General features: G+C 42.7%; 57 protein-coding genes, 8 tRNA genes and 1 other RNA gene (1 of these 66 running past the window's edge). 39 read left to right on the forward strand and 27 right to left on the reverse strand.

Annotated elements, in window-relative coordinates; translation table 11 throughout:
* Positions 1–43: 43 nt before the first annotated feature.
* A tRNA-Gly gene (locus LBB20_03040) sits at positions 44–119 on the reverse strand.
* Positions 120–263: 144 nt separating this feature from the next.
* On the opposite strand from LBB20_03040, the gene LBB20_03045 reads away from it, so the two are divergent.
* The 9 genes from LBB20_03045 (at position 264) to LBB20_03085 (ending at position 9,365) form a co-directional block, all read left to right on the forward strand.
* Entirely contained in the window at positions 264–734 is a 471-nt protein-coding gene (locus LBB20_03045) for a hypothetical protein (protein ID MDR2735786.1), read from the forward strand.
* Positions 735–789: 55 nt separating this feature from the next.
* On the forward strand, positions 790–2,094 hold the full coding sequence (locus LBB20_03050; protein MDR2735787.1) for a hypothetical protein: 1,305 nt from the start codon (positions 790–792) through the stop codon (positions 2,092–2,094).
* Positions 2,095–2,149: 55 nt separating this feature from the next.
* Positions 2,150–3,871 (forward strand): hypothetical protein, encoded by a 1,722-nt coding sequence (locus LBB20_03055; protein ID MDR2735788.1) that lies wholly within the window; start codon positions 2,150–2,152, stop codon positions 3,869–3,871.
* Positions 3,872–3,941: 70 nt separating this feature from the next.
* A complete protein-coding gene (locus tag LBB20_03060) occupies positions 3,942–5,933 on the forward strand; it encodes a phospho-sugar mutase (protein MDR2735789.1) in 1,992 nt (663 codons plus the stop codon).
* An 82-nt stretch (positions 5,934–6,015) separates the two neighbouring features.
* Positions 6,016–6,108, forward strand: a tRNA-Ser gene (locus LBB20_03065).
* Between the two features lie 338 nt (positions 6,109–6,446).
* Positions 6,447–7,208, forward strand: coding sequence for an ABC transporter substrate-binding protein (locus LBB20_03070; GenBank protein ID MDR2735790.1), 762 nt, complete (start codon positions 6,447–6,449; stop codon positions 7,206–7,208).
* 81 nt (positions 7,209–7,289) lie between these two features.
* Positions 7,290–8,054 (forward strand): ABC transporter substrate-binding protein, encoded by a 765-nt coding sequence (locus LBB20_03075; protein MDR2735791.1) that lies wholly within the window; start codon positions 7,290–7,292, stop codon positions 8,052–8,054.
* Positions 8,038–8,712: an amino acid ABC transporter permease gene (locus LBB20_03080; protein ID MDR2735792.1), complete on the forward strand. Its 675-nt coding sequence runs from the start codon at positions 8,038–8,040 to the stop codon at positions 8,710–8,712. The genes LBB20_03075 and LBB20_03080 overlap by 17 nt, the downstream gene beginning before the upstream one ends.
* The gene (locus LBB20_03085; protein MDR2735793.1) at positions 8,706–9,365 is read left to right on the forward strand and encodes an ATP-binding cassette domain-containing protein; all 660 of its coding nucleotides are present in this window, start codon (positions 8,706–8,708) and stop codon (positions 9,363–9,365) included. The genes LBB20_03080 and LBB20_03085 overlap by 7 nt, the downstream gene beginning before the upstream one ends.
* Before the next feature lie 81 nt (positions 9,366–9,446).
* Here the strand turns inward: LBB20_03085 and LBB20_03090 are convergent, their stop codons facing one another.
* From LBB20_03090 to LBB20_03110, 5 genes are read right to left on the reverse strand one after another with little or no spacing between them, the layout of a single operon-like run.
* Complete coding sequence (locus LBB20_03090; protein ID MDR2735794.1) at positions 9,447–10,517, reverse strand: UDP-N-acetylglucosamine--N-acetylmuramyl-(pentapeptide) pyrophosphoryl-undecaprenol N-acetylglucosamine transferase; 1,071 nt, start codon at positions 10,515–10,517, stop codon at positions 9,447–9,449.
* A complete protein-coding gene (locus LBB20_03095; GenBank protein MDR2735795.1) occupies positions 10,510–11,856 on the reverse strand; it encodes a DUF4340 domain-containing protein in 1,347 nt (448 codons plus the stop codon). Before LBB20_03095 ends, LBB20_03090 begins: the two co-directional genes overlap by 8 nt.
* Positions 11,831–13,288 (reverse strand): Gldg family protein, encoded by a 1,458-nt coding sequence (locus tag LBB20_03100; GenBank protein MDR2735796.1) that lies wholly within the window; start codon positions 13,286–13,288, stop codon positions 11,831–11,833. Before LBB20_03100 ends, LBB20_03095 begins: the two co-directional genes overlap by 26 nt.
* A 3-nt stretch (positions 13,289–13,291) precedes the next feature.
* Positions 13,292–14,071 carry a helix-turn-helix domain-containing protein gene (locus LBB20_03105; GenBank protein ID MDR2735797.1) on the reverse strand — a complete coding sequence of 260 codons (780 nt, stop codon included), beginning with the start codon at positions 14,069–14,071 and terminating at the stop codon, positions 13,292–13,294.
* A gap of 57 nt (positions 14,072–14,128) precedes the next feature.
* Entirely contained in the window at positions 14,129–14,947 is an 819-nt protein-coding gene (locus LBB20_03110) for an ATP-binding cassette domain-containing protein (protein ID MDR2735798.1), read from the reverse strand.
* A 151-nt stretch (positions 14,948–15,098) separates the two neighbouring features.
* On the opposite strand from LBB20_03110, the gene gatC reads away from it, so the two are divergent.
* The 8 genes from gatC to LBB20_03150 are packed head-to-tail and all read left to right on the forward strand — an operon-like array spanning position 15,099 to position 22,341.
* Complete coding sequence (gatC, locus tag LBB20_03115) at positions 15,099–15,365, forward strand: Asp-tRNA(Asn)/Glu-tRNA(Gln) amidotransferase subunit GatC (GenBank protein MDR2735799.1); 267 nt, start codon at positions 15,099–15,101, stop codon at positions 15,363–15,365.
* A gap of 1 nt (position 15,366) precedes the next feature.
* A complete protein-coding gene (gene gatA, locus LBB20_03120) occupies positions 15,367–16,833 on the forward strand; it encodes an Asp-tRNA(Asn)/Glu-tRNA(Gln) amidotransferase subunit GatA (GenBank protein ID MDR2735800.1) in 1,467 nt (488 codons plus the stop codon).
* 1 nt (position 16,834) lies between these two features.
* A complete protein-coding gene (gene mnmA, locus LBB20_03125) occupies positions 16,835–17,935 on the forward strand; it encodes a tRNA 2-thiouridine(34) synthase MnmA (GenBank protein MDR2735801.1) in 1,101 nt (366 codons plus the stop codon).
* A gap of 43 nt (positions 17,936–17,978) precedes the next feature.
* Positions 17,979–19,478 (forward strand): glycine--tRNA ligase, encoded by a 1,500-nt coding sequence (locus tag LBB20_03130; GenBank protein MDR2735802.1) that lies wholly within the window; start codon positions 17,979–17,981, stop codon positions 19,476–19,478.
* A 55-nt stretch (positions 19,479–19,533) separates the two neighbouring features.
* Positions 19,534–20,520 carry a KpsF/GutQ family sugar-phosphate isomerase gene (locus tag LBB20_03135; protein MDR2735803.1) on the forward strand — a complete coding sequence of 329 codons (987 nt, stop codon included), beginning with the start codon at positions 19,534–19,536 and terminating at the stop codon, positions 20,518–20,520.
* Positions 20,517–20,990: a dCMP deaminase family protein gene (locus tag LBB20_03140; GenBank protein MDR2735804.1), complete on the forward strand. Its 474-nt coding sequence runs from the start codon at positions 20,517–20,519 to the stop codon at positions 20,988–20,990. Before LBB20_03135 ends, LBB20_03140 begins: the two co-directional genes overlap by 4 nt.
* Positions 20,987–21,535, forward strand: coding sequence for a YqgE/AlgH family protein (locus tag LBB20_03145; protein ID MDR2735805.1), 549 nt, complete (start codon positions 20,987–20,989; stop codon positions 21,533–21,535). The genes LBB20_03140 and LBB20_03145 overlap by 4 nt, the downstream gene beginning before the upstream one ends.
* 8 nt (positions 21,536–21,543) lie before the next feature.
* On the forward strand, positions 21,544–22,341 hold the full coding sequence (locus tag LBB20_03150) for a thymidylate synthase (GenBank protein ID MDR2735806.1): 798 nt from the start codon (positions 21,544–21,546) through the stop codon (positions 22,339–22,341).
* Here LBB20_03150 and lpxK read toward each other — a convergent pair.
* From lpxK to LBB20_03165, 3 genes are read right to left on the reverse strand one after another with little or no spacing between them, the layout of a single operon-like run.
* Positions 22,286–23,554: a tetraacyldisaccharide 4'-kinase gene (lpxK, locus tag LBB20_03155; GenBank protein ID MDR2735807.1), complete on the reverse strand. Its 1,269-nt coding sequence runs from the start codon at positions 23,552–23,554 to the stop codon at positions 22,286–22,288. The genes LBB20_03150 and lpxK overlap by 56 nt on opposite strands.
* Positions 23,551–24,618, reverse strand: coding sequence for a hypothetical protein (locus LBB20_03160; GenBank protein ID MDR2735808.1), 1,068 nt, complete (start codon positions 24,616–24,618; stop codon positions 23,551–23,553). The genes lpxK and LBB20_03160 overlap by 4 nt, the downstream gene beginning before the upstream one ends.
* Before the next feature lie 10 nt (positions 24,619–24,628).
* Entirely contained in the window at positions 24,629–25,300 is a 672-nt protein-coding gene (locus LBB20_03165) for a DUF502 domain-containing protein (GenBank protein ID MDR2735809.1), read from the reverse strand.
* Positions 25,301–25,394: 94 nt separating this feature from the next.
* On the opposite strand from LBB20_03165, the gene rpmG reads away from it, so the two are divergent.
* Both rpmG and ybeY read left to right on the forward strand, forming a co-directional pair.
* Positions 25,395–25,565: a 50S ribosomal protein L33 gene (rpmG, locus tag LBB20_03170; GenBank protein MDR2735810.1), complete on the forward strand. Its 171-nt coding sequence runs from the start codon at positions 25,395–25,397 to the stop codon at positions 25,563–25,565.
* 9 nt (positions 25,566–25,574) lie between these two features.
* Positions 25,575–26,051: an rRNA maturation RNase YbeY gene (gene ybeY, locus LBB20_03175; protein MDR2735811.1), complete on the forward strand. Its 477-nt coding sequence runs from the start codon at positions 25,575–25,577 to the stop codon at positions 26,049–26,051.
* A 35-nt stretch (positions 26,052–26,086) separates the two neighbouring features.
* Here ybeY and LBB20_03180 read toward each other — a convergent pair whose 3' ends face one another.
* Both LBB20_03180 and LBB20_03185 read right to left on the reverse strand, forming a co-directional pair.
* Complete coding sequence (locus LBB20_03180) at positions 26,087–27,451, reverse strand: diadenylate cyclase (protein MDR2735812.1); 1,365 nt, start codon at positions 27,449–27,451, stop codon at positions 26,087–26,089.
* A gap of 74 nt (positions 27,452–27,525) precedes the next feature.
* Complete coding sequence (locus LBB20_03185; GenBank protein MDR2735813.1) at positions 27,526–28,140, reverse strand: SIS domain-containing protein; 615 nt, start codon at positions 28,138–28,140, stop codon at positions 27,526–27,528.
* A gap of 140 nt (positions 28,141–28,280) precedes the next feature.
* Between LBB20_03185 and LBB20_03190 the strand changes: the two genes are divergently transcribed.
* Complete coding sequence (locus LBB20_03190; GenBank protein ID MDR2735814.1) at positions 28,281–30,149, forward strand: GreA/GreB family elongation factor; 1,869 nt, start codon at positions 28,281–28,283, stop codon at positions 30,147–30,149.
* A 2-nt stretch (positions 30,150–30,151) separates the two neighbouring features.
* Positions 30,152–30,880 (forward strand): ComF family protein, encoded by a 729-nt coding sequence (locus LBB20_03195; protein ID MDR2735815.1) that lies wholly within the window; start codon positions 30,152–30,154, stop codon positions 30,878–30,880.
* Here the strand turns inward: LBB20_03195 and LBB20_03200 are convergent, their stop codons facing one another.
* Positions 30,881–33,355 carry a DNA topoisomerase 3 gene (locus LBB20_03200; GenBank protein MDR2735816.1) on the reverse strand — a complete coding sequence of 825 codons (2,475 nt, stop codon included), beginning with the start codon at positions 33,353–33,355 and terminating at the stop codon, positions 30,881–30,883.
* Positions 33,356–33,450: 95 nt separating this feature from the next.
* Positions 33,451–34,077, reverse strand: a complete 627-nt coding sequence (locus LBB20_03205) for a DUF2062 domain-containing protein (GenBank protein ID MDR2735817.1) — start codon at positions 34,075–34,077, stop codon at positions 33,451–33,453.
* 120 nt (positions 34,078–34,197) lie between these two features.
* Between LBB20_03205 and LBB20_03210 the strand changes: the two genes are divergently transcribed.
* Positions 34,198–34,274, forward strand: a tRNA-Asp gene (locus LBB20_03210).
* 267 nt (positions 34,275–34,541) lie between these two features.
* On the opposite strand, the gene LBB20_03215 is transcribed toward LBB20_03210, so the two are convergent.
* A tRNA-Gln gene (locus LBB20_03215) sits at positions 34,542–34,615 on the reverse strand.
* 127 nt (positions 34,616–34,742) lie between these two features.
* Here LBB20_03215 and LBB20_03220 point away from each other — a divergent pair.
* A complete protein-coding gene (locus LBB20_03220; GenBank protein ID MDR2735818.1) occupies positions 34,743–35,063 on the forward strand; it encodes a hypothetical protein in 321 nt (106 codons plus the stop codon).
* 9 nt (positions 35,064–35,072) lie between these two features.
* Here LBB20_03220 and LBB20_03225 read toward each other — a convergent pair whose 3' ends face one another.
* Positions 35,073–35,789, reverse strand: coding sequence for a hypothetical protein (locus LBB20_03225; GenBank protein MDR2735819.1), 717 nt, complete (start codon positions 35,787–35,789; stop codon positions 35,073–35,075).
* A gap of 90 nt (positions 35,790–35,879) precedes the next feature.
* Here LBB20_03225 and gpmI point away from each other — a divergent pair, with 90 nt between their 5' ends.
* Positions 35,880–37,532: a 2,3-bisphosphoglycerate-independent phosphoglycerate mutase gene (gene gpmI, locus LBB20_03230; GenBank protein MDR2735820.1), complete on the forward strand. Its 1,653-nt coding sequence runs from the start codon at positions 35,880–35,882 to the stop codon at positions 37,530–37,532.
* A gap of 2 nt (positions 37,533–37,534) precedes the next feature.
* Entirely contained in the window at positions 37,535–38,398 is an 864-nt protein-coding gene (locus LBB20_03235) for a prepilin peptidase (GenBank protein MDR2735821.1), read from the forward strand.
* Here the strand turns inward: LBB20_03235 and LBB20_03240 are convergent.
* Entirely contained in the window at positions 38,395–38,688 is a 294-nt protein-coding gene (locus LBB20_03240) for a hypothetical protein (GenBank protein ID MDR2735822.1), read from the reverse strand. The two genes, LBB20_03235 and LBB20_03240, sit on opposite strands and share 4 nt — an antisense overlap.
* 275 nt (positions 38,689–38,963) lie before the next feature.
* Between LBB20_03240 and LBB20_03245 the strand changes: the two genes are divergently transcribed.
* From LBB20_03245 to tsaD, 3 genes are all read left to right on the forward strand, one after another.
* On the forward strand, positions 38,964–39,122 hold the full coding sequence (locus tag LBB20_03245; protein ID MDR2735823.1) for a small basic protein: 159 nt from the start codon (positions 38,964–38,966) through the stop codon (positions 39,120–39,122).
* 92 nt (positions 39,123–39,214) lie between these two features.
* Positions 39,215–39,421, forward strand: a complete 207-nt coding sequence (locus tag LBB20_03250) for a hypothetical protein (protein ID MDR2735824.1) — start codon at positions 39,215–39,217, stop codon at positions 39,419–39,421.
* 1 nt (position 39,422) lies between these two features.
* Entirely contained in the window at positions 39,423–40,433 is a 1,011-nt protein-coding gene (gene tsaD, locus LBB20_03255) for a tRNA (adenosine(37)-N6)-threonylcarbamoyltransferase complex transferase subunit TsaD (protein ID MDR2735825.1), read from the forward strand.
* On the opposite strand, the gene lpxA is transcribed toward tsaD, so the two are convergent.
* The 10 genes from lpxA to efp all read right to left on the reverse strand — a co-directional run bounded on the left by lpxA (position 40,434) and on the right by efp (position 46,621).
* Positions 40,434–41,216: an acyl-ACP--UDP-N-acetylglucosamine O-acyltransferase gene (gene lpxA, locus LBB20_03260; protein ID MDR2735826.1), complete on the reverse strand. Its 783-nt coding sequence runs from the start codon at positions 41,214–41,216 to the stop codon at positions 40,434–40,436.
* 20 nt (positions 41,217–41,236) lie between these two features.
* Positions 41,237–42,295 carry a phenylalanine--tRNA ligase subunit alpha gene (pheS, locus tag LBB20_03265; protein MDR2735827.1) on the reverse strand — a complete coding sequence of 353 codons (1,059 nt, stop codon included), beginning with the start codon at positions 42,293–42,295 and terminating at the stop codon, positions 41,237–41,239.
* 24 nt (positions 42,296–42,319) lie between these two features.
* Positions 42,320–42,685: a 50S ribosomal protein L20 gene (gene rplT / locus LBB20_03270; GenBank protein ID MDR2735828.1), complete on the reverse strand. Its 366-nt coding sequence runs from the start codon at positions 42,683–42,685 to the stop codon at positions 42,320–42,322.
* Positions 42,686–42,753: 68 nt separating this feature from the next.
* A complete protein-coding gene (locus LBB20_03275; protein MDR2735829.1) occupies positions 42,754–42,948 on the reverse strand; it encodes a 50S ribosomal protein L35 in 195 nt (64 codons plus the stop codon).
* Positions 42,949–43,043: 95 nt separating this feature from the next.
* Entirely contained in the window at positions 43,044–43,826 is a 783-nt protein-coding gene (locus LBB20_03280; protein MDR2735830.1) for a DNA/RNA nuclease SfsA, read from the reverse strand.
* A 90-nt stretch (positions 43,827–43,916) separates the two neighbouring features.
* Positions 43,917–44,293, reverse strand: a transfer-messenger RNA (tmRNA) gene (gene ssrA / locus LBB20_03285).
* Between the two features lie 8 nt (positions 44,294–44,301).
* Positions 44,302–44,375: transfer RNA gene (locus tag LBB20_03290), tRNA-Gly, on the reverse strand.
* A 54-nt stretch (positions 44,376–44,429) separates the two neighbouring features.
* On the reverse strand, positions 44,430–45,644 hold the full coding sequence (locus tag LBB20_03295) for a M23 family metallopeptidase (protein ID MDR2735831.1): 1,215 nt from the start codon (positions 45,642–45,644) through the stop codon (positions 44,430–44,432).
* Positions 45,619–45,990, reverse strand: coding sequence for a dUTPase (locus tag LBB20_03300; protein MDR2735832.1), 372 nt, complete (start codon positions 45,988–45,990; stop codon positions 45,619–45,621). The genes LBB20_03295 and LBB20_03300 overlap by 26 nt, the downstream gene beginning before the upstream one ends.
* Before the next feature lie 73 nt (positions 45,991–46,063).
* Complete coding sequence (gene efp, locus LBB20_03305; GenBank protein ID MDR2735833.1) at positions 46,064–46,621, reverse strand: elongation factor P; 558 nt, start codon at positions 46,619–46,621, stop codon at positions 46,064–46,066.
* Between the two features lie 112 nt (positions 46,622–46,733).
* Between efp and lepA the strand changes: the two genes are divergently transcribed.
* The 11 genes from lepA (at position 46,734) to LBB20_03360 (ending at position 56,687) form a co-directional block, all read left to right on the forward strand.
* Entirely contained in the window at positions 46,734–48,527 is a 1,794-nt protein-coding gene (gene lepA / locus LBB20_03310; GenBank protein ID MDR2735834.1) for a translation elongation factor 4, read from the forward strand.
* On the forward strand, positions 48,528–49,133 hold the full coding sequence (locus LBB20_03315; GenBank protein MDR2735835.1) for a hypothetical protein: 606 nt from the start codon (positions 48,528–48,530) through the stop codon (positions 49,131–49,133). It abuts the gene before it with no gap.
* Between the two features lie 8 nt (positions 49,134–49,141).
* On the forward strand, positions 49,142–50,359 hold the full coding sequence (locus LBB20_03320) for a class I SAM-dependent RNA methyltransferase (GenBank protein MDR2735836.1): 1,218 nt from the start codon (positions 49,142–49,144) through the stop codon (positions 50,357–50,359).
* A gap of 64 nt (positions 50,360–50,423) precedes the next feature.
* Positions 50,424–51,173: a 3-oxoacyl-[acyl-carrier-protein] reductase gene (fabG, locus tag LBB20_03325; GenBank protein MDR2735837.1), complete on the forward strand. Its 750-nt coding sequence runs from the start codon at positions 50,424–50,426 to the stop codon at positions 51,171–51,173.
* A gap of 69 nt (positions 51,174–51,242) precedes the next feature.
* Positions 51,243–52,061: an ABC transporter permease gene (locus LBB20_03330; GenBank protein ID MDR2735838.1), complete on the forward strand. Its 819-nt coding sequence runs from the start codon at positions 51,243–51,245 to the stop codon at positions 52,059–52,061.
* A gap of 251 nt (positions 52,062–52,312) precedes the next feature.
* A tRNA-Lys gene (locus LBB20_03335) sits at positions 52,313–52,387 on the forward strand.
* Between the two features lie 20 nt (positions 52,388–52,407).
* Positions 52,408–52,483: transfer RNA gene (locus LBB20_03340), tRNA-Thr, on the forward strand.
* Between the two features lie 6 nt (positions 52,484–52,489).
* A tRNA-Thr gene (locus LBB20_03345) sits at positions 52,490–52,565 on the forward strand.
* 76 nt (positions 52,566–52,641) lie between these two features.
* On the forward strand, positions 52,642–53,055 hold the full coding sequence (locus LBB20_03350) for a YraN family protein (protein MDR2735839.1): 414 nt from the start codon (positions 52,642–52,644) through the stop codon (positions 53,053–53,055).
* Between the two features lie 94 nt (positions 53,056–53,149).
* Complete coding sequence (locus LBB20_03355) at positions 53,150–54,775, forward strand: hypothetical protein (GenBank protein MDR2735840.1); 1,626 nt, start codon at positions 53,150–53,152, stop codon at positions 54,773–54,775.
* Positions 54,776–54,950: 175 nt separating this feature from the next.
* On the forward strand, positions 54,951–56,687 hold the full coding sequence (locus LBB20_03360; protein ID MDR2735841.1) for a hypothetical protein: 1,737 nt from the start codon (positions 54,951–54,953) through the stop codon (positions 56,685–56,687).
* Between the two features lie 77 nt (positions 56,688–56,764).
* Here the strand turns inward: LBB20_03360 and LBB20_03365 are convergent, their stop codons facing one another.
* Positions 56,765–57,671, reverse strand: partial view of an ABC-F family ATP-binding cassette domain-containing protein gene (locus LBB20_03365; protein ID MDR2735842.1) — the 3' portion only. 902 nt of this gene lie beyond the right edge of the window; 907 of the gene's 1,809 nt are visible here — the last part of the coding sequence; its start codon lies off the right edge, out of view; it ends in the stop codon at positions 56,765–56,767.

Consider the following 57,671-nt stretch of genomic DNA (forward strand, 5'->3'; position numbering starts at 1 on the left):
AACAGGCTCAAGAGTAAAAAGTAAAATCAACCTAGAATTAATCTGGTGCGAGCGAAGGGGTTCGAACCCTCAACATCCACCTTGGCAAGGTGGCACTCTGCCAATTGAGTTACGCTCGCATAAGATGATTCGTCAACTTGAAAATTAGTTGATCCCAGTCAAGGACAAACACATTTGAATTGCCACGAAATTTTAAGTGCTTAGTGGTAAGATTGCGTTGATTCATCCGTTTTTCCGTTCGACTTTTTAAAACTAGATACAACATGGCAGCCGAGATGAGTGATACCACATTTAAACCCATTGTTTATGAGCCCATACTGCAGTTTTCAATCATCCTTGATAACAAAATAGGCAAACTAAATGATCTGGTCCGGTTGTTCCATAATCACGATGAGCATATTCTGGCTATTTCAGTGATAGAACATGCGGATATCCATATCATCAGAACTATTCCAAGTTACCCAGAGGAAACAAAAGAATTACTCAAAGCCCATTCTATAAATTTTGTTGAAACAAAACTTATTGGCATCGAGCTGGTATCGGTAACTGCCCTGACCAAGGTAATGCAAGCCATTGCCGAAGCCGAAATAAATATCAATTATATGTACTCTCTGCTTGTGCATAGATATGGCCATAGTGTCATAGTGGCCAGTGTGGATGATGCGCAGGCGGCTTCGACCATATTAAGACGCGTAGGGTTACGAATCCTAGGTCAAAGCGATATCATCAGATAATAATTTTATCGAATTTATGTGGACGTTTTATGGAATATTTATACAATTAAAATCTATGAATGGATGGACAAAATATATAGGGTTGGCTAGTTTATTAACACTATCTTTATGTACAAATAGTTATGGTTGCTGCTGTGGCTGTGGCTGTGGCTGCGACGTGGATCAATGTGATTGTGATGATGATGGCTGCGAAGTTTATTGTAGTTGCAATTGTAAATGCGACCATTGTGACGACGTTAATAACAAAAAAATATGTCCGATACCTGTTGGCATTAATAACAAAAAAATATGTGTGATGCCTGACGACGTTAATAACAAAAAGGTGTGCCCGATACCTGTTGGCATTAATAACAAAAAAATATGTGTGATGCCTGACGACGTTAATAACAAAAAAATATGCCCGATACCTGTTGGCATTAATAACAAAAAGGTGCATGAGGTAGCTGAATTATGGATGACTCACAGAAATCATGACGATAATCTCGATTCGGTGGCATTTTGGGATAACAAGATTTACGTCACAGCAAAAGATAGTCATGCCATCCATGTCTATGACGCTAGGAATGGTATCTATCTTGATAAATTTGGTGGGATGGGTGATGAGTTCGGTCGCATGAATAGGCCAAATGGAATCGCGGCTATTGATAGCATGATCTTTGTTACCGAAAGAAATAATGGCAGAGTTCAGGTATTTTCCATTCCTGAAAATTCTTCTTCAAATTTTACCCAGGAGTCCATCATGGATTACACGTCAGTGTGTACCTTTGGAGAAGAGGTTCTTTTAAGACCCTATGGTATTTTTGCCTGTAAAATAAATGGTTATTACGTGATATATGTTACCGATGATGGCAAGTTCAAGGGGTCAGAAAATGACAATTATAGAAGAGTAGTTGTATTTGTCATGAATAGCGAAATGGATCAGGTCGACCCAGCAAAATTGGGATTACCCGATGAATTTGGTGCGGGTAAGTTTGAAAAGCTTGAGTCAATTTACGGAAATCTTTGCGATGGAACCCTATTGATTGCCGATGAGGGCACCAATGAATTGCTTCTTTTTTCAATTTTCGGTAAATATTTAGGTAAAAAAATTACCAGTGAATTTTTCACAGAGGGGGAACCCGAGGGCATTTGGTTTTTTAGAAAAAATGGCAAATCCTATTGGCTTTCAGCTGAACAGAGGGTGAAAAAAACGACGATATTCCATGTTTTCGATGGCGACCTTAACCACGTGAAATCTTTTTCAGGTTTATATACAAAAAATACCGATGGCGTATGTATTGCTGAAACTAAAAATGGTCTGACTCTATTTGCGGTTAATGATGACCAGGCCGTGACTGCGTTTTCGCTAGATTTTATATAAACAATAGGTAAATATTAATTGCAAAGAAAAGTTTTTAACATAAAAATTGCATTCTATGTACTTATGGCGTAAAATATTGTTAACGATTTGTTTTCTATACGTCGGCACAGTAACTAATAATGCTGAAATAAAGTTAACAATAGTTACAAGTGATGATGAGAGAATTAAGCTGAAGAAGGTTGTTACAAAAAGCAAGAGGCTCAACAATTTTCTAAAATCCAAAAATCGAATTGTGTTAAAAATTCCGTTAGAATACGAAAGAGCATTGCTGTTTGCTGTTGAAATATTTCGTATGGCCACCGAAGCTTCCGAAAATAACGAAAGTATATCCGGTGCAAAAATTTATGAAACCGATTTGATAAGTGATAACGGAGATCTGCTTCCTCTGAGTGAAGAAGACGACATACCTTGTTATTGTAAAATTTGCAGTGAATATTTTGACCGCATTTCCTGCGATTATGTGGATAAACATATTGTATTTTTTGCGCCAGAAGATAAGGGAATTGTATGTTTTATCTCGAAACAGATGGTTACTATTGGTTGTGGATGCAGTCCGTCATGTGACATAGACAAGTATTATAAAACAAAAAAATGTTCCAGTTGGGAGGATATATATAATGAACTGGAGGGTATGGATGATGCGCTTTGGTTGCTAAAGTCCAGTACTGATTTGGGTGGCACTGACCTATGTATTGCTCTAAAGGACAATGATCTGGATCAATATTCCGAGTCGCCATCCGATGCGTTGTATGAGGCCGAGTCACTGCCCGATGTGCCTGAATCCACTTCTGAATTAACCAGTGGAGTGCCTAGAAGTTATTCAACGCTTAAAATTGTACCAAATGGAAAAGGCAAAAAGAGTAAGAAGAGCAAAAAAGATAAAAAAGATAAAGAAAGATCTGTACCAGACACCTATGTTAATGATCCGGTGGAGGAAGTTGACCAGGAGGAAAAAGAATCATCCTGTTGTTGTATACCCAAGTGTTTGAAATCGAAGACAGCTATCGCATGTTATGTTGGTATAGCGGGTATTGCCTGTGCCGGAGCGTTGTATTATAATTGGCCAGAGGTCGCTAGTTGGGCAAATTCGTTCGGTAGCAGTGCAGCCGGCGCATTAAAATCCGCGGCAACTAGTGTTTCTCATGGCTGTATGGTTGCGGCTGATAAAACAAAAGATTTTTTTTGCAATTCATGGAAATTTATTACCGGCATTGGTAGCCTAGGCTTTTTTGGATCCAATGATCAGCCAAGTCATCCTTCTTGTGATATTCCTACCAATGAAATTCAGCCAAGTAGCAATAAATATGTAAGTTGTTCTTGTAATATTCCTATCAATGAAATTCTGCCAAATAGCAATAAATATGTAAGTCGTTCTTGTAATGTTCCTACCAATGAAATTCTGCCAAGTAGCAATAAATATGTAAGTCGTTCTTGTAATGTTCCTACCAATGAAATTCCGTCAAGTAGCAATAAATATGTAGGTTGTTCTTGTAATGTTCCTACCAATGAAATTCCGTCAAGTAGCAATAAATATGTAGGTTGTTCTTGTAATATTCCTACCAATGAAATTCCGCCAAGTAGCAATAAATATGTAAGTCGTTCTTGTGATATTCCTACCAATGAAGTTCCGCCAAGTAGCAATAAATATGTAAGGCGTTCTTGTGATATTCCTACCAATGAAGTTCCTCCAAGTAGCAATAAATATGTCAATTGTAAAAAATATGTCATGTGTAGTAATGATTGGCAATGTACAGATATTAATTTATGTAAAAAATAGCGGTATGAGGATGTTAGGTGATCACTTAGATCTTTAAAAGCCATATAATTTGATTAGCATTCAAATCACCATGGGTATCATAAGTTTTCTCAGATCATTATTATCAAGCAGTGTTGCTGCGACTAATCTCCTAACTAAAATTCCAAAAAGCGCGCTGCTGGAGAGCTCTATTGAAAATATTAAAGAATGGTATGAGTGTGGAAACTCCCAGGCAATTGTCCATGAAGCGATCGGCGAGCTTGTTGAAGCAGGTGAGTTCAATGAATTAAATGACAGGTTTTTTAAAACACTTACCTTTGGAACCGGAGGTATCCGCGGGAGGACCATATCTGGCTATATTACAAAGGCTGAAATTGGCAATGGATCGAAGATTTTACCAGAATTTCCTGCCATTGGCAGTGCCTGTCTGAATCACTTCAATGTCATTCGAGCTACCATTGCATTGCATGAATACTGCAAGAAAGTGGCGGTTTCCCAGGGCCGTGAAATGCTGTTGGTTGTGGCCTATGACGTGAGGTTTTTTTCAAAATTATTTGCAGAAATAACGGCAAAAACCTGGGAATACCTTGGCGGTAAAGCAATGATTTTCGATGGACCCAGGTCCACTCCTCAGCTTAGTTTTTCCGTTAGATATTTCAGGGCCATGGCTGGTGTTGTTATTACCGCTAGCCACAATCCCTATTACGATAACGGTTATAAGGCCTATTTTGCAGATGGAGCCCAGGTAATTGACCCTCAGGCTGCTGCCATAATAGAGAATTTTTCCAAGCTGAAGTTGGCGGATAGCATGGCCATATTTAAAGCCATCGAAGCCAAAGAGTTTACTAATACCGTATCCGGTAAAGACGAAGAGCGCTATGTCCAGGTGGTGAAGGATTCGGTTCTAGACAGAGCTTCATTGAAGAATTGTGCCAAAAAAGTTGTGTTTACTCCATTGCATGGAACCGGTGGTGTGGTAGCTGTGCCTGCATTGCAATCTCTTGGAGTCGAAGTAATCTGTGTGGAAGAACAAATGAAGCAGGATCCTGGGTTCAGCACAGTAAAGTCTCCGAATCCGGAAAATTTCGATTCTCTAAAGCTGGCGATAGATAGGGCTAAAGCCACTGGAGCTGACCTGGTAATTGCCACTGATCCGGATGCCGATCGCATGGCCATTGCTGCCAAAAACAATGACGGAGAGTTTGAAAAATTTTCCGGAAATCTGACCGCATCGCTTTTGCTCGAATATCGGATTAGAAAAATGAAAGAGCTTGGAATTTTACCGAAGGATGGCTCCAAAAACGCCGTGGTGCTGAAAACGTTTGTAACCACACCGCTGGTAGAAAAAATAGCCATTAGTCATGGATTGAAGTGTGTAAATACACTCACTGGGTTTAAATGGATTGGTAGTAAAATCAACAACTATGCGCTGGGTTTAATGGAAAAGGTTGGTAATGTCCACGATGGTTATGACGATATCGAACTGGATGAAAGAAGAAAGCTTCTGCTCCAGCATAGCCAATTTTGTATCTTTGGCTGCGAAGAGAGCTACGGTTGTCTAGCCAGCGATTTGGTCCGAGATAAGGATGCCAATGCCGCCGCAGCGATGGTCTGTGAAATGCTGGCCGAGCTGGACAAAAAGTCCATAACACTGATGGACTTTCGTATGGAAATTTATTCTACCTATGGCTACTATGACGACACATTGTTGAATATATATTATGAAGGCGCCAGCGGTGTAGCCAGGATTAAGAATATTTTGAGCTCCTATAGAAAAAATCCGCCGGAAACGGTGGCTGGCCAGAAGGTTTTAAAGATCCAGGATTTCCTGAATGATCCTATCCTAGATGCGGACGGTTGTCATGTACCCAGGGAGGATTTTCTATTTCTAGAGCTGGAAAATGGCGATACCTATGCGGTGCGCGGAAGCGGTACCGAGCCGAAAATAAAATTTTATATATTTTGCCATGGGGAAGGTGCAGGTTATGGAACCGAAATCGATGTCGTTGGCAAAATAAAATCTAGGCTCGATGCCCTGAAGGGTTTTTTAGAGGCCGATGCAGAAGTCCGTTCGGCTGGTTAACATCGGGATTATTTTTATTTTTGATAAACTTTGGCTCTTTCTCTTGACCTGATGGTGAAGTTTCCTTAGAAATTGGCGGTCTGGAGAGATGGCTGAGTGGTCGAAAGCGCCTTCCTGCTAAGAAGGTAGCCTCATAAAACGGGGCTCGAGGGTTCGAATCCCTCTCTCTCCGCCAGAGCGGTTACCTTTTAATCGGACTAGTGTTCGAAGATTTTGTAGACCAGGATTGAAGACTAACCACCATATTATCCTGAACGACACCATGTATTTAGTAACCTCGTGAATACAAAAGAAAAACATCTTGCTAACGGTTTTGTTAGGATTGCCTGGTCCTGTCAAAGCCAGGTTTATATTCTAAAATGGGCCGTTACAGATAAATATGGCCAACCCTATTCCCTGGTGTTGCCATTGGTGCAAATATTGTTATTATTTATAGTCGAAAAAAGTTCTAAAAATACGTTGAAAAAATAAAATTAGGGAATTTATATATGAAGCAAATGGAGCTATTGTGAGGTGAGAAAATACATATGTGGTTTGATTTTTGCATTGTCCGTTTTTTGTGGTGGCTGCGGAAGTGAAAATGGCAGCGAAACCATAAGATTCGGAACCTGTGCGGATTACCCTCCATTCGAGTATTATAAAAATGGTGTTTTGGTTGGATTTGAAGTTGATCTTGTAAAGATTATTGCCGAGAGACTTGGGAAAAAAGCAGTCTTTGAAGACATGGCTTTTTCGACGCTTTTGACCTCATTGAACAATGGGTTTATCGATGCTGTTATTTCTGGCTATGGTTCTAGCCAGGAGAAAAGGGAAAAGTATGGCATCACGTTCGTATATTATCCAGAAAAATTGGTGTTTGTGTATAAAGAGCCGAATTCTATAACCAGCAAAGACCAGTTGGCTAGGAAAAAGGTCGCCTATCAACTCGGTATCCCGGGCATGAAGAAATGGCTAAGGGAAAACATCCCCGATGCTGAGCCGGTGCTTATGGATAGGATGGAGCTGGCTGTGGAATCATTGAAGGCTGGTCATGTGGATTGTATTATTATAGACGAGTTTGTGGCAAATGTATTCTGTGAAAAAAATCCTGGCCTTAAATGCTTTGTGCCAGATTGTTTAAAAATCAGCGATGGCCTAGCGATTGTGACCAGGAAAAACGCATCTTTGAAAGAAGAGATAAATAAAATTCTAAAAACCTTGGAAACGACTGGCGAACTGCAGAAATTAAAAGAAAAATGGGGCCTAAAGGAAAAATGGAAATTGCTGGAGAAATAGAGTTGCTTTGAAGTTTTGTCCGTCAGTTTTTGTGTTGACAAGGTAGGATTGTGCTGTTCATTCAACTGGTGAGTAGATATCATGAAAAAATTTGTATTTATCGCAATGCTAGCTGCTTTTTTAAGTTCCTGTGGCAATGGAAATGATGGTAAAATCCTAAAATTCGGAACCTGTGCAGATTATCCCCCGTTTGAGTATTATAAGGATGGTGTTCTTGATGGATTTGAGATTGATCTCGTAAAAATTATCGCTAGAAATATGGGAAAGGAAGTGGTTTTTGAAGATATGGCTTTTTCTACACTTTTGGCTTCACTGGATAATGATTTCATCAATGTGGTTTTTGCCGGTTATGGTTCTTCGGCGGAAAAAAGAGAAAAATATGACTTTTCGCTTCCCTACTATCCCGAGAGGATGGTATTTGTATATAAAAAATCCAATCCCATAACCGATGAAACCCAGTTAGCTGGGAAAAAAATTGCCTATCAACTTGGTTCCACCGCAGCAAAAAAGTGGATTGAGGAAACCATTGCCGATGTGGAACTTGTTCCGCTGGATAAAATGGATTTGGCGATAGAATCTCTGAAAGCTGGGCATGTGGAATACGTTGTTATAGATGAGTTTGTGGCCAATGTTTACTGTGAGAAAAATTTTGACCTGGGATATTTTGTGCCGGATTCCTTGAAGCTTAGTGATGGCATAGCAATGGCTGTTAAGAAAGGATCACCACTTACAGCTCAGATAAATAAAATACTAAAAGATTTGGAATCCAGTGGCGAACTACAGAAATTAAGAGAAAAATGGGGATTAAAACAGAAATGGAGATTGCCAGATGGGAGCAATTTGTGATCTCGATCCAGGCTTAGGGTTTGATAAAATTGCTCAAAATTTCCTGTTCATTGGCCATGGCATTGAAATTTCGCTAAAATTATTATTTGGCGGAATTTTTATTGGAATTTTATTTGGCGGAATATTGTCTATACTCAGGTACAGTGGAATGTGTAGACCAGTGATAAATGGGTTCATATCCATCATAAGAGGTACACCGGTCATGCTGCAATTGAGTTTCGTGTACTTCATAACCCCAGGTATCATCGGTGTCAAACTTGGTATAATATCTGCAGGTATCATTGCCTTTGGCATAAATAGCTCCGCCTATATCGCCGAAATACTAAGGTCCGGCATAGAGAGTTTGCCAAAAGGACAGTTCGAAGCTGCACAAACATTGGAAATCCCAGGTTTTTATATTTGGAGAGATATCATATTACCCCAGGTCATTGCAAATATTTTGCCAGCCATGGTAAACGAAGTTATTTCTTTGCTGAAAGAAACTGCACTGATTGCAACCATAGGTGGTATGGATATTATGAGAAGATCCCAGGCGATTGCCGCAGAACAATATGAGTATTTCATGCCATTGTGTATTGCTGCGCTTTATTATTACAGCCTTGTCTTGATTATTGAATTTGTCGGTAGAAAAATCGAACGCAGGAGAGCTCTATGGTAAAAATCTGCAACGTTTGTAAGATTTTTAATGACGTAAAAGTGCTTGATAACATTAGCCTCAATGTTGATAAATCCAGTGTGTTTGGGTTGGCAGGCCCATCCGGAAGTGGTAAATCTACATTGCTTCGCTGCATCCAGAAACTAGAAATCATAGACAGTGGATCCATAGAATGTAACGGCCAGGTCTGTTTTATGTTCCAGGACTTTCAACTTTTCCCTCACATGACTGTGTTGCAAAACCTTACCTATGCACCGACGTTAAACCACAAAGATAAAAAAGAAAGCTATGAGGCCCGGGCGAATAATATTTTGAATAGTCTCGGCATTGGATCTAAGGCACATAAATACCCACGAACTTTATCCGGAGGCCAGAGACAGCGGGTGGCATTGGCTAGGAGTTTGATGATAAATCCAGACATTTTGCTATGTGATGAACCAACTTCCGGGCTAGATGTATCTACAACCATGGATGTGGTTTCTCTGCTGAAATCTGTCAATGAGCTCGGTGTCACTATGATAATTGCCTCCCATGATTTGGATTTTTTGACAAAGATATCTGATCGTATCGTTTTGTTGAAGAACGGCATAATTGCCGTGGACATTAATCCTAGGCAGTATGATGATCCGGTGAATTATTTAAAAAAATACTATTAGTAGTGCAATTTGGCCGATTCCAGGGTCCTGAGCTCGTATCACCATTATGGTTGGTCCGGTCACCAGATTAACAGGCAGATTTTACAAAAATTCTTCTATTTTATCCGCCACTTTACCGGTAACGTCTGCGGTTGATGCGTCAATGCATGCGGTTATCATGCCTGACAGTTTTTCCCTGTTGGTGAGAATCGAGATAAGTACATCAAATAACATATTGAGGTTGTTTTGGGTTACCTTCACTGCACAGCCATTTTGTTCGGCAGTATTTGCGTTTTCTTCCTGATGATTTTCTGCTGCAAGAGGATAGGGGACTAAAATCATAGGCGTATGGCAGGTAATGCATTCGGCGATGGTGCTTGCTCCAGCTCTTGCTACCGCGATGTCGGCGGCATGGAGTAGTGTATTCATATCGTCGCTAAATGGCTCAAAAGTTATGCTGCACCCTCCCTGGGTTATCTTTTGGCTTTTTGTGTCCAGACCACCTAGGCAGTAACAATTTATGTGGTGCTGTGCTAAATTATTTACATTTTCCTGTACCCACTGGCTAAGAGCTTTGGCTCCCTGGCTACCACCTAAAACCAGCAGCAATTTCTCCCGGTTGTCAATGCCTAACATTTTCTTAGCTAACGCCTTATCCATATCACATAGTTCTTTCCTGGTGGGCGTGCCTAGGTTTATAAGCTTTGTGCTTTTGACATGTAATTTGGTCTTTATGCCACCGGATGGAAGAATTATTAGGTCGGCTAGTCTACAAAGAGCTCTTGTGGATTTGCCAGCGATGGTGTTTGATTCGTGGAGTATAAGTGGTATATTTTTTACTTTCGATGCCACCGCAAATCCAACGGATGTAAAACCACCGAAGCATACTGTGCAGTTTATCTTCTTTTCTTCTAAGGTCCTGAGTGCGTTGAAGATTTCAATGCCCTGGGAGAACGCAAATTTTATAAATTTCAGCGGTGATTTTGAAAATGGCAGTGATCCGGTGGTGATGAAATGAAACTGGGAATATTTTTCGATAAATCTGCTATCGATTTTCTTCCTGCTGGTGCAGATAAAACAGCTGTGACCCCTGGCCTGAAGTTCCTCGGCCACGGCTATGCCTGGAGCCATATGGCCTCCGGAGCCACCACAGACTATCAGTATGTTATTCATGGAGATCAACCCTATCACTATTTAATAATTCTAATTGGTCCGATACACACAGTGATGTCAGAATAGCCGGTAAGGTACTATCAATCAAGTGCAAAAAATTATTGTCGTTTTTCCTGATCATCCAGTTCTCATCGATATTGAATAATTCATAGGATACTTTATCATTGGCTTCCAGGATTAATTTTATGGTCGATGACTCATCCTGGGGGTCAATTTTTTGGCCAAACTGTAAGCCGTTGGATTTTAAGTTATATATAAGCGATAGCAGGGCATGGATTTTATCATTGTTAGCCTGGCTTGTGATCCATTCTTCGGTTTTTTTATCCTTATTTACCAGTTTCCAGGTTTCATTGGAATCGGATTTTTGTAAGAACCATTTTGTCGCCCCCTGGGAAATGCCGATGGAGGAAATATTGGCCATATCGACGATCTTTCTGTCGTAGAGACTGTTTAATGGGTCACGTATCTGAGCCATATTTTCGATTTTTACAGTCATTACGGTGCCTTTGTTGTGAATTCTGGCAAAGAAAAGATTTTCGCTCGGTGGAAACCATTTGCCGATGTCGAGGGTTGTCTGCGAATCTCGGTACTGGATCAACAGGCTACATTCCGGAGTGGCCAGGCCAATTTCATCCATATTGCAGGTTTGTTCGCTGAAAAATTGCTCGGCTTCAATCTTGATTATGTCTGCCAGGACTCTGTCGACAAGCTTGGTGTTAGCATTGATAGATATGGGTGCTTCGAATTTCCACAGGTCGCTGTGTTTGGTTAATACATATTTTTGGTTTGGACCTGAAATATCAAAAATTATTGAATCAATACTAGCCTGGTTATCGCTAAATAGTTCCCGTTGACACCAGTACGACGCAGGCCTGTTCAGTATCTTATTGATCTTGTCGATATCGTCGGACGTGTATACTTCGTCAAGAAACGCCAGAGTGTTGTTTGCCAAGGCTATCACATAATCGCGGCGTTTCGTTTTTATCAACAGTTTTCTGGTTGGATGTTGCTTCAGGTTTATCTTTTTCATTCGGAGCTGGCCCAGGCAATCGAATAGGCCTTCTATTGAAAATCTATTTGCTTCCCAGGTAAACGGTTGAGATACCATCCAATTATTTTTATCCCTTACCATCACAATGTGTGTGCCTCGAATGCTATCCGTATATTCTATCCGGTTGGCAGTTGCCAGGTCATTGTAATTTAAGAAGATATTCTGAGGTATGTCTTCATTTCTAGCGACGATAAAATATAACAATGCCACTGTTAGCACAAAGGATATCGATAAAACCACTGTGTTTATAAGCCTTTTCATTTTATCTACGCCGCAGGAAGCAAACATAAACCCAGGCCAGTAGTATCAGCATTGGTATGACAGCAATCCACAGAGCAATCGAAAAAATATCGTTTCTGGAAAGATTTACCATATATTGCTTTAGTATCCTTGGTTGTATTCTAAGAGATTGGTTGGCATCGACTAACCAATTGACCATGCTGTGAAACAAAATCCTATTTCCAAGCAAATGTATCCTTGAATTTGAAATAAAATTGCAGTTGCCAACTATGAGTAATTTTCCCCGGCTTATGTCTATGCCTGTTGATTTGTCTAGCATTCGTTCAGAAAGTGTTGCAATGGGAATCGGCCCTGGCAGGTCAGTGTTTGGGTCAAAATTATTACTGGTTTGGGTTTTGTCAAAATTTAGCTTGGCGAAGGTATTTACAGAGCTTTCCATTAGTGGTGTTATGACCAACTGACTCGTGTTTGCTCCCAGATCAGGCCTGGCTGGTTGAGTTGACCCAAATATAGCTGTTAACTGCATGCCAACCATAGCCTTAGTGATCGGATGATCCCTGAAAATTCTTATCATGTTGTCGCCATTATTGGCTAAATCCGTTGAATCTTTTGAAACCAATATCATGTCATCGGCGATGATTCCCCAGCGGAAAAACAAATCATCTAACCCATTGCGTTTCAATGGACTTAAAAGTATCAATACCCGGCCATTTTTATGGGAAAGGAAATCTTCTAGCAGGTCGATTTCAGCGTCAATGAATTCAGTCTTTGGGCCAGCTATTACAATGAGATCCGGATCATCGCTGTTGGCTAGGTCAGAAATGTGTTTTGTAATCACATCGTAGCCATGCTTTTTAAGCGAACTGACCGCGGATGATATGCCATTGGATGTGCTGGGATTGTCCGCTGACATTTCTCCATGGCCCACGGTGAATACTATGGATTTTTTTGTCCCACTGGTCATGGCGGATATCGCATTGGATATCACCTCTTCGCCACAAAATATCGTGGCATTTTCATTGGAAAAGTCGTAAAGCTCGAAGGCTGTTATTATCTTGAATCGATCGCCACAGGAGACCACCACCGAATTGCTGTCGATTTCACCGAAGCGGTTTCGAAGCAAATCGATTTGTCGAGGTTGCTTATTTACATCGATAAATGTGATTTTTATGAAATTTTGACAATAGGCACGATATTCTTGAAGTAATCTTTTCATCGGTTGGACGAATAGCTGTTGATCCGAGTCGGTTTTCTGTTCATAGGCTACAAAGATTTCCACTTCACTGATTATATTGTTCAGTATATCGATGGATTCCTCGGATAGGGATTGGTTGTGTTTATCCGCCAGATTGATCCTTTTAAAATGATTCCAGGATAGCACGTTAATGATCAGAAATAGGGAGATTGCTGATAAAATGACCAGCAGGCCGTTCAGTCTTCTGATCAACCTGGCTGCCCTGAAGTTTTCCATCGATGGCATAGGCTATTTTACTTCTATTGCGCCGAGGCCACTTTCTAAATGTAACCTTTCGCCATTGGAAAGTTCCATGGACAGCACACTGCCATTATCGTAGTAGATTTGAACCGGAGCCGCATATTCAATTATTTTTTCACAGCCCTTGGTTAGAGTACCTGAAAATATTGCATCTTTGGTTTCTTTGGCCCTTACCAGAACTTTTACTTTGTCGGTGGCCATGAGTAAAATTTTTTTCTTGATTGACTTTGGGGTTTGGACCGGGCTTAGATCTGATTGCAAAACATTTTTCTGTCTATCATGCTGGTTGTCATTGGCTTTGTTGATGGTATGAGATAAAATGAATGGGACCAGTAGCATGGGAATGGATATTGCCGTTGCAATGTAGATATATTTTTTCCTGAGCTTTGGGATGCCTTCGTTGTTATTGGAACCTTGTTCCGTATCCAGGTCTGGTTCAACCGGTACTTCTATATTGCTGTGGTCAACGGCGCGGCTCTTTTTGGCGACCTGTTGTACCATTTCGCGGCGCTTCGACGAAGTGGTAAGTGCTACAAATGCTTTGATGGGGCAGAGTGCCATAACATCTTTGGTGTCAAGTTTAAGAAATTCTGCATAGGTTTTTAGAAACTCGCGCTTGTATATATCAGGAAGATTAAAATCAAAGGAATTTTTTTCGAAACACTCCAGGAAATCCATGCGAATTTTCGTTGCATCCGCAGCAGCTTCCAGAGAAATCCCCAGATCTTCTCTTGCCTTAGAAAGAAGTTCACCTAATCCATTGCTCATATGTCCATCAAAATTTGCCAAATTTAACCAAAAGGCAACTGATTTTTAGGCTAAGGTTTAGCATAGCTGTATCGACGGTACAGATGAAATAAGTTCTTTAGTGTAAGGATGTTGCGGATCGGTACATATCATTTCCGAAGAACCGCATTCTATGACCATACCATCTTTCATGACCATTATATTTTCACAGAGGTATTCGATGACAGCGATGTCATGGGATATAAACAGAATCGCAATGCCATGATTTTCATTCAGTAGCTTGAGTAGGTTGAGAATCTGAGCCTGGGAGGATACGTCGAGGGCACTGACTATCTCATCACAAATAAGTAGTTTTGGTTCAACGGCTAATGTTCTAGCTATGGATACCCGTTGCCGTTGACCACCACTCAGCTGATGGGGATATCTGGACAATAGGGATTGGGGCAATAGGACCATGTTTAGCAATGACTTTATCCTGTCGATCTTCCATTCTTTTGAAGTATAACCAAAATGTATGTCCAGTGGCTCCAGGAGGATTTGCTCCACGGTTAGCCGCGGGTTTAGGGCATTGCAGAAATCCTGAAATACTATTTGTACGATTTTTCTGTAGTGATTGAACTCTCTCCAGGACAAATGCGTAACGTCTCTATCATCTATAAATATTGACCCCGAAGTCAGCGGAATCAGTTTGCACAGAGCGCTAATGAGAGTGGATTTGCCACTACCGCTTTCGCCAACAATTCCGAGACACTCACCGTAGCTCATGTTAAATGAAACATTTTTTAGTGCGTTTACCGCCTGTTTTCTAAAAAATGTCAAAGGCCTGGTGTTGCGAAATGTCACATTGAGCAATTCGGCCCGGATCAACGTCTTTATGTCTTTTAGGTTGATATTCATTCGATTGGTTAGTCTCTGAAGTCTATGATGTTACAACAGGAACAATGTTTTTATTTCCTGAGAAAAGGCAAACAATAACTTGACCTTTAATGATGCTTTTACACATTTTCCAAGAGAAATGAACCATATAGAACAGCCCAACTCCATAGATATGGATCTGATTTCTAGCCTTGCGAGGCTGGAATTGTCCGAGGACGAAAAGAGCAAATTGGTCGGCCAAATGGGTAATATTTTAAAATATTTTGACAAATTAAAACAGGTGGATGTGTCTGGTGTAGAGCCCATGGCCCATGCATCGCCGATTTGTAATGTTTGGAGGGATGATAGCCCTGGAGAAAATTTTACGATTGCCGAAGTGCTACTCAACGCTCCAGAAGAATCAGATAATCAATTAGTTGTCCCTAAGATAGTCGATTGATATGGCCGAGGAACTTTTCCATAAAACCATTTCTGAGTTGAGCGAAATGCTGAAGAGTCGGGTTATTTCTTCGGAGGAGCTGGTTGGCGTGTTTATTGCCCGGACCAAGGAACTGGATGGAAAGATCGGTGCGTTCCTGAGCTATGATGAGGAAAAGACCATGGGTCAGGCTAGGGAATCGGACAATAGACGAGCCAAGGGCTTAGCGCTCAGTGAGTTAGACGGAGTGCCAGTGGGAATAAAAGATGTGATTTCCGAGGATGGCCAACCACTGACCTGTGCTAGCCGAATACTGGAGTCCTACATCAGCCCCTATGATGCCACGGTTATAAGGAAGTTAAAAAATTGTGGTGCAGTACGTTGGGGGCGATTGAACCTGGACGAATTTGCCATGGGATCATCAACCGAAAGTTCGGCATTTAAAGTCACCCGTAACCCCTGGAATTTCGACTGTGTGCCAGGTGGGAGCAGCGGTGGTGCCGCGGCGGCGGTGTGTGCCGGGGAAGTACCGGTGTCACTGGGTTCTGATACCGGTGGATCGGTTCGCCAACCGGCTTCGCTCTGTGGTATTGTAGGGCTAAAGCCGACCTATGGCCTGGTCAGCCGCTACGGGCTATCTGCATTGGCTAGTTCCACGGACCAGATAGGTCCCATTGGCAGGACGGTCGAGGATGTGGCTCTGTTGTTGCAGTCCATAGCTGGCTATGATCAACGTGATTCCACAAGCTACCCGGCCGATGTGCCAAATTATGTCGGATGTCTTGGCACCGAGACCCCTCCAAAAGTGATCGGGTTACCCAGGGAATATTTTACCGATGGTGCTGACAAAGAGGTTATCGAGGCTGTCAATGCGGCGGTGGATTTTTATAAAAAAAATGGTTTTGTGATTAAAGAGATTTCGTTGCCCTGCACCGAATATGCCATTCCGGTTTACTACATCATTATGACCGCCGAGGCTTCTTCGAATCTGGCCAGGTTAGATGGCGTTAGATATACCAGGCGCAGTAAAAATACTACCAATGCGATGGATATGTATTTTCGGTCCCGGGAAGAAGGTTTTGGCGCCGAGGCAAAACGTAGAATTTTGCTTGGCACCTATGTTTTGAGCAGTGGGCATCATAATGCTTATTACGTTAGAGCTCAAAAAGTTAGGACGAAAATCCGGGATGATTTTCTCAGGGCTTTTGAAGAGGTTGATGTCATTCTGTCACCGACTTCTCCATCCACGGCCTTTCCCATCGGCGAAAAGTCGGATGATCCGATCTCGATGTATCTGGCGGATATTTACACAGTTTCGGCGAGTTTGGCTGGGTTGCCAGCGATTTCGATCCCCTGTGGGTTTTCAACGAAAAATCTCCCCATTGGATTGCAGATCATCGGTAGGCCATTCCATGAGATGGATATCATACTAGTCGCCAAAAAATTCGAGGACGAGCACGAATTTGCAAACAGGATGCCCGATCTCTAGCGTGAGTAAATCTACGGCTGATAATATTTTTGTGGCCATGTCCGGTGGTGTCGATAGTTCGGTGGCTGCATTGCTACTTAGAGAGCGCCGTGGAAATGTGGCCGGTGGATACATGCGAACCTGGCACAATGACGATGCCACCGATCCCATTTCGAACTGTCCCTGGCGACAAGACCTTGAGTCGGCAAGCCGAGCTGCCTCCAAAATTGGTATAAACTTCGAGGTCATCAATATGATAGAAAATTATCGAAACCTTGTGGTCCGCCGGCTTATTGATGGCTATAGAGATTCGCTTACGCCAAACCCAGATGTGATGTGTAATCGGTTCATAAAGTTTGGAGCGCTGTATAACTACGTTGCGGAGAAGGGCTTTGGAAAGATCGCCACCGGTCACTACTGTAGAAAACATGCCAACCAGGATGGCTCATTTGATATAAAGGAAGCCGTTGATAAGCAGAAAGATCAGTCCTACTTCCTGGCCTATCTTTCCCAGGCACAGCTTGCGATTGCCGAGTTTCCGTTGGGTGATACCACCAAGCCAGAGGTCAGGAAAATAGCCAGAGCCGCCGGTCTGGAGAATGCTGATCGCAAGGATAGCCAGGGAATTTGTTTCCTTGGTAATGTGAAAATTCAGGACTTTCTCGGGCAATACCTGGAAAAAAAACCAGGTGATATTGTGGATGAACTGGGCAATATTGTTGGTCAACACCTTGGACTACATAACTTTACACTGGGCCAACGGAAAGGTATCAATGTGCCATCGAATTCGGATTTTAATCACTATGTGGTGGTAGGTAAGGACGTGGAGCACAACAGGTTGATTGTATCGTTTGAGTCTCCAACGGCCCGGAATCTTTATGCCAGGAGGTTCCAGGTCTGTGACCTGAGCTACACCAACCGGGTAATCGAACCCAGATGCAGAATCCTGGCCAAGCCAAGGTATCGAGATCCGTCTCAGAAGATATATTTTGAGAGAATCGATGAAACAACGGCCGTGGTTGAGTTCGATGAACCACAACGGGCTTTGGCCAACGGTCAGGTCATTGCATTCTATGATGGCGAAACTTTGGTTGGCGGCGGTACCTATTGCCGTAAATTATGATTGTTGTGTTGACCGATCTGTCTGATTTCATCCTATGGTAGCCATGAGTGATGTTATGCACCAACCCACCATGGACCAAATAGTTGGACTGGCCAGGCGCAGAGGTTTTATATTCCAATCTTCGGAGATATATGGTGGCCTTGCCGGATTTTTTGACTATGGTCCGCTGGGTTCCGAAATGAAGAAAAACATCCGTGATGCCTGGTGGAATGACATGGTGCGTAGAAGAGACAATGTGGTTGGAGTGGACTGTTCGATAATCATGAATCCGTTGGTATGGAAGGCTTCTGGTCACGTCGACGGGTTTTCTGACCCCATGGTGGATTGTAAGGAATCCAAGCTGAGATACCGAGCTGATCAGCTCTATTTTTCAAGGGTTTTCGTCGACGGTGAACTAATAGGTTATGTTTCTGTATTGGAAGACAGTAATATGCAATCCGCGGCCGAGAAGGCAGCCGATGATCTCAGGAAAAAATTAGGAAAAATTGGTAAACTAGACGAAGTTATCCTCAGTGATTACACAAAAGCCAGAGAGGATGAGTATGATCTGATCCCGTCGCCGGCCACTGGTAGAGCCGGAAGTTTGACTCCACCGAGGGCTTTTAATTTGATGTTCACAACCCGTGTTGGGGCCATGGCCGATGATTCATCGGTTGTTTATCTAAGGCCGGAGACTGCGCAGGGTATTTTTGTTAATTTCAAAAACATTCTGGATACCAGTCGTGTAAAGTTACCCTTTGGCATTGCCCAGATTGGTAGGGCGTTCAGGAACGAGATTACACCTAGGAATTTTACCTTCAGATCCCGGGAATTCGAGCAGATGGAACTGGAATTTTTCATTCCCGAGGATGGCTGGGAACAGTGGTATCACTACTGGGTTGAAGAGCGATTGGCCTGGCACAAAAGCCTGGGATTGGATCCGGCGTTGCTCAGATTGGATGTGCATTCCAAGGAAAAATTGGCACACTATTCCCGGGCTTGCACCGATATAACGTTTAGATACCCGTTTGGCTGGAATGAATTGGAAGGCATTGCAGCCCGTGGTAATTTCGATTTGGCCCAGCATCAAAACGCCAGCGGTAGGTCGCTGGAGTTTTTTGACGAAACCATTGGGCAGAGCTACCTTCCTAACGTTATCGAACCTTCGGTTGGTGTGGATCGGCTTTTCCTAGCATTGCTCTGTTCTGCCTATGCCGAGGACGAAATTGATGGTGAAAAGCGCGTTGTTTTGAGGCTGCATCCTCGGGTTGCACCGGTTAAGATTGCCATACTGCCGTTGGTGAAAAACAGGCCAGAAATTGTGGCTGTGGCCAGAAAATTGCATGCCAGATTCAGCAAGATCTGCAATGGATTTTATGATGAATCCGGTGCCATAGGCCGCAGGTACCGAAGGATGGACGAAATTGGCACGCCATATTGTCTGACTGTTGATTTCGAATCTCTTGAGAACCAGACATTTACACTTCGTGACCGGGATTCCACAGAACAGGTTAGATTGACCGAAGAGCAGATTCTGCAGAGGCTCATGGAAAATATTTTCTAGGAAGAAATCCCATTAATTTATTGACCTAGGTTGTTATAATTGAAGCATCCTGGTAGTGATTACAGATATAGAGACAGCCGTCGATGCCGCTGAAAATTTCCTGGATTACAGCGTCAATGCTCTCGCGTCGATCAAGAAAAACATTGCCGGTCCTCTTGGTCGGGCATTGCCGATTTTATGCGATCGTTCGGTTAAAGTGATCGTCTGTGGCATGGGAAAATCTGGTTATATTGCTCAGAAAATTTCGGCCACTTTTAATAGCATAGGGGTGCATTCGGTATTTCTTCATCCGGCGGAAGCGGCCCATGGTGATCTCGGGATATATACGCCCGGCGATCCATCGATCCTGATATCTAAAAGTGGGAGCACCGAGGAAATTTTGCGATTACTGCCTATTCTAAAACGATTTAAGTCACCAATAATAGCCATCGTTGGCGATATAAATTCTCCGTTGGCCAAAAATTCCGACCTGGTATTTGATATAAATATTAAAATTGAAGGCGATCCCCTGGGCATAATTCCAACCACCAGTACGATTCTGTCGCTGGCCGTTGGTGATGCCATTGCCTGCGGAATAATGAACGCTATCGGGTTCTCTAAAAATGACTTTGCCTGCTTTCATCCCGGTGGTCAGCTTGGTCGTAATCTTCTGCTTTCCGTTGGCGATATTATGCATAGGCTGAGCGATGTGGCCGTGGTAAAAAGCGATTTGCCGTTGAGGGACGTTCTGATTAGGATGACAGAACACCCATTGGGAGCTGCCATTGTTATGGATGATGGTGCTCATATGCTCGGGATAATAACCGATGGAGACATCCGGCGTGCTTTGCAAAAAAATTTATCTATGGACGAAATCGTTGCAATTGATATAATGACCTCAGAGCCGAGGAAAATTTCTGAAAATGATTGCCTCGGTGAGGCACTGAGGGTTATGGAAAGCGGTAGTAGTCAAGTCTATGTTTTGCCAGTGGTGGATGGAAATGATAGTACCAGGACTGTCGGATTATTGAGGTTACACGATGCATATCAGGGATACCCATGAGTAACAGAATTAAATTAACGGACAGGGTGGCGGAGATAGCTCAGGACTGTGTTAGCAGGCCAGAGTGGGATGATTATTTCATGGCCATGGCTGTTTTGACGGCCTGCCGTTCCATATGTACAAGATTAAAAGTTGGCTGTCTGCTGGTTTCAAAGGGCGAGTATAAAAATAGAGTGATCGCCGCCGGCTATAATGGTTTCGTTGCCGGTGCTCCGCACATATCCAGGGTGCGTGATGATCATGAGCAGGCCGTAGTCCACGCGGAGCAAAATGCGGTGACAGATGCGGCTCGCAGAGGTGTAAGTGTTGACGGTGCAATGGCATACATTTCGCATTTCCCCTGTATAAACTGTGCCAAAGTGATGGTATCAGCCGGCATAAGAGAAATTAAGTACCATTTTGATTATAAAAACGACGAACTTGTTTTTGAGCTTCTAAATGAATGGAAAATTCCTATAGAAAAATTATGAAGAGCGCAATTGATTTGTCTGGACGGTTATTAATCGCAACTCCTGCGGTTAAGGACCGGCATTTTTCCAAGACTGTCTCTTTAATTGCGAAGCATTCTGACTATGGAACCATTGGAATTATAATCAATAGGCCAGCCCTAATGACCATTGGAGGATTTAGCAAAAAATTTTCTCGCAGTGTGATATCTGATAATCCACTGTATTATGGTGGACCGGTTAACAAGAGCCATATAACCTTGACCACCTGGATTCCCCACATCAGCGAAATCGGTTACGAATTAAGGTATAATGTCAATAAGGTTGAGGCCGAGGAGATTTCTATTCGCGAGGAAAAAGCCCAGATTCGCGGTTATCTTGGTTGTGCCGGTTGGGCTCCATATCAGCTCCTTATGGAAATACTTAGAGGTGATTGGTTGGTGGCTGACATTGGTTATTTGTTTGACACGAAGGAACGAGGTGAAAAACTATGGGAAGCGATGGTCGCTAGGATAAACCCAGGAATGCTTCTATTCAGGGAGTTGCCAGATGATCCGTCGCTGAACTAGTATAGCCAATGAAACAGTATTTGGATTTGTTAAAATATGTTCTTGAGAATGGAGAACTTAGAAAAGATCGTACCGGGACTGGTACCCTGGGTCTATTTGGGGCCCAGCTTCGGGTTAACCTGGAGGACAGATTTCCGCTGGTGACCACGAAGAAAGTTCATTTCAAATCGGTGGTCTACGAATTGCTATGGTTTTTAAAAGGATCAACTAACGTTAAGTATTTGCAGGATAACGGTGTAAAAATATGGAACGAGTGGGCCGATGAGAACGGTGATCTTGGTCCAGTCTATGGTAAGCAATGGCGTAGCTGGGGTACCAAAGATGGCAGGGAAGTGGATCAAATCGCACGTATCATCAAGCAAATAAAGGAAGATCCTTATAGTCGTCGTCATTTGATCAACGCCTGGAATGTGGGTGAGCTGGATAGGATGGCATTGCCACCATGTCATTCCCTGTTCCAATTTCACGTATCTTCTTCTGGTGCACTGCGTTGTCAGCTATACCAGCGCAGCGCTGATATGTTTTTAGGTGTGCCGTTCAACATCGCGTCATACTCGCTTCTGACATTGATGGTCGCCCAGGTCTGTGGATTGAAAGCTGCTGAGTTTGTCCACACTTTCGGCGATGTTCATATATATACAAACCATATTGACCAGGTGAAGGAACAGCTATCCAGGGAACCAAAAAAATTGCCCAGGGTGATGTTAAACCCCGAGGTGAAGGATATAGATGATTTTGTCTATGAAGATATTACCCTGGTTGAGTACGATCCGCATGGACCAATAAAGGCTCCAATTGCTGTGTAGCCCGGGAACCTGTCTGTAAAAAAGCCAGCGCATGTTCCAGTTCTTGCTCATCCGAAAGAAGTTCTATTTCTACACGCAGATAATAGGCCGGTAGAGAAAATTTGAAATCTTTCTCCAGCCGTACGGAGTCTTTTTCAGTTGTAACTATAACATCTGCACTGACATAGGATGCATTTTCATCCATGCGCTCCAGTTCACCTATCAGGAATCTATGGTGGTCGAGAAATCTTCTTTTATAGACCACATGACCGCCGATGGTTTTTATGAAGTTTTCAAAGCTATCTGGCATGGCGATGCCACTAAATACGGCCACACGCTTGGCTTTCAAGTACCGTAACGGCTTGATGGAGTTATCTCCTAGACTTACCAAATGCTTTGGTGTGTGTCGACAATATATTATTTTCGCATTTCGGTTGTGTTTACGGATCGTTTGCTCCAGTTTTACATCGGCCCTGTCATCGGACTTTGTAACAACCACACAGGAGGCTCGGCTGATATGGCTTATTGGTTCTCTAAGTATCCCACAGGGAAGGAGTTTGCCATTGCCAAAGGGATTTGTCCTGTCTATCAACAGCCACTGCATATTTGTCGACAGCCTGAAATACTGAAAGCCGTCGTCTAGCAAAAGCACGTCGGCGCCAAATGTTTTTATGGCGTAATTTCCTGCCTTCACCCGATCCTTGTCGACGATCACCGGTATGCCAGGCAAATTCCTTGCAAGCATAAATGGTTCGTCGCCGGCTTTTTCCGAACACAGCAACAGGGTCGCGCCATTACTAACAACTTTAGGTGGAGGAGGTTGTCTATGAGTCATCCACCTAAAAAATCTTTTTATCAGTGGATCTTTTTTACTTTTATAACCTCGGCTTATGATAGCAACCTTTCTGCCTTCTTTGAGCAATTTTTTCGCCAACATTTCCGTGACCGGTGTTTTTCCGGTGCCGCCAACGGTTAAATTTCCAATAACTATGACCGGACAGCCAAGGGAAAATGATGTTAAAATTTTGTTTTTGTACATCACTTTTCTTATTTTTACGATGATGGTGAACAGGTAGGATAGTGGCAGGAGCACGGATATGAACAATTTTGATTTGTGGTCAGTCCTTCTTCCATAGAGCACATCGGACAGAAACTCCGCCAGTGCATCTGTTTTTCGCTCAATATTCCTGATTTTTTTTTTGAAAAAGTACCTGATTTTTCTTATTTGTCTCATAGCATGTGCATACACCTTCTATACAGGTTCACCATGACTTCTTGCTGGGAATCATGGCGTTTTATAAGCAAAAAGAACGTGTTGGAAAATAGGAGTTGAAATTCCATTAATTGTTTTATTGTGAACATATTAGTGCTTGAAGCAATTTTGTTAATATACCAGGGATTTTGACTAAAAATGCTGTAGCTGGTTTTAGGTTTTCTGGTATCCTGATCAATTTTATATTTTTTTTCAAGCCCATTTAGCATGTCCTGGGTCAGGTTCGTTTCAATGTTATGTAGCCGGCGCAGGGCGGCGATTTGTAACATCAACCTGGTTCTGCTCTGTAGCGCCGATAGCAATGGTCTGGCTTCGGAGGTTTTGGCAAAATATTTACCTATGGTTTTAATGGCAATTTGGTGATTTTTTTGAAAAAATAGATCAACGGTTTCAAAGAAATCGCTATCCTGCGCTTCCGTGACAACGTCATCTATGTCTTTCTCTAGCACAGTCTTTCGTGGATATATATAGGTAATAAGTTTATCAATTTCGTTGAAAATAGTCCGAGAATCGTTGCCGGTTTTTGAGATTATTTTTTCCAAAAGCGTTTTGGTCAGTGAGATTCCATTGCTCTCGAGATAGTTCGATACGGCTGTTAGTGTGTTATTTAATTTACTTGAATCCAAGTACTTATAATTGCAAACCTCGGACAGTATTTTCAGAAATCTGGATCTTCTGTCCACCGGAGAGGCAGACAGGATAAGATCGCAATGATTGCATTGTTTTATTTGGTCTATCAGTGTGGAAATTTTTTCACGAACGGCTTCAGATTTGCTTAGGGCGTTGTCTCCCAAGAAATTAGCATTTCGTAACCAGAGGAATTTTCTGGCACAGAACATCGGCAAGGTTGCCAGCGAAATGCATAGGTCTTCCAACAGGGTTATTGTTTCGTTAACCGTTGAACAGTAACAGTTAAAAATCTCGGCAGCCGACTCATCCGGGCATAATTTTTTGTAAATTTCACCAGCAACCCGATCTACCATAAAATCATCGTTGCCACAAATAAAATGACAATTTTGGTTCATGCATTATTCATTAATTATCTAAGATTGTGCCGTTTGTGCCGGATACACAGGGGGTTACAACACCGCCAGATATGATCATTTTCATGCCATCAGCCACGGACATGTCGAGATAAATCACCTCGTCTTTTGGTATTAATAGAAGAAACCCGCTGGTTGGATTTGGGGTAGTCGGAACGAGGACATTGACAACGGGTTTGCCGACGTTTTTTTGAATCTCACCACCGCTTTCACTAGTAACGAAGCCAATCGCATAGGAATTTTTGTGTGGAAACCTGACCAGCACGGTGTTCTGAAAAACCGCGTCCCGATTTCTGCTGAATGTTTCGACGATCTGTTTTACCGTTTTGTAGACCGTGTTTATGAACGGAAGTCTGGCGATGACTTTTTCGGTCAGGCTTATTATGCTTTTGCCCAGCACATACTTAGATAGAAACCCGAACAATGCTATGGTGATAACAAGCACCAGTGTGGAAAATACGTTGATGATGGTGTTCATCCAGAACGCACTTGGGATAGATATTTTGAAAAAACTCAGAAAAAACTTGCTAGCTGGTGCTCCTACGTAATCCAAAAGTAGATCAACCACAATTATGGTTATTCCCAACGGTAGTATCAGTATGAGCCCCGTTATCAATGCGTTACGCAACTTCTTCAACATGGACTGCATTGTGTAATTTTTCATCAAAGATTACAATATTAATTAATTTATATCAAAACCAGGCCCTGTAATAATTTTGAGCATTGACAGTGGATCTAAAATTGCTGAGGTGCTGTTTATGCCAAGAGAACATGTGATTTTGGAGTGCACCGAAGCTAAACAGGAGGGAAAGCCTGTGTCGCGGTACATGTCCACAAGGAATAAGAAGCTTCAGACCGAGCGCATTGAGAAAATGAAGTATAATAAGTTCCTTAGGAGGCATACCCTTCATCGGGAAATTAAAAAGTAATTTGCTCCGGTGCAACGAGTTGTTAGTGTATTAGATTCCTGTGAAAATTTCCTGGTGAATCAACGGTTGGTGGTTGCATTGTTTAGATATTTGGATGACATTGGTGTCTATAATATACCACCGGGGGATTTGTCCGTAGCCTTTGTCAATGAGGCTGTTATGGCTTCTCTTCACGGTAGGTTCCTCGATGACCCGGTTCCCACCGATGTGATAACCTTCGATGGCGATAGCCAGATGAATTTTGCCGGAGAAATCATCGTATGCCCAGATTATGGTTATGATCGCTGCAATGAATTTGGAACGACTTTAGACTCGGAAATCATGCTCTACCTGGTCCATGGATACTTGCATCTGGCTGGGCTAGATGATGTTAATGATAGAGATCTGGCCGAAATGAGAGAGGCTGAAGCAAAATGTATGGCTCATCTGAATTCGGGTATGAATTTAGCTAAAAGCCCTTGTTTGATAAAATATATTGGGTCCTAGTTTGAAGATTTTTTGACCCGGGCCGGTGTTAACATCTATATGGTGTTTGCTGAAAGGCTTTGTTCCGACAATGGCGTCATTTTACCGTCCTTGAACAGAGTGATTTGGTTTGTACTTTCCGACACGGTGATTGCCAGGCTGTTGGAAACAAGCGATATGATTGCTGCGGCTGCATGTCGAGTTCCCAGGCCGCTTGGCATCTGGATCTTATGGTTGTTTGGCGCCTGTATTAATGTGCCGGCCGATTCTATGACGCCATCGCCCCGGACAATAAATGCGCCATCTATGGATGAAAATTCTTTCACCGTTTCAGCCATAAACGGGTTCAGAATATTCCTTTCATCCTCTTTGTACCCAAAGAACGGGTTCAGAACCAGTTGCTTAGTAAACGGTCTTATTTTCTCTATATCTCCCAAAACAAATAGACAGCCAACGGGTTTCCCCTCTCGACCTTCTATGGAAATATCGCCAACTATGGCCAGTAACCGCTCAAGGACTTCAGGTCTAATGCCATCATGCAGAAACATTTTCCCATTGGTCACCGATGAACTGAATTCTTTGGCTATATCTATGATAGATATGGTATCAAAAAGATTACTTTTGGTTATACCGGAGATGCAGCATATCTTTTCATCGCCTTGGATTAATCCTCGGGTTAACCCTATTATTATCGCGCTTCTCAATTGAGCCAACCTGTGAGATGAAAAAGATTGCACAAAAATCACATTGTTAGAGAGACTTGGCCGAACCGAACCGGCAGTTGTTTTCTGTGTAACAAACAATATCTTCAATTCATTGAACTTGTCCATGCCAGGGTAGTAATCGCCGGTTATGACATCATCGAAGATCATTACGGCAGAACACCTGGCGGCGGTGGCTATCTGTTTGGCTTTATTGAAAATTAGGTTATTGAATTTCGTTTCACCGAGATTTTCGGTGGGCTTACTTTTCCCAAATATCTTGCCTATTTCCGATCTAAACGCGGACAGAGAGGATTGGTTCTGTAAATTATTTATCGTGGATTGATCCTGTAACATTCTTGCTAGCGTAGCCAATGTGCTCAGGTATAAGCCTTCACCTTCGGCTGATAGCAACAAAAACAATATTTTTATCTGTTTATAACTCGATGAATTGTCATAGGACAGACCATTGGGGCAGCGGCCGATGGCAAAAACATATGGTTTTGTCATCTTCAATTTAGCATGGGGCATGGCTATGCCGTCACCCAGATAGGTTGTTATGGTCTTTTCAGAATCTAGAATGCGTTGAAGGATTTCATTGTCATCGCCGGAGGATTTTGGAAGATTGCATATTTTCAAAAGCTCGACAATGGCACCATTGAATGTCTTGCTTTTGATATCAATAATCCTGTCCTTTGCTAGAAACCTGTGTAGATGCATTTAAATAACGGAGTTATCTTAATATCTATACGAAAGTATGCTAGCAAAATTTTAGCATTAACCTATATTTTTTTTTAGTTATCAAAGAAATATTGCTCTATGGTTAAGCAAATTGTATGGTATACAACGACATGCAGTTCTTGGACCAGATAAGTCTCGATTTCAGGTACCCGGATACAAACGGTACAATAATTGGCCAATTGGCCACCGGTTTTACCAGTAAGGCCGATTACTTTCATTTTTTTTGCCAGTGCAGTCCTGGCAGCCAGTATAATATTTTTTGAATTTCCTGAGGTTGATATGGCCAGGAGAACGTCATTTTCTAGCCCAAGACCAAAGACTAGCTGGGCAAATACATATTCCGGCGAGCAGTCATTGGCATAGGCGGTATTTAGAGAGACAAAGTCTGGCAATGAAATCGCCGGAAGAGATCCCTGTAGGTGCTCAAGAAGATCCTCGCCAAGGTCATTTTTAATATTACCAGTGATTTTGCGTTTAAGCTTGAACCCTTTCAATAATTCGGCCGCCATATGTCCTGAATCAGCGGCGCTTCCGCCGTTGCCACAGAGCAAAAGCTTGTGTTTTTTTTTGAAAGAGTCACATAGAAAATCAATGGAATTTGACATATCGGCTTCGCAACAACCGAGATTAGGATGTCGATCCATACATAATTTTATGTAATTTTTCATAGAAATATTTACAAAAAGTCGTAAAAATGCTTACATCGTCAACTGACGATGATTCTAGGGATAAAAGTATTGATAAAGGTTGAAATTATTAATCAAGATATTTAATGTCTAGAAATTGTTGTATTACCTAAAAAACTGAAATGGAAAAAGAGACGGTGGAGAATATTGTGCGTAGGCAGTCATTGCTTGATCACGAAATTGCCAAATTGTATAAAATGGCTAACGGTGCATTTTGTATGCATCAAAGCTGGGGATTTGGCCAGATAAAAACCTATGACAAAGGCCAAAATAAACTGTTGATCGTCTTTGAGGATGGAGCCGAACATGCCATGGATCCAGCATTCTGTGCCAAGAAGTTAGAAATTCTCGACGACAATAATGTTCTGGTCCGATTTCATAAGGATAGGGCCGGGATGTTGAAGTTGGCAAAGGAAGATCCGGTTGGCCTTATTATCGAGATGATGGCGGCAGAGGCTGACCGAGAAGTTGCTGTGAGCGAGATTGAAAGGGTGTTTAAACGGATAATCGGCGACTTCGCCTATAGAAAATGGTGGGCTTCGGCAAAAAAATTACTTGCAAAGGATCCTAGGATTTGTCGGTCCGAGGCAAAATCGAATACGTTTATTCTGAGGGAAGAACCTGTAAGCCAAGAGGATACAATACTTGAACAGCTGCGTATAAACCGAGATCCACTCAAAAGGGTACAAATTGCAGAAAAAATCCTGGCATTGCCAAAGGAAAGCCGTGCTTCTCTTGAGGCTGACATAGCTGGTATTGTTGATGACTTGACCGCCTACCTATCTGTTGAGGATCGCAGGCTTACTATTGCCCAAAGGCTTCAGTGTTGTTGGGTTAGGAATGATCTTGCTGCTCTGATCGGCTATGATGTGGAGTCATTGGAACCGTCACCTGAATCCATAGTTAAAGACAGTTCGAATTTTGCCAAGCTGATCGATGAGTTACCAGTAAATTATTATCAAAAATTTTTAGGACTGATAACCTGTGCCTACCCTGACGAATGGGAGTCGTATTGTTCCAATTTGTTAAAAAATAGCAAAGGAAAATTTACCAATGAATGTGTGCTGTTTTTGATGGATAGAGGATGCGAAGAACTTCTGGCGGACAATTTGCTTAAGTGGTTAAACGAGAGGTCGTTGAAATCTTCGGTCCTGTTGTGGCTTGTGAAAAACAGACATGTGAGGAAGTTTGTGAGTGTGATACCTCCAGAGATCATAGGGCCACGATTATTAAAGGCGATATTGATGGCAATAGATACGGAGGCGTTGCTTGGTTCTGGCACCAAAAGGATTCCACTGGCTGATATTTTGAGTGAGGATAGGAATTTAATTAAGGATTTGTTGGTTGGTGCAAATGATGATAGTGCGAAGGATTTAGCTCAAATACTTATTGCTAGCCAAGGATTTGATGATTTGACCAAGAGATCACTGCTGGCGAGATTTGTCAAAGAATTCCCCGAGGTGCAATCGGTTATTTCAAGTAAACAGGGTGCTGTTAAGGAGGAGGACATTTCGTTGATGGTTTCCCAGGCCAGTTTCGATGCTCGGACCAAGGAATATGAAGTTATTGTTAATGAAAAAATCCCTGCAAACAAACGTGCCATTGAGGCTGCACGAGAACATGGCGATCTTCGCGAAAATTCCGAGTATAAGATGGCTAAGCAGGACCAAGATACGTTGCTTGCCCGGAAAGCCCTATTGGAATCCGAGCTTAAGCGGGTTAAGATAATTGATTTTTCTGAGACGCCGGGCGGTGTCGTTTCCCTAGGATCTGTCGTTAAATTGAAAGCTGCCCGGGGCAAAGAGACAGCCGAATATGCTGTGCTGGGAGCCTGGGATGGTGATCCGGTCCATGGTATTTTGTCCTATAAAACACCGTTGGGCCAGGCGTTACTTGGTAAAAAAGTCGGAGATGTGGTGACAATTAAAATTGGCACAAAGGAACAGTCTTGGGAAGTTCAAGGTATAACTAGGTGGGTTGACCGCAAATAGTTATGAACCTGTCGCTGGGACTTAATATCATTGTTGATTTACTGTTTCCGCGCTATTGTTGTTCCTGTGGTAGACTGCTTAGGGCCAGCGAGTTTCGCTACCTGTGCGACTACTGTGTTTCGCAAATATGCCGCATAACCGAACCGCTATGTCTATCCTGTGGAGCTCCTTTTCACGGTTATATCGCCGATGATGGTAGGATTTGTGCCAAATGTAGGGTTAATCCTCCGAAGTTCAACAGGGCCATATCCATGTGGGTGTTCGATGGCGTTGCCCGGAAGATTATCCATGAGCTGAAGTATAAATCCGGAGAATATATGCTGCTGGACATTGAACGTATGGTTTCTCAAAACAAATCATTTATAGAACTAATTTCTTCCTCTGTTCTTGTGCCCGTGCCAATCCATTGGCGGAGACTTTTTTACCGTGGCTATAACCAAAGTGAATTGATAGCGAAGATGTTATGTAAAATTACCAAAAATTCGACGGTGAGGAATTTGTTGATCAAAAAAAAGCATAATCGGTCCCAGACGGAGCTGTCGTCGGACAATAGGGTGAGAAATGTGGCCGGGTCTTTTGCCCTGTGCAAGAAAATCGATTTGCCAAAGCATGTCAAAATTGTTATTGTAGATGATGTTATGACCACCGGCGCGACGGTAAACGAGTGCGTGAAACAATTCAATGAAGAGGGCTATTATAACCTGTTTGTGGCGACACTTGCCCGGGATTGATTACTTCTTGCGGCTTTCCTTGGGCTGAAACTCGAAGCCTAGTTTGCCTTCTTTGAAAATCAAAGCCGCCGAGAAAAGTCGGCCGGTTTTTTTTGATCGAAAGCCCTCTATCACGTCTGTTTTGCCATTGGCTAGAAGTTTAGCCGCCTGCTCGCGAGTTAACTCTTTCCCTAGCACATACTTACCGATTCTAAACATGCATCTGGAGGCTTTGTCTTTTTTTATGAAATTTTCGCATATGTAGGCGTTTTCATAGTCGTAGACTGTGCCGTCACAATTTTCGCACTGGCATTTTCCTATTCCCTCGTAGCTGCGCAGTCTTTCGACGGTGATCGTGGGATCGTCCATGTGTTCCAGGTTTTTTTCAAATGAAAAATTGACCTTGCCGCTATCGTCGATGATCAGTGATGCCGAGTATAATTTACCAAGTTTGGATCGGAACCCTTCCAATGGACCAACCCTTTTATTGCGTAGTAGTTCTTCAAATTCAGAGATTGCCATCCTCCTGCTGGAAAGAGTTTTAAGCAACACTATCTTGCCATCTTGTGACCGAAAGTCCTTCAATGTTTCCTGCATTGGAAGGTTGTCGCTGGGTGATATCAGCGTCGATAGCCTTATAATTTTGTCGGCTTCTTCAAAAAGTTTTATCTTTTCTACGATATCTTTTGTCAATGTGATAATGCCGTTGATAAATGATTCTCTATCGAGGTTGCCCTGTTCCATCTGGCGCAGTTTGTATTCCCATTCTCCGGTCATGGTAGGGCTTGATAAGACGTTGATGTTGAAGGCGTCTAAGAATGTAAACAGGTCTTCAGCTTTGGGTGTAGGCATCAGGTCTCGTTTGTTTCTTTCGATGTATTTCAGGGAAATCAGGTGATCTATTATCTGGGCCCGGGTGGCAGGAGTACCTAGGCCACGTTCCTTCATAGCCTCTGCAAGTTCTTCATCGTCAACCATTTTACCAGCACCTTCCATCATCGCCAGAAGCGTTGCCTCGGTGTATCTTGCCGGTGGTTTTGTTGCTTCTTTGACCGCATTTACTTCCAGTACATTTGCCTTGGCAGGATTTCCATCTTGTTCTGCCAAAGCTGGTATTGTTTCGGCATCCGGACCGGTCGCTGACCTTCCGTATACGGCCAGCCAGCCAGGTTCTGCCAAGACCTTACCTTCGGTCAAGAATTCCAGTTCTCCAACTTTTGATACCCTGGTTGTCACGTTAAATTCGGCTGCCGGAAAGAAAATCGCGATGAATCTCAGCGCTATCATGGCATAAATTTTTGATTCTTCATCGGATAGCGATATGGGCTGTTTGACCGTGGGTATTATCGCAAAATGGTCGCTGATCTGTTTGTTGTTAAATATTTTTTTGTTGGTCGGGTCTACCCAGTTGTTTTTCAAGACCGTGTCTGCGAATTCTTTAAATTCCTGGCTGACGGACTCCAATACCTGGATACAGGTTTGGCTGTAGTCTTCAGGCAGTGCGTTCGAATCAGTCCGAGGATAGGTGATACATTTGTGTTTTTCGTAGAGTGATTGGGCAATATTTAATATCATGCCGGCCGGCATTCCATAGCGAGTATTTGCCTCTCGCTGCAATGTGGTCAAATCATAGAGCCGTGGAGCGTTTTGTTTTGTTCGTTTCTTTTTTTCAGATACCACGGCAACTTTGACCGCATTGACTTCATCGATTATTTGAGTTGCTTCCTCCTCGGACCACAATCGGTCAATCCGGTCCTGGCAATCATTTTTGTTGATCTTTGGTTTATTGAATGTGCCAGTATATGAGCCGTTTGTGATGCCGAAGTTTCCGACGATTCGCCAGTAATCCCTTGGTATAAAATTGATTATCTCTCGTTCCCTGTTGCAAATCATGGATAGGGTCGGGGTTTGAACTCGCCCTACGGTTGCCACATTGCCGATTCTTGAGCGAAACATCTTTGTTGTCACGGCCCTTGTTCCATTTATGCCAATTAGCCAGTCAGCTTCTGACCGACATTTGGCGGCATACTGCAAATTCTTCATTTCTTCTTCATCGCGTAGATGCAGGAAGCCATCTCGTATTGATTCTGTGGTCATCGACGATAGCCACAGCCGTTTTATTATTTTTTTACAGCCGGCTAATTCGTATATATAGGTAAAAATGAGCTCGCCCTCACGGCCGGCATCACAGGCATTTATTATTACATCTATGTCCTTGCGTGCCATGAGCTTCTTGAGCTCGTTAAATTTTTTTTTGGTCTGTTCTATGGGTTTTTTTTCAAATTTTTCCGGTAGAATTGGCAGAGTGTCGAGGGACCACTTTTTTAGGCTTGCATCGATATCCTCTGGCATGAAAAGTTCAACCAGGTGGCCGACGGCAGAACTAACAACATACTCATTATTTTCATAAAAATCATCGTGTTTTTTAAATTCTCCGAGAACATTTACGATGTCCCGAGCAACACTGGGTTTTTCAGCTATAACCAATTTCTTCATAATCAACACAACGCTATTATAGATCAGCTAGAGGTAGGCCTAAAATAAACGCCATTAGTACACCGGTAATAAATAATATAATTTGAATAATTCAATCAATTTAAGTTATTGTTTTTTACCAATTTTTCGCAATGTTTACTATTTGTGGAAAATTTGTTAGCATAGTATTCATATATGCAGCTGGAAACCCAGCCGGCGATATATCCGCATATTATGCCACCAAGGGATATGGTCGAAAAACATCGGAAAACCCGTTCTCCTCCGTTTATAATATCGCCCATGCTATTGATCGATAGGCCAAGGTTGTCATAGCTCTGTTCGATAGACTTAAGGTGTTCAGTACCAAATATATTTGTAACAAAGTAACCGACCTTGTAATCCAGCCACCATAGGAATGGTACGGTGAATGGTGTGGAAACGAATTGCAATGCTACAAGGATCATGATGTTGGCCCGAAACAACAGCGAAAGTATACAGGCTATGATGATTTGACCGCCCATCACCGGAAGCATGGTCAATACCCAGCCAGCATATAATGCCGGTACGGCTTCAGTGACTCGAAATGACCATAGGTAGGAACGTTTTCTGGCCGAATTGGCGAACCTTCCGATGACTGGATATTTATGTATGGTTGCCTTTCGTGGCATGTATTTAAATATTTTTTTGATCCATCGAATTCGTTTATGTCTATTTTTTTTGAAAATTTCGTCGCCATTTGACATGGTGTAATTAAATAGTAAATAGAGTTGTTAACAATAAGAAATATGACTGCCATACATGTTTAATGCCAGAAACAGCTCTTGACAAACCGACACTAAGCTTCAGATTTCAAACATTGGCCGGGGGTAGTAGCTCAATTGGTTAGAGCGCCTGCCTGTCACGCAGGAGGTCGCGGGTTCGAGTCCCGTCTATCCCGCCAGAGTAGGATCTCGTCCTAGCTACTAAAGTTTCGTGTTGTTGCTCATTTTTGAGATATGGCCGTAGGGTATGATGGTGTGTTTGGTGTTGTAACCAATCAGCCGATGGCCAAGCTATTTTAAACATTCTTCGATACTATTAGCCATTTCTAGTCAAATGTGATTAGTATAGGGATGATAATTTTATACAGGTGAAGTCGGTGGCCATGCTGAATTATGTAAGGAACTATTGAATCCATCGAATATTGGTATATCTGTATAAATCTTACTGGCTGCCCGGCTAGGATTCGAACCTAGACAAACGGAGTCAGAGTCCGTCGTGCTACCATTACACAACCAGGCAATAACTGCACCCACGACTAATATAAGTACTATTGATTTCAAGTTGTAATTATTGTAAGTGTAAATAATTATATATTTATGAATAAATTTCTTGATAATATCTGACCTAATTTTATGCTTAGTATTGTATGGATGAGAGTGGAAATAAATGTTTAGTTACAGTATATCTTAACAAGGTTGAAAAAAGTAATGTTATTCGTGGTGAATTTAATAAACTTGGGTTACATAATTCATTTACGCGCGACGGTAAGGTCTACGATTTGCCGGATAATATGTACGTAAAATCTACGGTTGGAAATAATCAAGATGCCATAAGAGATGCGGTACTAGATGATGTTAACAAGGCTATGCAGTCGAAAGGGTTAAGCGATTGCAGCATAGGCGTTTTTGTTGGCAAAGATTGGACCAAAGACGCCATAGTAGATTATAACAAGGGTGATAAAGTATAGTAGCCAAAATCATGGCTGTTTTGGCTTTCTCCTTGAACGTGTTATTTTGACTTCGGGGCTGGAATTACTTGCTAGCATAATAGGTGTCACGTTGTCTGAAATAATTCCAGCTGTGCTTGGGTTCGCTTTACCTGGGTTTTTGTTAGTATTCTTAACTAGTTCGGTCGACATTTTTTTCAGCGCTTCTTCCTTTATAGAGTCCAAAATAGTATTATTGTGCTTGTCATTGCGTTTTTCTAATTTTATTGTAGCTCCCTTTGTAGACAGCTTTGGGAATGTAAATGTCATTAGTTTACCGTTACATTCGGCGATATAGTTACATAGCTTATCTCGGAACATTTCCAAATATTGAGGTGGTTTTTTTTCGATGGTTCCAGATGTGTATAGTATTTTTGCCGATGGTGACAGGGAATCTTTACAGATTTCATTTCCTATTACCACATGATCCTTGGCTTCGGAGATCGGCACAACACATATGGCCGGGTTACCATTCCTAAGGCCTTCGACCATAATTGTTCCACTGTCAGCTTTTATTGCCGAAGAATCGAAGAGTCGTATTTCACTTTTCTTGTTATCTGGTTCGAAGATTATGGCATCACCATTCTGTAAAATCAATTCCTGATCTTCTGCCAGCGATGCCGGTTTATTTATCACCAAATCCCTGGCAAATGATATGCCCCCAAAAACCCCAAATAGAGTACACAAAACAAATATTTTCCTTTCCATATTCCAAATCCAGGTTACACAACCTAATCTGTTTCTAAGTGTTATGAAAAAAAGCAAAAGATCAATAGTAATTTTTTGGTGAAACAATCCATGGATCGGTTTGTTTTAATAATTATAAATAAAATACTCGCTAGAAGAATCAAGGGCATTAAACTGTCATTCATGGGGTCAGTTAATAGGCCAGTGATTTTAGTGATTCGTGATGGCTGGGGAGAATCGCAGGACGATACACTCGATAGATGGAATGCTATTAAGCATGGCAATGCCAGGTTTCACGATAATGTTCTAAGTTCTTGGCCCTGTGTGGAATTGGCAGCCTGTGGGCTGGATGTTGGGTTGCCAGAAGGAATTATGGGAAACAGCGAGGTTGGTCATCAAAACATTGGTGCCGGACGGATTGTGGATCAGGAAATTGTCAGGATTGATAAGGCCTTTGCCAGCGGGACAGCGAGTGGTTTGCCTGCCCTGAGAAATGCGCTGGCGAATGTGATCAAAAATGATTCAAAGCTGCATTTGTTTGGGCTATGCTCGGATGGAGGCGTTCACTCCATGTTGAGGCATTTATATTCCCTGCTCACTATATCGAAAGCCGCTGGGCTCAAAGATGTTTGCATACATTTTTTTGCCGATGGCCGTGACACTCCACCGAAGAGCGGCAGGGATTTTTTAAAAGAACTGGAGGCCAGGTGCAAAGAGATTGGTATTGGGACTGTTGAAACAGTGATAGGCAGGTTTTGGGCGATGGACAGGGACAATAGATGGGCTAGGGTAGAGAAAGCATATAGTTGTCTCACAGGAGGTTATGCAAAAAAGGCCAGTAATGCAATGGAGGCAATTGAAGATTATTACCAAAACCCATTGGAAAAATCTCAGACCGGCGATGAATTTATTACGCCAACCCAGATAGTAGGAGCAGACGGAGTGTTTGACGGTGCCGTTGAAGATGGGGATTCGGTGGTGTTTTTCAATTTTAGAGGTGACCGGCCACGGGAATTGACCCGGGCGTTTATAGATGATGAATTTCAGCATTTCGATAGAGGCCGTAAGCTGGATTTATTTTATGCAACGATGACCGAATACGAAAGCGACTTGTGCAGCAATGTGATATTTGAGCGGAACCAAAAGATGAAGAATATCCTGGGGTCCTATGTTAGTGACCTTGGCATCAGGCAGTTTCGGTGTGCTGAGACGGAGAAATATGCCCATGTGACATTTTTTTTCAATGACTATAGAGAGGAGCCATTTCCATTGGAAGATAGGAAGCTGATACCGAGTCCAAATGACGTGCCAACCTATGACAAGGTGCCGGCAATGAGTGCGTTAGCAGTCAAAGATGCTGTTATCGAAGCATTGAAATCAGAAAAATATGGATTGATCGTTGTCAATTTTGCCAACACCGATATGGTTGGGCACACCGGCAATTTTGAGGCTGCAAAACAGGCTGTGGCTGTGGTTGATTCCTGCGTGGAACAAATCTGTATGACGGTGGACAGGGTAAATGCCATTGCTGTGATAACCGCTGATCACGGAAATTCTGAACAGATGTGGGATCCAAAAAATAATGTTCCGCATACACAACATACTTTAAATCCAGTAAAATTAACGATTTATGGCAATGGCTGCAACTCTTTGAAGTTAAGGAAAACCGGGCGGTTGGCAGACATTGCACCCACGGTTTTGCAATTAATGAACTTGCCAAGTCCGCCGGAAATGACAGGTAATTCTCTTATAATAGAAAGCTAACTATGAGTTGTGCATGTATGCAATCGGTAGATTTATTTGTACATTCTAACTTGTTTTATCTGTTAGTGTTTATGGTTGGTGCCTGTGTCGGAAGTTTTTCCTGTGTGTGCATCACAAGGATACCGAAGGGTGAATCCATAATTTTCCCTCGGTCCCATTGTGTCTGCGGTAAAATTATCCCGGCATGGCTGAACATTCCGATTATCAGTTGGTTGATCCTTAGAGCCAAGGCCAGGTGCTGTGGAGCTGGTATAAGTGTTGGTTATTTTGCCATAGAAGTTCTTGTGGCTGTGCTATTTACGATCTTATGGCATGTTACCCAATCAGCTTTATTTGTGGTTGGTTCGATTTTGTTCGTTATTTTAGTCATAGCTTTGGGTATAGACTTCGATAGGATGATGATTCCAGATTCGCTTACCGTTGGCGGGACGATGGTTGGTATTATTGTAAGTGGTCTTTTACCGTGGTTCGTGAGTTCTGGCGGTGTGTTTTGTGGAGTTTTAGAGTCGGTAAAAGGTCTGCTGATAGGCTCGAGTTTGTTACTGTGGATCGCGATAATATCTGAATTTATACTTAAAAAAGAAACCATAGGCTTTGGCGATGTTAAGCTGATGGGTTGCATAGGTGCGTTCTCTGGTACAAATTGTGCTATATTTTCCATTTTTGGTGGCGCAGTGATTGGGTTGGTTACCCTGTTCCCAATTTGGGCTATCCATTGTAAGCTCAACAATAAACCTCTGGGCATGGGATGCCAGTTACCTTTTGGACCGTTCCTTGCACTGGGAGCCATATCCTACTGGTTATTTTTTAAAGAGGCCGTCGACAGCAGTTTTTCAGAAATGATGATGCTGCTATCCCAGGTCTAGAATGTAGGCGTTATGTTGTTATCCTCGCCGGCATTTGCGGTGAAATTTTCGCCCTGGCACCAGGTGGAATCATTGATGAGCAATTTATACTGAAAATTAGTGCATTTCTTAGAGCTAGCGACCCATGTCCAGATGTTATTGCCGTTGTTTTTCATTGGGATACCTTTTGTCCAGCTTAGGCCATCGCCTTCTCCTCGGATATATAGAGTATTGCCCCAACCGACGTCAATGTTGGCGAATATTTTTGTTGCATTGTCTTTGGTTTTGACGATGGAGTTTGGTTTTTTCACAGCTTTGCTGTCATCGGTAGGTTTAGGTCCGGTCATTGATTTAGCCACAGTTTTAATCATTCTATTAAAAAGATGCGATTATTCAAGAAGAAGATTTTGATTTGTGAAAACTTCGGCTAAAAACTAAAAAGTATCAATGATGCCGGGAATATTATGTTTTTTCCGTTTTTCCGTTTTTCCGTTTTTCAGGTTTTGGTATTTAAAATTAGTCATTTTTAGCTTGAGTTTCATTATATTTACAGTTAGATTCGATGACATTTAGTGTGATTTGTGATATGACTCAACATTCAAGTTTTAAACGGGCCGGTTCAAGTGTGGGCAGTAAGCGCAGTGTGCTCAAAAGGTTAGAGAGAGTGGATTTGCTGCGGAAACGAAATCAGTGGAAGGAGGGCAGAAGGCTGTTTGGCTTGCCCAAAACCAAGCCAGAGGAGTAGCTGATTTGGTTATGGTTCATTCTCAACGGGAATGGTGTTTTTGCGTTTTCTGGACTTTCTGTGCTTTTTATGTTTTTTATGTTTTTTTGCCGGTGTCTTGTTTTGGAAGCGGTGACGCTTTGTTTGTTGTAGTCCAGGAAGATGCAGATCATGTTCTGGCTGCTGGCTGTTTTGACACGGTTCCTTTATTTCTGCAAACGGAGAATAACTATGCATTAAAACTGGAAAGGCCAAGCCATGAAGATGATATTATCGTTCCATTAGAGCATGATATAGAGTTGTTTCCAGATTTTGAGTAGTATGAATATTATTGGAATCGAGAGTTCCTGCGATGACAGTTGTGTGGCTGTTTTTTCCGGAAAATCTGGTATTATTTTTGAGCGTAAGATATCGCAACTGGCTGTACATAAAAGGTTTGGAGGTGTAGTTCCGGAATTAGCTGCTCGGGCCCATGTGGATAATTTCGCTCCATTGCTCTATGAACTGAAGAAAAATGGGTATTTGGATCTAAGGTTCAGAGTAGCAGTCACCTATGGGCCTGGGTTGGCTGCTTCACTGAGTTTGGGCATCGCATTTGCGAACACCATTTCTGCGATGTTTCGCAGCGAGATCTGCGGCGTCAATCATTTGAGAGGCCATGCATTTTCGCCATTTATATCGATATTTCCAGCACAAATTGATGATTTTTTGCCACATCTAGGCTTACTGGTATCCGGTGGAAATACGATTTTGTTTGAGATTTGCGATAGTTTCGAGATCAAAGTTCTTGCCGAGACCGTCGACGATGCGGCTGGAGAAGCTTTCGATAAGGGTGCTAAGTTATTGGGACTGAGGTATCCAGGTGGTCCGGAGATAGAAAAACTGGCCCAGAATGGGGATCGGAATGCATTCAAATTTCCGCGGGCATTTTTTGGCAAGGATGCCATGAAGTTTAGTTTTTCCGGGTTGAAAACCAGCCTTCGATATATGCTGGAAAAAATCGCCGATGACGAGGTGTTTGCAAAGGAGCTCCCGAATATTTGTGCGAGTTATGAGGCGGCCATAGTGGATGCGTTGGTCGACAAAGTTGCGGTGGCGTTGGACAATAAAAGATATGTCAGTATTGGTGTTTCCGGCGGAGTATCTAATAACATGTTGCTGCGTAACAAGTTGACAAATTTGGCCCGGGCCTGTGAAATAAAATTGCTTTTGCCGGAGTTGAAATATACCGAGGACAATGCTGCTATGATAGCCTTTGCAGCGCATGTAGATGGCGCCCATACGCTGGCCGATGTTAAAAATTTCAACACCGGATTAAAGATTTACAGTTGATCACTTTCTTGGTGTGCAAAAACCTTTGGGTGCTTGATTTTTGAAAAAATTCAGAAATTGAATCGTTTCTTTGTGCTTTATCTTATTGTCGGAGAGCAACTTTTCGGCACGCTCGCCCAGTTTTCCTGACATTTTTTTGAATATAGTGACGAAATATTCCGACAGTTCGCTGATTGCTGCCGAGGTTACGCCACGGCGACCTAGGCCTACGAAATTTAACCCTATGAGTTCGTTTCGGTTAGCGACTATGCAGTAGGGCGGAACATGTTTGGATGTGCCGGAAATTCCACTGACTATCGTGCCGATACCCAGGAGGCATCCCTGATGAATGGCCGAATTACCTCCGATGAAGCAGTCATTTTGCAGGTGTACGTGCCCGCCGAGCAAAGCATTATTCGCGAGAATGACGTTGTTTTCGAGGACGCAATCGTGGCCCACATGGGAACAGGCCATGAGTAGGCAGTCGTTCCCAACCCATGTTGATTTATCTTTTGCCGAGGCTGCACTAAGCGTAACATGTTCTCGCACAACGGTGTTATCTCCTATCGTAACGGTGCCAATGTTGTTTAGGTCAACATTGGTTATCTGCGGAAGGCCACCTATGGAAGAAAAACTGTCAAGGAGACAGTTATTTCCAACAGTGCAACGACTTATAATACAATGGGACCGGATGACCGTGCCATTTCCTAATTTAACACCTTCTCCTATAACTGAATAGGGCCCAATCGACACATCTTCTCCCAGGACGACGGAATCGCTAACTATAGCAGATGAATGTATCATACAAAACCGATTAACGAATTCTAAGCAAACTGGTTTAAGAATCTTAAGTCATTCTGATAGAACATCCTAACATCATCAATGCCCTGTAGTAACATCGCGATCCTTTCCAGACCAACGCCGAAGGCGAACCCTGACAGTTGGTTGTAATCGTAGCCAACAGCCTTAAATACTTCTGGATCAACCATCCCGCAACCAAGCACCTCTATCCATTTATTACTCAGCGTTCCCAGGTTCTGTGACAGCATATCCACTTCGAAACTTGGTTCGGTAAATGGGAAAAAACTTGGCCGTAGCCTAACCTTTATGTTATCGCCAAAAAGACCACGTAGCAAAAAACCAAGAGTCGCTTTCAAATCACAAACCGTAACGCCCTCAGCTACATAGAGGCCTTCGCACTGGTGAAAATTTGCACTGTGCGTCGCATCAACCGTGTCTCGCCGGAATGTCCTTCCTGGCGCAATTATTTTCAGTGGTGGCTTCTCCTTTAACATGGTCCTGATCTGAACCGTGGAAGTATGAGAACGCAGTAAGTAGCGCTCGGTTAGATGCTTACTGGTCGATGACACCCTAATATCATCCTGGAGAAAGAACGTATCCATCTCGTCCCGGGCTGGATGGTTTTCAGGTGTATTAAGTGCTTCAAAGCAAAACCATTCGGTTTCAATTTCGGTTTCACGAGCCAGGGTGAATCCGATGCTACTGAAAATTTCTTCGATTTTCCTTTGAGCCTGGGTGATTGGATGCAGTGTCCCTCCGGAAGCATATCCGTCAATGGAAAACTCAACCTGTTCTGTTTCAAGCTTTTTTGTAAATTCAGAAGCTTCGATTTCCTCGGCCTTTTCAGCCACAAGCCGCTCTAACTCGATCTTTATATTGTTTATAACCTTCCCGGCGGGTGGTCTCTCGTTTACTGGCAAAGAAGCAAGACTCTTCATAGCCAGGCGAATAACTCCCTGGTTACCAAAGATTTTCGTCCTCAGCTGGTCTATTTCCAAAAAAGATGTAACACCAGCAACTTCCTGCTTCAGGTCATCAGCGAGTGCAACCAACGAAGCCATATCTACCGCATTCGGAGTCATAAAAGTGATGCACAGTGGAATTAGTTATAGTCCATGGCAAAGAGATGCTTTGGCTTTTTCAACAATGGCTTTAAACATGGAATGGTCATTTATTGCCATTTCACTCAATGACTTACGGTCGAGATTAATCTGAGCTAGCCTGAGGCCAGCAATAAACCGACAGTACTGCATACCCAGTTCACGGCAGGCTGCATTGAGCCTAATTATCCATAGTTGGCGCATCTGCGTCTTATGTTTTTTTCTGTCTCGATAGGCAAATTTACCAGCCCGGTAAACCTGTTCCTTGGCGTATCTATACAACCTTGATTTATTGCCGAAATATCCACGCGCCATCTTCAAAACCCGCTTTCTGCGTTTTCTTGTAGCTACGGCATTTGTCACTCTTGGCATACTTTCCTCCTTATCTGTAACCGAATACAATCGGATATAACTGACCTAACATCTTTTTAACCAACGCATTAAAGTCCAACGGCTATGGCTCCTAATATTCGCTTGGAAAACCCTGCCGAGGCCGGATGATCGTGTCTGGCAAATCTCCTTTGCTTTACAGTCTTGTTTCTCAGGAAATGCCTATGGCCAGAAGTTCTGCGTAGTACTTTGCCACTTTTGGTCACCTTAAACCTCTTTACGATGGATTTGTTAGTCTTCTGCATAAAACTTTGTATACTCAATGCATTTTAACCAAAGTTGTAAAGCATTTTCTTTAATAAATAAAATATAAAATTTTTCGAGCAGATACCTCGGTATTTTAGTATGCAGAGACTTTCTGTCTTGGCAATCTGTTTATTGTGGAGGTAATTTCGAAATAGCGCAAAAAATCGACACCAAATCTATCTATGGAAAGATTCAGTTGCCATACCTCTATTCCTTTTTTCATTGAATCCTTCATGGCCTGGAATATTTCCGTGTTATATTTACTTGGTGGCGGAGGGACAAACTTTGGTGCATCAAACACAAAGCAGGTTAGTAGAATGGCTCGATTATTTTTCTCCAGACTGTTGCCTAGTTCCTGGACATGTTTAATGAATCGATCCAAGGTCATCAGTCCATGGTTCGGTAACTCCTCTCCTGGCTTTATAAATAGATGGATGAGTGGCATTTTGACTTCGATGTAGGTATTTCCTACGCAAAAATCCAACCTTGAGGAGCCAAGAATTTGTTCCCGAAGGACCGGTTCCCCTGGCGGAGCCAGGTTTTCAAGTCGGCCGGTTTTCAAAAAATATTCCACATATTTGTTTACGGCGGTTTGATTAATCCCGATCCAATTTTTTTTTGGATTATCGATGGTGTCCAGGGAAAATGCTTCCACGGTGTAATTGGTTTTACGGTGGCTATTGTTGGATTTAGAAAGCAGACAGGGCACATTGCTGAAGACGATTTTACCAACTTTTCCGGTGGTGGGACAATGGCATTTTTCTATTTTTCCTTCGATCTCCACATACATCAGAAAACGACTTGGCCTGGATTTTATGATTCCTTCGGTCAAAGGAGTACTAAATTTAAATCCAGAAGAATCATACGAAGGCTTCATAGGACATACAACACCCAATCCGACCGGAAGTAAATTGATAAGTAATGTTTTGTAAATCCTAATTTTGGTGATTGAGCTACATTTAAGCCCTGGTGGAGGTGGCGGGAATTGAACCCGCGTCCTGCAAAATTTCAAATGATGTGTCTACGCATGTAGTCGATAATCTGGTTCATTGGTGTGAATCCATCGACAAATTCACACCAACTAGCACACAGTCTAATTACATTATGGTCCTGGGTGCCCGGCCATAATGTTTCTCGCTGTTCACACACCGAGCCGGCTTTAGCGAGAATCGAACCGGTCGACGTGCCGCAATTAAGCAGCAAGTGCGACAGCTTCGTCACCGAAGTTAGCCGCTATGACATTATCTTTGCCATTTATATCTTTCGATGGATTTTTACGGAGCCAACCATCATCTCCGATACGCAACATCAATCTACGCTTCACAGTCGAAACCAAACACCCCCGATCAAAATGGTGCGGGCAGACGGAATCGAACCGACGACACCAACTTGGAAGGCTGAAGTTTTACCGCTAAACTATGCCCGCAATAACTATCGTTATAGTTTAGTTTGCTATGCCATGGTCAAGATTTTTCTTAACCTATAGCCCAAGCTTTTCTAGCGTATCCTTGATTCTATTCCCGATGACCGGCTGCCAGTTTCTTATGCTGAATAAATCTCTTTTTTCTGCCAAATCTTTGGTAGATTTTCTGTATTCAATAATTATTGTCTCACCGGCTTTGATCTTCTTTTTTATGTCCTGGCTATATTTTGGTGTAAATTTTTTTGGCAGGCCATACCAGGTCCACTCTATGTCCCAGGCTATCAAGCTGTTGGTTGGATCTAGCTTTTTGTCCAGTAGTTTGTTGTATTTTTCAACAAAATATGGTATTTTGTCCGAAAATGTTCTGGTGACGAATGCCGTTGGTTCCTTTTCCAGGACCGAGGCAATGCTGTTTCCATTGTTTAGTGCCCTGAGCATCGGGATAGGATCCGTGCCAATGAGATTTAATCCGTTCCATTCGCCATGGAAATTTTTATCATCGGGTCCATAGGTTTTATCATACCAGTTTTGAAAGCTATCTCGATTGCCTAGTTGCAGGTCGATTTCGAAGTGTAAATGTGCTAAATTTTTGTCTATTTTAAAAACATTTGATGTGGTGCCGATGGTACCGATGGATTGGCCACATTTTATAGGACTGCCTTGCTTGATATTATCCTGGATCTTGCTCAGATGGGCATAGAGTGAACAAATTTTGATGTCTAGACAGCTGTGTTCCACTATCACATATTTTCCGTAGCTGCTATTGGAAGTCTGGTTGTTTATATAGGCTACAACACCATCTTTGATGCATAGTACATTATCGATCGGATTGTTTGCTAAGTCCCGCTTGAACGACCTGATGTCGATGCCTTCATGGTATTTGGTGTTGTTCTCTCTGACAAACCCAAAGCCACCGGATTCAAATCTTCCTGATTCGGTGGGCTGCAGGTACTTTTCCGGGAAATCCATGTCTCTAAGAAAGCAACTATCCGTGGGCCAGGATAGAACAGCGATGGGTTTGGCTGTGCCATTAGTTTGTCGGCTTGGTGGGGCTGAAATTTTCGTGGTTACATCAGCCATTTCTGTGGCGAAAATACCCTGGTCCAGTTCGGTGACCAGGGATCTTGGTTTTGGCAATGGGGCCGTGTTTTGGGACGACACTTCTGTGGAATGCAACGAGTTATTGATGGCTGTGCCACATGAAGTCGCCAGTATACCCACCAGTATGAATAATACCTGGCTGGATTTAAATATTTTCAGAATCGTGTTCATTTTTTGTAACGTATCCAGAGTCCTGTCTCTGGTGATTTACTCGATTTTTCTTACAATAAATATCATAAAGGTCGTCGGAGGTCATGCCAACGGCCTGGGCCATTGCTATCAAAAAATGGAATAGATCTATAATTTCCACCCGGGCATTTTGTTCATTAAATACCTGATATTTGGCCCACCATTTCCACGGTACAGAGTCGATAAGCTCTGCAAGTTCTTGCTGCATAGCTCTTGAGTAATTTAAAATCCACTTTATTTTACCCTGTTCATCCAGAGCCTCGTTGTTAAGGCCGATCCGTCCGGTGAGTATGGTCTGCATCTCAAACATGTGATCCAATTTATCCATTTTTTTAAAAAATGGCTTTACGCCGAATTTTGCAAATAAAAACAATAGGACCTAGGAGATAAAAATGCAATCATCAAACTCTCCCGAGGTATTTACATTCATTGGTGCTGATTCGGATGATGTCACCATCTTTCACAAACAAAGGTACCTGTACCACCAACCCACTTTCCATCGTGGCAGGTTTTTGGGCACTGGAGACCGAATCGCCGCGTAGGCCTTCGGGGGAGCTGACAACCTTCATCTCCACCGAGGCGGGCAATTGTATTTGAACTGCTTTGTCATCAACAAATAATATATCGTATTCCTGGCCTTCGATCAGGAATTTTTTCTGCTCTTCAACTGTGGCTTTGGCAAGAACCGTGTATTCGTAGGTTTCAGTATTTAGGAAGTGAAATCCTTCCTGATCTACGTAGGAAAATTCTAGGGTTTTGGTGGAAACGTGGCAAAACTCAATGTTGTCCGTGGACCGAAATTTTGTGGTTGTTGAGGCGCCTGTGTGAAGATTTCTCATGGTTACCTGAACAAAACCAGCCTGACGGCCCTGGGTTCGGTGTAACATCTCCAGAATGAGATGCGGAGCCTCCTGGTATAATAATACACGCCCTTTCCTTATATCTGTTGGCGAAGCCATGACCATATAAATATTTATAACTGTTTGAAATCAAGCAGAAACTACATGGGCTGGTTGCCCGATTATCATTGCAAAATTAATTTCACATTTAGATTTGCTGGTCAATCTCGGAATGAATGACATAAAATTAATTCGCAATTTTTGTATAATTGCCCATGTGGATCATGGAAAAACCACCCTATCGGACCGATTATTGGAGCGTACCCACACGGTGCAAAAGAGAGAGATGCAAGATCAATTGCTGGATTCCATGGATCTGGAACGGGAACGTGGGATCACCATAAAATGCCATCCGGTGACCATGAAGTACCTGGATGGTACCCGGGAGTACATGTTGAATTTGATAGACACTCCGGGCCATGTGGATTTTTCCTACGAGGTATCTAGAAGTTTGGCCGCCTGCGAAGGGGCGCTGCTGCTAATCGATGTGAGCCAAGGCATAGAGGCCCAGACGGTGGCAAATGCTAACCTGGCCATGGCCCAGGGCCTTACCATAATTCCGGTTATAAATAAGATTGATTTGCCAAGCGCTCAGCCAGAACATGTTATTGCACAACTCGAAGATATTTTGGCCATTCCCAGAGAGGAGGCTATTTTTGCCAGCGCTAAATCTGGCATTGGAATAGATGAGATTTTAAGCAACATTGTCGAGCATATTCCCCATCCCAAAGGCTCGGAATATCCAAAAACCAGATGTCTTGTTTTTGATTCAATGTTCGATTCCTACCGTGGAGTCATATGCTACCTGAGGGTATTTTCTGGGGAGATCTCTGAAGGCAGCGAAGTATTACTGATGGGTAAAATTCAACAAGCCCAGGTCAAGGAGGTTGGTATTTTTTCGCCAAAGATGGTTAGGACCGGAAAGTTGGTGGCTGGGCAGGTTGGGTATATAGTGACCAGTATAAAATTGGTGACCGATGTGAAAACCGGCGACACTATTACCCTCAGCAAGGATCCGGCCGAAGAGATGCTGCCGGGTTATAAGGAAGTGCGGCCCATGGTATTCAGCGGCATATATCCCATCGATACTTCGGATTATGAAAAGCTTAAATCTGCCATGGCGAAGTTGCAATTAAATGATTCGGCACTGATTTATCAGCCGGAAAATTCGGTTGCCCTTGGCTTTGGATTTCGGTGTGGATTTTTAGGTTTATTACATATGGAAATCGTCCAGGAAAGGATTCGCCGGGAGTATAATCTTGACGTGATTTCCACCTATCCCAGCGTGGTTTATAGGGTAATGCGAACCGATGGTGTAATGATGGAAGTGGATAATCCATTGCATCTTCCAGATCCATCGACCATAGACTACATCCAGGAACCATTGATAATGACCACTATTCATATACCGAGCGAGTCCGTGGGAGACATGCTGGCTCTGATAACCGAGAAGCGTGGCTCATGCAAGAGGACCGAGACCGTTGATACCGGGAAGTTGATTTTGTGTTGCGAATTACCACTGAGCGAGATACTTGTGGATTTTAACGATAGGCTTAAAAGCATTACAAGAGGTTATGGCTCAATGGATTACGAACTTGGTGACTATGTGACCGCCGATCTGGTAAGACTTGATATCCTGGTTGCCGGCGATCCCATTGATGCATTTTCTTCCATAGTTCATCGGAGTAAATCCGTGGCCCGAGGGCGTGAAATGTGCGAAAAGTTGAAACAAATCCTTCCGCGACAACTATTTAGCGTTGCGATACAGGCGGCCATAGGTGGTACAATAATTGCCCGGGAGACGTTGAGTGCCATGAGAAAAGATGTGACGGCCAAGTGCTATGGCGGCGACATTTCAAGGAAGCGGAAGTTGCTAGATAGGCAGAAGGAAGGCAAGAAGCGTATGAAGCAAATTGGCAAGATTTCGATACCGCAAGATGCTTTTGTAAAAATACTTAAATCCTAGATGTTCGGAACCATACATGTGTTGGATTTTGAGGGTAATCAGGAATTCGGTGTTGTTGAATTTGGCATCGTTACCCTGGTTAACCTGGAGATATCTGGTTGTGTAGGAGTCGGATGTAGATCAAAATCCGGGACTTTTATCTCCAGAGATTTCCGAGAGCATTCCAGGATAAACAACGAGGCCGACGATGAGGTTGAGTTCAGTGACCATGTTTCGAAGTTCGTTTTGCTGCGTCGGTCAGGTATTTTTTGCGCCCACTCGTCGCAGACCGAAAAGTCCTTGCTTCGGAGTTACATGCCGACGCCTGGCCTGGTCTTAAGATTTTATGCCAGCGGATTGACCAGTTCCTGGGATCCCTGGATTGATACAAAGTTGCTGTACCGGAGGTGCTTCCCGAATATCAGGAATTATTCGTTGATGGCATTGATAACCAGGTGTAATTTGCGTTCGGCCTTGGATGAGGTTTCTGGTAAATATTGTCCGGTGTATAAATGTAAGCCGCATAACGCTCTATACGATGCTTTGGCTTCGGCGTTACTGTTGATGAACTTCATAAAAATTTCCAAAATTACTTCGTTGGTTGACTTGGTCGAGATTTGTCTGTGATTTGAACCATGAATCCTTCGCGAGATTTTGTTCCGGTACCGTTCGGTTATCACCAGGAGCTGGACCTGGTTATAGATAACATCACCAACCTAGGGCTGGGCGTTGGTCGGCTGGATGGCTGGGTGGTGATGGTCCCTGGAGTGGTTATAGGAGAAGAAGTTAGGCTGAGAATTTTTAGAAATCATAGGAATTATTCCGAGGCAGATTTGGTCCAGGTTATCAGACCGGCCAGGGAGCGTGTTTTGCCCAGGTGTCCGTTGTTTGGTCAATGTGGAGGTTGCCAGTATCAGCATATGAATTACGAAACGCAGCTGAGCCTAAAGACCAAGCAGGTCTGCGAATTATTCAGGAAGTTAGCCGGTGTTGAGGTGGTTGTAAATCCCATGGTTCCGTCGTCGAGAACATATAATTATAGATCAAAAATAACACCGCACTTCGAAAGACCTAGAAATGGCAAATGTAACCTGGGGTTTCTGAAATTTGGCAGTCGGCATAGTATCGTCGATGTGGACGCCTGTCCTATTGCCACCGAAGGAATTAATGCAGCCATTGGGCCGATGAAAGAAGCGGTTTTGGCAAAGGCAAAGACAAAAAATCACAAAAATGGTGGTACACTTTTGCTGAGAGAAGTGGCTGGACAGATTACGTCGGATAACAACGAGATCGTTATGGAACGGGTTGGCCTCCATAGATTTTATTTCAAAGCCGGTGAATTTTTTCAAAACAATCCCTATATTTTGCCAGAATTTGTAGAATTTATACTGACAAAGGCTGCCGGCAATGGGGCAGAGGTTCTCTTGGATGTGTACTGTGGTGTCGGATTGTTTGGCATCTGTGGAAGCAGTAGATTTGAGAAGGTGATCGGTATAGAAATAAATGAAGACGCAATAAAATTGGCCCGGAGAAATGCCGAGGAAAATCGAGTTACAAATGTGGATTTTGTCGTCGGTGATGCGGAGAAAATTTTTGAAACCGTTGGTTTTTCTGGCAAAACCTCTTCGGTGATTTTGGATCCACCGCGCAGCGGTTGTAGCCGCGGTTTTATTAACCAGTTGATTGCCTTTAGGCCAGGTAATATAGTCTACGTTTCCTGTGCTCCGGATAGCCAGGCCCGTGATATCCATCTGCTTCTGCAAGAAGGATATGCAATCACTGAAGTTCAGCCGTTTGATCTGTTTCCTCAGACCAGGCACATCGAGAATGTGGTTCTACTTAGGTTAGTCTGAGATTTATCTATGCCGGGTGATTGGATATTGACTGGCTAGGTTTCATCCTTATCAATGCAAATACATGTCAAGTTTGGCTTTTGCAGGTCGTGTTGCTGTGGTTACAGGTGCCAGTAGGGGAATAGGCGAAGGTATTGCCAGGGCTTTGGCTCGTGGTGGTGCCCACGTTGTATGTGTAAGCCGTTCTATGGCAAACTGTTCGAAAGTCTCGGATGAGATCATCGCCCTGGGAGGATCGGCCGAGGCTATGGCGGTGGATGTTTCAGATTCGGTTGAAGTGGAGAAAGCTTGTGGTATTTTGTTGGAAAAACATCCGGCGGCGGATATTCTTGTAAACAATGCCGGAATAATAAAGGATGCCATACTTATGCGGATGTCCTATGGGGATTGGGATGATGTGATTCGGACCAATTTGAGCAGTTGTTTTTTCTGGCTGAAGAACTTGATGAGGCCTATGGTTCAAAGGCGTTGGGGTAGAATAGTCAACATGTCGTCGATTGTAGGTAAAATTGGGAATTTTGGCCAGGCTAACTACGCTGCGGCCAAGGCTGGTCTGATTGGGTTAACAAAGTCAGCAGCAAAGGAAGTTGCATCCCGAGGTATATGCGTAAATGCAATAGCTCCAGGGTTTATAAGCACAGATATGACAGCCAGGTTGGATCAAAAATCCATCGATGACCTGGCTAGATTTATCCCGATGAAGCGTTTGGGTTCTGTGGAAGATGTGGTTCCGCTGGCGACATTTTTATGTTCCGAGGAGGCCAGGTATATCACGGGTCAGATTTTCACCGTTGACGGAGGTATGACCATGTGATTTTTTAGTGTTACGCCGGTGCGCACAGGCCCGGGACAAGTGCTGTAATGGACTGTAGTTGAAGTAGTTATGAAGTCAAAAAGTAAAAAAAATTGGTTACTATATATTTCTTTTTTTTATATTATTGGTGCGGTGTTGGTGTGTTTTTGTGGCCAGCGCTTTTTGAAATATACCTATTTTATGCAGGATTTAGACCTGGGCGCTGTTGCCCCCTGTGCGGAACATTTGTTTGGCACGGATATCTATGGACGTGATATGCTTAGTAGACTTTTGTATGGTGGCAAAATCTCACTGACCGTTGGCAGTTGTGTTACGTTGGTTGCCATGATCTTTGGCACATTTTACGGAATTGTCTCTGGCTATGCCGGCGGTATGGTCGATTTAATGATGATGAGATTTGTGGATGTACTCTATCCAATCCCATTGATTCTGTTAGTGATATTGTTCATGGTGTTTTTTGGCAAAGGCTATTTTATATTGTTTCTGGCCATGGTATTTGTTGAATGGTTGACTCCGGCAAGGGTCATAAGATCCGAGGTCATGTTACTGAAGGAAACTGGCTTTGTATTAGCAGCTAAATGTTTAGGCCAGAGCAGATTAGGCGTTATACGTAAGCATATTTTCCCAAATCTAGTTGGCCTGATAGGATCCTATGCGGCCCTGATGTTGCCAAGTGTCATACTGATGGAATCTTTTTTGAGTTTCATCGGTGTCGGGGTCCAGGCTCCGAGGAGTTCGATTGGACTGCTAATAGCCGATGGGACTCGCTATATGGATTCCTATCCCTGGCTGCTGACCATTCCCTGCCTGCTGTTTGTTTTTATGTTATTGTCGCTCAACATCATAGCAGAATCTATCAGTGCTAAAAGGTATAGATTATTTGTCTGACCGGTTGATTTTATGGTCCTGTGCAATGGTAATCTGCCAGGCATTAAACCCTGGGGTTAGATTTTGATTTTTTTGCCAAAGTAGTTGTGTTTCAATGTCTTCAATTTCATTTTTGGGTTTTAGAATGCTAACCTGGGTTACTAGCGGTGGCCCCGAACCGGTCTATTAATATGTTTAGCTGGCTAGGATAGTTGAAATGGTTGTTGACAGCCGAAGAGAGAGATATAGATTGCGGCGAGTTTTAGTTGATTGGGCTGGTAGCTCAATGGTAGAGCAGTGGCCTTTTAAGCCATTGGTTCTGGGTTCGAATCCCAGTCGGCCCACCAATCGATCAATGGCCTATTGTGCCGACTTAGCTCAGCTGGTAGAGCACCCGCCTTGTAAGCGGACGGTCGTCAGTTCAAATCTGACAGTCGGCTCCAGGGGTTGCCGGGATAGCTCAGCTGGTAGAGCAACGCATTCGTAATGCGTGGGTCGTGAGTTCGAATCTCATTCCCGGCTCCATTTGCCCGGAAGTTGATCCTACTGACTAGGTCTGATTGATTTGTTTAGTAACCTCGAGATATTTTATTTTTAATCCATGTTAATAAGTACCATAAGGTCACTGGTTAGGCCATACATACCAGCAAAGCTGACCGATGCGATGCAAATCGGCCAGGTGGGTGAAATTGCTGCCCAGAGGTATCTGAAAAAAATCGGCTACAGGATACTAAAAACCAATTGGCGTCACAGGAACTATGAGATCGATATCGTAGCTCTGAATGCTGAAATCCTTGTCTTTGTTGAGGTTAGGACGAGAAACCTGGATGCACTGGTAAGTGGCTATGATTCGATCACAAAAAAGAAACGAGAATCATTGAAGACCGTATTTAATGCCTACCTGGCAAAAGTTGGCCATGTAAAGCACTACAGATTTGACGTCATCGAGGTCACATCGAATGGAACCGACAACACCCAAGAGCTCAGACACTTCGAAAATATTCCACTCTGGTAGCAAACAAGCTTGCCTCTGAAATTACATAAATTCATTGCTAATACGGCTAAATTTCCTAAAATCTAACGCATTTTAGGGTTGGACTAAATGTATTATGGGTGTAGATAGCATAAATTTTGGCAATAACATACCTCAGTTTAATACATCTAAAACAAATCCAAACGAAAGCAACATCAAATTAGTCAATAATTCTGGTGGATTTCATTATTTAAAATTTAAAGAAGGTCTTGGTGCAGAATCAAAGGTTAAACACACGAATTTAGCTGATAGATCTGCTAAAGTATTGAATAGGGAAACGGCTGTGGAAGAAAACAATGATGTCGCTAAAAGTAGTGATGTTGACGATATCAGTAAGGTAGCCATAGGGTCCGCATCGGATAGGGTCGCAATTGCCAAGGGTTTGATGACAAAAATCGCCGAAGAAGACACGGTTCTGTCCGAAGGCAAAAATAGCCTGGCATCCCATAGAAAACCCGGTGACCAGGTTTGTATCCGGGTGCTACATGATCTGGTGAGTGTGGCTATGGGAAATGCGAATAATTCTAAACCTATTTTCAAGCGCGACGATCTGGAAAAACTGGTGTCCACATTCTGCCCAGATAAATTAGACATGTTTAAAAACATGCCGGCCACAGACACTGGAATATATAAAGCATTATTAGGGGCAATAAAGGAGGGAATGAATAACTATATACTTGACCAATCTAACCTGGAAATGAAAAATTTTAAAACTCCTTCGAAGGCCCAGTGCAGATCTCTTGAAAAAGTGATGTCATCAACACTGCAATCCATGTCCGGAACGGGCCGGACCGGCTATAAAAATATGACGATCTTTGGCCGGGAAGAAAGGCTGCGGACTGTTGGAAAGGTTTTGAAGTATATTGCTACTGCCATCTCCATTGCAAGCATTGCCACTTCGGTGGTATTGACTGGTGGAGCAATGCTCGGTGTTATCGGTGCAGTTAGTACAGGGGTAAGCATGTCGATCAGCATTAGCGCAAATTTAGCTCAGCTATCGTTTAATTGTGCCAGAGAGCAGGTGGAATTTGATACTAGAGCCACTGGTGAGGTGAAGATGAATGCTAGAATGCTTGTTTGCGTAGCTAGCTTTGTTAATATTGCAAAAGATTTTGTAAAAATTGCTCAATCGGTTGTGAATGTTAGTAAGAAAATTGCAAATACTAGTAAAAGAGTTGTGAATTTTTTTAGAAAAAATCCAACGGAACAGGAAGATGCTTCTGTTAGTAAGCCGGGTGTTATAGAGAGGTTTATAAACAAGGCCTATTCAGTCTTAGATACTAGGGCCAACAATCTTCTTTTGGCTTCCGAAATTGATTCAAAAATGCAAGAACTCACCGCAGGCTTTCCACCTGGTCCGGATACTCCTAACTTTGATATAAACTTTGCCAAAACCGTGTTGGAAACCATGAAAGGCAATGAGCAGATTGAAACTATTAACAATATGATTGCGGTATTCTCCGGAGTATTGAAAAAAGTACCTGAAGACCAGCTGGATACCTGCCTAGCCCAGATAAAAAGTATTGCGGATTCTGTTCTGCGTATGTCAATGCCCGAAGGACAGGAATCCGACGCTCACATCATGATGAAATATATTTCGAATCAGCTCGGCGATGAAACACTCATCAACGCTGACAGCTTAAAAAATGATATACAGATAATACTTAACAACTACGTAAATAGGCCGATAATAACCCAATAAACGAGTTTTTGCCTAGAAAAATATATTAAATATTTAAATAAATGCCAGCACTTCAAAAATGTCGCATTTCGATATTGACAACCATCATGTTTGCGGTTCCCAGGATGTCATAAATTCATTGCCAAGTTAATCCAATTTTTTAAGCTATTTAATCTTGGTATGAGTAGGTGACGCTATGGATAGAATTGGTACAAATAATTCGATGCCTCAGCCCATCGCTGCTACAGCAAATAAAAACGGTATTGGACATGTTAATGCCTCTAATTGTTCGTTTCATTTTTTGAAACTTAGGAAAGGCCTAGGTGGAGCACCAAATATTGAGACTTCACCTCTGGAGAATAAATCTGTTAGTAGTGCTAATAAAGCCAATTCCATGTTGATAAATTCCATGGACGATAAAGCAACCATAGCGAGGTCATTGATTAACAAAGTTAAGGAAGAGGAATCAATTTTGTCCAACGGTAAAAATAGCCTAACCTCTAGGAGAAAACCAGGAAGCCAGGTATGCTTGAAGGTATTATCAGATTTGATCGCCGTGGCCGAGGCAAATGGTAATAAAAATCAAGTCTTTTGCAATAAAGACATGAAAAATTTGATAACCATATTCTGCCCAGATAAGCTCGGTGTGTTCGAAAATATGGATGTTACATCCGAGGGTCAAATGAAAGGAATCCTTAACGAAATAAAGAATGGGATAAATGGTTATATAGGTGTAGATAATGCACTTCCGGAGCGTGTTCCTTCAAAATCCCAGTGTAAATCTTTGGAAAATGTGATGGCGTCAACCTTGCAGTCCATGTCCGGAGTTGGTAGGACCGGTTACAAAAATATGACTATTTGTGGCCGGAGTGAAAGACTGGCGACCATAGGTAAGGTATTGAAAGTGATTGGTTCTGCTGTGGCTATTGGTGCGATGGTTACCGCAGGGGTGCTATCCGGTGGCACCTTATTTGCCATTGGAGGTGTAGCCATATCGTTAAATATTGCCGTTGGCGGAGGTGCTGCACTTGGAGGGTTGGCTGTTTATCTAGCCGGGTCCAATACAGAACTTAATGCAAGAGCCAATGCTGATATACCATTTAAGGCAAGGCTGATGTGTACTTTGGCCAATGCTGCCAGCTATATATCGGTTGTTGGGAGTATTTCCCACATAGTTGCAGAATTTACCGACATAAATATCCCACTGCTGGGGACCGTAGTTTCAAAGCTGGATAATTTATCGAGAGTGATTACTTATGCTGCTGAAATGAGCATACAAATTCAATCATTTATGGCTATGGTAAAAGATGATCTTTCTATTAATAATAAGTATAAGCCAGAACTTGACATTGATTTTAAAGAGATGCTTGATGCTCTTAAAAGTAATGATTCAAGCAGGATTGTTAATAAAATATTTACAAAATTTTCAGGAATATTAAATGAAATGCCGGATGATAAGATGTGCGTATATTCTGATAAAATGTGTGATATATTAGAATCGATTTCACACTTTGTTGTGTCGACAGATAATGCAACAAAGGTAATTGGTGGTGAATTGCAACCCAATATACTTAGCCAGTCCGGTCATTTTGCTGAAGTAATAGAAAATGCCGTGGATATGATGAATACTTTTAATGAAATTGTTGCTAATAATACCAAATCTGGGACCCTGGATGGTGGAAAGGATTTATTTAAAGATATATTTTCAATCCTTGTCCTTAACTCTATTGAAGGAAGTACTACGATTAATATCAATATTGATGTTGGTAGTTATGCAAAGAAAAATAGTGAATTTAAAAACGTCCTGACTGCTTTTGACTCTAAAGTAAAGAGTAAAATAGAAGCAAGAAACTTCAATGCTCCGGGTAGTTGGTCTAATTTGTCTATGTTCCTGTCCAGAGCGTTAGCTACCTGCCCATTGGATAAAAATTGAAAGACTGCAGCTAATCCATCGAAAACATGGTTTTGCCTAGATTCAACCAAAACCAAAGGTTGTTTCTGATCTATTTGCTATGCTTTTCCGTATAGATTGGCCCATTCGGCTTCCAATTTTGATAATTTTTTCTCTATTTCTGATAATTTTTCGAAAATTTCGGTGGAATAGCTGTTGTACAATATTGTTTCCAGTTCGGATTTTTTCAAATTATAGGATTCCATTTCTTCCTCCAGTGCCTTCAATTTTTTTTTGGTTTGAGCCGATGCTCTATCTGGGTTTTGCTGTGGTTTTTCAGATTTTTTCCGACCACCGGGTTGTTCTCGTTGGTCCCTTAGTAGATAGTCGATGTAATCATTCAAATCACCGTCGAATGGCTGGCAAAGATGGTCCTTAACTATCAGCAGTTGATCACAGGTGGCTTCAATGGTATGGAAATCGTGGGTCACAAGTACCAGGGTGCCGGTGTATTTATTTATGGCATCGATAAGTGCTTCCCGGGCTTCTATGTCCAGATGATTCGTTGGCTCATCGAGGACCAAAATATGTGGTGAATTTCTTGTTATCACTGACAGCAACAGCCGGGTTTTTTCTCCACCAGATAGCTTGGAAATAACCGTGTCCGCTCGTTGCTGGGTTAGGCCGAATCTAGCCAGTTGGCTGCGGACACTTTGTTCTTTTTCACCGGCCAGGGCCGAGCTTAGGGTTTCGTAGGGCGTCTTGGTTAGCTGTAACTCATCCGTTTGTTGCTGAGAGAAATAGGCTGATTTTAGGCCTTTTGCGAACTCGATCGATCCAGCCAGTGGATTGAGTCTATTTGCGATTAATTTCACGAGAGTTGATTTGCCGTTTCCATTTGCTCCTAGTATGGCAATGCGATCTGTCATGTCGATTTTCAGGTTCAGGTCATGGATAACGATCTTGTCACCGTAGCCGACGGTACAGTTCTTTATTTGAACCAGAAGTCTATCTATCACAGATGGT

This window comes from Puniceicoccales bacterium, assembly GCA_031283585.1.
In the GTDB taxonomy this organism is placed as follows: domain Bacteria; phylum Verrucomicrobiota; class Verrucomicrobiia; order Opitutales; family LL51; genus JAIRTH01.

Excerpts from the sequence above, each read along its gene's own strand:
- LBB20_03185 (MDR2735813.1), bottom strand. The coding sequence starts at position 28,140 with ATGAAAAATTACATAAAATTATGTATGGATCGACATCCTAATCTCGGT.
- gatC (MDR2735799.1), top strand. The coding sequence starts at position 15,099 with ATGGATCTGATTTCTAGCCTTGCGAGGCTGGAATTGTCCGAGGACGAA.
- lpxA (MDR2735826.1), bottom strand. The coding sequence starts at position 41,216 with ATGATACATTCATCTGCTATAGTTAGCGATTCCGTCGTCCTGGGAGAA.
- LBB20_03360 (MDR2735841.1), top strand. The coding sequence starts at position 54,951 with ATGGATAGAATTGGTACAAATAATTCGATGCCTCAGCCCATCGCTGCT.
- LBB20_03100 (MDR2735796.1), bottom strand. The coding sequence starts at position 13,288 with ATGCCATCGATGGAAAACTTCAGGGCAGCCAGGTTGATCAGAAGACTG.
- LBB20_03330 (MDR2735838.1), top strand. The coding sequence starts at position 51,243 with ATGAAGTCAAAAAGTAAAAAAAATTGGTTACTATATATTTCTTTTTTT.
- LBB20_03090 (MDR2735794.1), bottom strand. The coding sequence starts at position 10,517 with ATGAATAACATACTGATAGTCTGTGGTGGCTCCGGAGGCCATATGGCT.
- LBB20_03235 (MDR2735821.1), top strand. The coding sequence starts at position 37,535 with ATGAGTTGTGCATGTATGCAATCGGTAGATTTATTTGTACATTCTAAC.
- LBB20_03225 (MDR2735819.1), bottom strand. The coding sequence starts at position 35,789 with ATGGAAAGGAAAATATTTGTTTTGTGTACTCTATTTGGGGTTTTTGGG.
- LBB20_03060 (MDR2735789.1), top strand. The coding sequence starts at position 3,942 with ATGGGTATCATAAGTTTTCTCAGATCATTATTATCAAGCAGTGTTGCT.
- LBB20_03355 (MDR2735840.1), top strand. The coding sequence starts at position 53,150 with ATGGGTGTAGATAGCATAAATTTTGGCAATAACATACCTCAGTTTAAT.
- LBB20_03295 (MDR2735831.1), bottom strand. The coding sequence starts at position 45,644 with ATGAACACGATTCTGAAAATATTTAAATCCAGCCAGGTATTATTCATA.
- LBB20_03350 (MDR2735839.1), top strand. The coding sequence starts at position 52,642 with ATGTTAATAAGTACCATAAGGTCACTGGTTAGGCCATACATACCAGCA.
- LBB20_03200 (MDR2735816.1), bottom strand. The coding sequence starts at position 33,355 with ATGAAGAAATTGGTTATAGCTGAAAAACCCAGTGTTGCTCGGGACATC.
- gpmI (MDR2735820.1), top strand. The coding sequence starts at position 35,880 with ATGGATCGGTTTGTTTTAATAATTATAAATAAAATACTCGCTAGAAGA.
- rpmG (MDR2735810.1), top strand. The coding sequence starts at position 25,395 with ATGCCAAGAGAACATGTGATTTTGGAGTGCACCGAAGCTAAACAGGAG.
- LBB20_03055 (MDR2735788.1), top strand. The coding sequence starts at position 2,150 with ATGTACTTATGGCGTAAAATATTGTTAACGATTTGTTTTCTATACGTC.
- LBB20_03275 (MDR2735829.1), bottom strand. The coding sequence starts at position 42,948 with ATGCAGAAGACTAACAAATCCATCGTAAAGAGGTTTAAGGTGACCAAA.
- LBB20_03145 (MDR2735805.1), top strand. The coding sequence starts at position 20,987 with ATGAAGAGCGCAATTGATTTGTCTGGACGGTTATTAATCGCAACTCCT.
- LBB20_03220 (MDR2735818.1), top strand. The coding sequence starts at position 34,743 with ATGGATGAGAGTGGAAATAAATGTTTAGTTACAGTATATCTTAACAAG.
- LBB20_03315 (MDR2735835.1), top strand. The coding sequence starts at position 48,528 with ATGTTCGGAACCATACATGTGTTGGATTTTGAGGGTAATCAGGAATTC.
- LBB20_03095 (MDR2735795.1), bottom strand. The coding sequence starts at position 11,856 with ATGTTTGCTTCCTGCGGCGTAGATAAAATGAAAAGGCTTATAAACACA.
- tsaD (MDR2735825.1), top strand. The coding sequence starts at position 39,423 with ATGAATATTATTGGAATCGAGAGTTCCTGCGATGACAGTTGTGTGGCT.
- LBB20_03140 (MDR2735804.1), top strand. The coding sequence starts at position 20,517 with ATGAGTAACAGAATTAAATTAACGGACAGGGTGGCGGAGATAGCTCAG.
- efp (MDR2735833.1), bottom strand. The coding sequence starts at position 46,621 with ATGGCTTCGCCAACAGATATAAGGAAAGGGCGTGTATTATTATACCAG.
- fabG (MDR2735837.1), top strand. The coding sequence starts at position 50,424 with ATGTCAAGTTTGGCTTTTGCAGGTCGTGTTGCTGTGGTTACAGGTGCC.
- LBB20_03190 (MDR2735814.1), top strand. The coding sequence starts at position 28,281 with ATGGAAAAAGAGACGGTGGAGAATATTGTGCGTAGGCAGTCATTGCTT.
- gatA (MDR2735800.1), top strand. The coding sequence starts at position 15,367 with ATGGCCGAGGAACTTTTCCATAAAACCATTTCTGAGTTGAGCGAAATG.
- LBB20_03195 (MDR2735815.1), top strand. The coding sequence starts at position 30,152 with ATGAACCTGTCGCTGGGACTTAATATCATTGTTGATTTACTGTTTCCG.
- LBB20_03205 (MDR2735817.1), bottom strand. The coding sequence starts at position 34,077 with ATGTCAAATGGCGACGAAATTTTCAAAAAAAATAGACATAAACGAATT.
- LBB20_03150 (MDR2735806.1), top strand. The coding sequence starts at position 21,544 with ATGAAACAGTATTTGGATTTGTTAAAATATGTTCTTGAGAATGGAGAA.
- LBB20_03110 (MDR2735798.1), bottom strand. The coding sequence starts at position 14,947 with ATGAATATCAACCTAAAAGACATAAAGACGTTGATCCGGGCCGAATTG.
- LBB20_03105 (MDR2735797.1), bottom strand. The coding sequence starts at position 14,071 with ATGAGCAATGGATTAGGTGAACTTCTTTCTAAGGCAAGAGAAGATCTG.
- LBB20_03165 (MDR2735809.1), bottom strand. The coding sequence starts at position 25,300 with ATGAAAAATTACACAATGCAGTCCATGTTGAAGAAGTTGCGTAACGCA.
- LBB20_03300 (MDR2735832.1), bottom strand. The coding sequence starts at position 45,990 with ATGGATAAATTGGATCACATGTTTGAGATGCAGACCATACTCACCGGA.
- LBB20_03075 (MDR2735791.1), top strand. The coding sequence starts at position 7,290 with ATGAAAAAATTTGTATTTATCGCAATGCTAGCTGCTTTTTTAAGTTCC.
- LBB20_03320 (MDR2735836.1), top strand. The coding sequence starts at position 49,142 with ATGAATCCTTCGCGAGATTTTGTTCCGGTACCGTTCGGTTATCACCAG.
- rplT (MDR2735828.1), bottom strand. The coding sequence starts at position 42,685 with ATGCCAAGAGTGACAAATGCCGTAGCTACAAGAAAACGCAGAAAGCGG.
- LBB20_03160 (MDR2735808.1), bottom strand. The coding sequence starts at position 24,618 with ATGAACCAAAATTGTCATTTTATTTGTGGCAACGATGATTTTATGGTA.
- LBB20_03050 (MDR2735787.1), top strand. The coding sequence starts at position 790 with ATGAATGGATGGACAAAATATATAGGGTTGGCTAGTTTATTAACACTA.
- pheS (MDR2735827.1), bottom strand. The coding sequence starts at position 42,295 with ATGACTCCGAATGCGGTAGATATGGCTTCGTTGGTTGCACTCGCTGAT.
- LBB20_03245 (MDR2735823.1), top strand. The coding sequence starts at position 38,964 with ATGACTCAACATTCAAGTTTTAAACGGGCCGGTTCAAGTGTGGGCAGT.
- LBB20_03080 (MDR2735792.1), top strand. The coding sequence starts at position 8,038 with ATGGGAGCAATTTGTGATCTCGATCCAGGCTTAGGGTTTGATAAAATT.
- lpxK (MDR2735807.1), bottom strand. The coding sequence starts at position 23,554 with ATGAGACAAATAAGAAAAATCAGGTACTTTTTCAAAAAAAAAATCAGG.
- LBB20_03180 (MDR2735812.1), bottom strand. The coding sequence starts at position 27,451 with ATGCATCTACACAGGTTTCTAGCAAAGGACAGGATTATTGATATCAAA.
- LBB20_03280 (MDR2735830.1), bottom strand. The coding sequence starts at position 43,826 with ATGAAGCCTTCGTATGATTCTTCTGGATTTAAATTTAGTACTCCTTTG.
- lepA (MDR2735834.1), top strand. The coding sequence starts at position 46,734 with ATGAATGACATAAAATTAATTCGCAATTTTTGTATAATTGCCCATGTG.
- LBB20_03085 (MDR2735793.1), top strand. The coding sequence starts at position 8,706 with ATGGTAAAAATCTGCAACGTTTGTAAGATTTTTAATGACGTAAAAGTG.
- LBB20_03045 (MDR2735786.1), top strand. The coding sequence starts at position 264 with ATGGCAGCCGAGATGAGTGATACCACATTTAAACCCATTGTTTATGAG.
- LBB20_03130 (MDR2735802.1), top strand. The coding sequence starts at position 17,979 with ATGAGTGATGTTATGCACCAACCCACCATGGACCAAATAGTTGGACTG.